38 protein-coding genes, 2 tRNA genes and 1 rRNA gene are annotated in these 43,283 nt (G+C 62.0%); 19 read left to right on the forward strand and 22 right to left on the reverse strand.

Features of this window, described 5'->3' with window-relative positions; genetic code table 11:
- Positions 1-157: 157 nt before the first annotated feature.
- Genes ACR3FF_RS14690 through hemC form a run of 3 tightly spaced genes read right to left on the reverse strand, consistent with a single transcriptional unit; the run spans position 158 to position 3,423 of the window.
- The gene (locus ACR3FF_RS14690; protein WP_458188838.1) at positions 158-1,570 is read right to left on the reverse strand and encodes a DHH family phosphoesterase; all 1,413 of its coding nucleotides are present in this window, start codon (positions 1,568-1,570) and stop codon (positions 158-160) included.
- Between the two features lie 27 nt (positions 1,571-1,597).
- Complete coding sequence (locus ACR3FF_RS14695) at positions 1,598-2,329, reverse strand: uroporphyrinogen-III synthase (protein WP_458188839.1); 732 nt, start codon at positions 2,327-2,329, stop codon at positions 1,598-1,600.
- Positions 2,326-3,423 carry a hydroxymethylbilane synthase gene (hemC, locus tag ACR3FF_RS14700; protein ID WP_458188840.1) on the reverse strand — a complete coding sequence of 366 codons (1,098 nt, stop codon included), beginning with the start codon at positions 3,421-3,423 and terminating at the stop codon, positions 2,326-2,328. The genes ACR3FF_RS14695 and hemC overlap by 4 nt, the downstream gene beginning before the upstream one ends.
- A 573-nt stretch (positions 3,424-3,996) precedes the next feature.
- Between hemC and ACR3FF_RS14705 the strand changes: the two genes are divergently transcribed.
- Entirely contained in the window at positions 3,997-4,218 is a 222-nt protein-coding gene (locus ACR3FF_RS14705) for a hypothetical protein (protein WP_458188841.1), read from the forward strand.
- Between the two features lie 29 nt (positions 4,219-4,247).
- Here ACR3FF_RS14705 and ACR3FF_RS14710 read toward each other — a convergent pair whose 3' ends face one another.
- From ACR3FF_RS14710 to ACR3FF_RS14725, 4 genes are all read right to left on the reverse strand, one after another.
- Positions 4,248-4,718, reverse strand: a complete 471-nt coding sequence (locus tag ACR3FF_RS14710; protein ID WP_458188842.1) for a hypothetical protein — start codon at positions 4,716-4,718, stop codon at positions 4,248-4,250.
- Between the two features lie 80 nt (positions 4,719-4,798).
- A complete protein-coding gene (locus tag ACR3FF_RS14715; protein ID WP_458188843.1) occupies positions 4,799-5,206 on the reverse strand; it encodes a hypothetical protein in 408 nt (135 codons plus the stop codon).
- A 47-nt stretch (positions 5,207-5,253) separates the two neighbouring features.
- Entirely contained in the window at positions 5,254-6,594 is a 1,341-nt protein-coding gene (hemL, locus tag ACR3FF_RS14720; RefSeq protein WP_458188844.1) for a glutamate-1-semialdehyde 2,1-aminomutase, read from the reverse strand.
- A 119-nt stretch (positions 6,595-6,713) separates the two neighbouring features.
- Positions 6,714-8,195: a molybdopterin-dependent oxidoreductase gene (locus tag ACR3FF_RS14725; RefSeq protein ID WP_458188845.1), complete on the reverse strand. Its 1,482-nt coding sequence runs from the start codon at positions 8,193-8,195 to the stop codon at positions 6,714-6,716.
- A gap of 79 nt (positions 8,196-8,274) precedes the next feature.
- Here ACR3FF_RS14725 and ACR3FF_RS14730 point away from each other — a divergent pair, with 79 nt between their 5' ends.
- The gene (locus tag ACR3FF_RS14730; RefSeq protein WP_458188846.1) at positions 8,275-8,496 is read left to right on the forward strand and encodes a DUF7535 family protein; all 222 of its coding nucleotides are present in this window, start codon (positions 8,275-8,277) and stop codon (positions 8,494-8,496) included.
- Here the strand turns inward: ACR3FF_RS14730 and ACR3FF_RS14735 are convergent, their stop codons facing one another.
- Complete coding sequence (locus ACR3FF_RS14735; RefSeq protein ID WP_458188847.1) at positions 8,497-9,483, reverse strand: ornithine cyclodeaminase family protein; 987 nt, start codon at positions 9,481-9,483, stop codon at positions 8,497-8,499. It abuts the gene before it with no gap.
- A gap of 313 nt (positions 9,484-9,796) precedes the next feature.
- A complete protein-coding gene (gene thsB / locus ACR3FF_RS14740; protein ID WP_458188848.1) occupies positions 9,797-11,446 on the reverse strand; it encodes a thermosome subunit beta in 1,650 nt (549 codons plus the stop codon).
- 234 nt (positions 11,447-11,680) lie between these two features.
- On the opposite strand from thsB, the gene rtcA reads away from it, so the two are divergent.
- Positions 11,681-12,688 carry an RNA 3'-terminal phosphate cyclase gene (rtcA, locus tag ACR3FF_RS14745; RefSeq protein WP_458188849.1) on the forward strand — a complete coding sequence of 336 codons (1,008 nt, stop codon included), beginning with the start codon at positions 11,681-11,683 and terminating at the stop codon, positions 12,686-12,688.
- Positions 12,689-12,766: 78 nt separating this feature from the next.
- Here the strand turns inward: rtcA and ACR3FF_RS14750 are convergent, their stop codons facing one another.
- Together ACR3FF_RS14750 and ACR3FF_RS14755 are read right to left on the reverse strand one after the other, a co-directional pair.
- The gene (locus ACR3FF_RS14750) at positions 12,767-13,333 is read right to left on the reverse strand and encodes a DUF7344 domain-containing protein (RefSeq protein WP_458188850.1); all 567 of its coding nucleotides are present in this window, start codon (positions 13,331-13,333) and stop codon (positions 12,767-12,769) included.
- Positions 13,334-13,435: 102 nt separating this feature from the next.
- On the reverse strand, positions 13,436-14,053 hold the full coding sequence (locus tag ACR3FF_RS14755) for a CAP domain-containing protein (RefSeq protein WP_458188851.1): 618 nt from the start codon (positions 14,051-14,053) through the stop codon (positions 13,436-13,438).
- Positions 14,054-14,169: 116 nt separating this feature from the next.
- Between ACR3FF_RS14755 and ACR3FF_RS14760 the strand changes: the two genes are divergently transcribed.
- The gene (locus ACR3FF_RS14760; protein WP_458188852.1) at positions 14,170-14,355 is read left to right on the forward strand and encodes an HVO_2922 family protein; all 186 of its coding nucleotides are present in this window, start codon (positions 14,170-14,172) and stop codon (positions 14,353-14,355) included.
- A gap of 67 nt (positions 14,356-14,422) precedes the next feature.
- On the opposite strand, the gene ACR3FF_RS14765 is transcribed toward ACR3FF_RS14760, so the two are convergent.
- The gene (locus ACR3FF_RS14765) at positions 14,423-15,379 is read right to left on the reverse strand and encodes an ABC transporter permease (RefSeq protein WP_458188853.1); all 957 of its coding nucleotides are present in this window, start codon (positions 15,377-15,379) and stop codon (positions 14,423-14,425) included.
- Positions 15,380-15,689: 310 nt separating this feature from the next.
- Here ACR3FF_RS14765 and ACR3FF_RS14770 point away from each other — a divergent pair, with 310 nt between their 5' ends.
- The 4 genes from ACR3FF_RS14770 (at position 15,690) to ACR3FF_RS14785 (ending at position 19,576) form a co-directional block, all read left to right on the forward strand.
- Positions 15,690-16,895, forward strand: coding sequence for an ABC transporter permease (locus ACR3FF_RS14770; protein ID WP_458188854.1), 1,206 nt, complete (start codon positions 15,690-15,692; stop codon positions 16,893-16,895).
- Positions 16,892-17,935: an ABC transporter ATP-binding protein gene (locus ACR3FF_RS14775; RefSeq protein ID WP_458188855.1), complete on the forward strand. Its 1,044-nt coding sequence runs from the start codon at positions 16,892-16,894 to the stop codon at positions 17,933-17,935. Before ACR3FF_RS14770 ends, ACR3FF_RS14775 begins: the two co-directional genes overlap by 4 nt.
- The gene (locus tag ACR3FF_RS14780; protein WP_458188856.1) at positions 17,928-19,241 is read left to right on the forward strand and encodes an ABC transporter ATP-binding protein; all 1,314 of its coding nucleotides are present in this window, start codon (positions 17,928-17,930) and stop codon (positions 19,239-19,241) included. Before ACR3FF_RS14775 ends, ACR3FF_RS14780 begins: the two co-directional genes overlap by 8 nt.
- Before the next feature lie 104 nt (positions 19,242-19,345).
- Positions 19,346-19,576, forward strand: coding sequence for an Lrp/AsnC family transcriptional regulator (locus ACR3FF_RS14785; protein ID WP_458188857.1), 231 nt, complete (start codon positions 19,346-19,348; stop codon positions 19,574-19,576).
- A gap of 119 nt (positions 19,577-19,695) precedes the next feature.
- Here ACR3FF_RS14785 and ACR3FF_RS14790 read toward each other — a convergent pair.
- From ACR3FF_RS14790 to ilvA, 4 genes are all read right to left on the reverse strand, one after another.
- Positions 19,696-19,777: transfer RNA gene (locus ACR3FF_RS14790), tRNA-Ser, on the reverse strand.
- Positions 19,778-19,819: 42 nt separating this feature from the next.
- Entirely contained in the window at positions 19,820-20,008 is a 189-nt protein-coding gene (locus tag ACR3FF_RS14795) for a DUF7981 family protein (protein ID WP_458188858.1), read from the reverse strand.
- A 2-nt stretch (positions 20,009-20,010) separates the two neighbouring features.
- On the reverse strand, positions 20,011-20,391 hold the full coding sequence (locus tag ACR3FF_RS14800) for a Rid family detoxifying hydrolase (RefSeq protein ID WP_458188859.1): 381 nt from the start codon (positions 20,389-20,391) through the stop codon (positions 20,011-20,013).
- Between the two features lie 63 nt (positions 20,392-20,454).
- Positions 20,455-21,666, reverse strand: coding sequence for a threonine ammonia-lyase (gene ilvA / locus ACR3FF_RS14805; RefSeq protein ID WP_458188860.1), 1,212 nt, complete (start codon positions 21,664-21,666; stop codon positions 20,455-20,457).
- Between the two features lie 306 nt (positions 21,667-21,972).
- Between ilvA and ACR3FF_RS14810 the strand changes: the two genes are divergently transcribed.
- Positions 21,973-24,315 carry a DEAD/DEAH box helicase gene (locus tag ACR3FF_RS14810; RefSeq protein ID WP_458188861.1) on the forward strand — a complete coding sequence of 781 codons (2,343 nt, stop codon included), beginning with the start codon at positions 21,973-21,975 and terminating at the stop codon, positions 24,313-24,315.
- Here the strand turns inward: ACR3FF_RS14810 and ACR3FF_RS14815 are convergent.
- On the reverse strand, positions 24,284-24,937 hold the full coding sequence (locus tag ACR3FF_RS14815; RefSeq protein WP_458188862.1) for an HAD family hydrolase: 654 nt from the start codon (positions 24,935-24,937) through the stop codon (positions 24,284-24,286). The genes ACR3FF_RS14810 and ACR3FF_RS14815 overlap by 32 nt on opposite strands.
- A gap of 156 nt (positions 24,938-25,093) precedes the next feature.
- Between ACR3FF_RS14815 and ACR3FF_RS14820 the strand changes: the two genes are divergently transcribed.
- Entirely contained in the window at positions 25,094-25,762 is a 669-nt protein-coding gene (locus tag ACR3FF_RS14820; RefSeq protein WP_458188863.1) for a DUF91 domain-containing protein, read from the forward strand.
- Here ACR3FF_RS14820 and ACR3FF_RS14825 read toward each other — a convergent pair whose 3' ends face one another.
- On the reverse strand, positions 25,763-25,990 hold the full coding sequence (locus tag ACR3FF_RS14825) for a hypothetical protein (protein ID WP_458188864.1): 228 nt from the start codon (positions 25,988-25,990) through the stop codon (positions 25,763-25,765). It lies immediately after the preceding gene.
- A gap of 323 nt (positions 25,991-26,313) precedes the next feature.
- Between ACR3FF_RS14825 and endA the strand changes: the two genes are divergently transcribed.
- The gene (endA, locus tag ACR3FF_RS14830; RefSeq protein WP_458188865.1) at positions 26,314-27,345 is read left to right on the forward strand and encodes a tRNA-intron lyase; all 1,032 of its coding nucleotides are present in this window, start codon (positions 26,314-26,316) and stop codon (positions 27,343-27,345) included.
- The gene (locus ACR3FF_RS14835) at positions 27,342-28,907 is read left to right on the forward strand and encodes a tryptophan--tRNA ligase (protein ID WP_458188866.1); all 1,566 of its coding nucleotides are present in this window, start codon (positions 27,342-27,344) and stop codon (positions 28,905-28,907) included. Before endA ends, ACR3FF_RS14835 begins: the two co-directional genes overlap by 4 nt.
- Before the next feature lie 506 nt (positions 28,908-29,413).
- Here ACR3FF_RS14835 and ACR3FF_RS14840 read toward each other — a convergent pair.
- Positions 29,414-30,049 carry a class I SAM-dependent methyltransferase gene (locus ACR3FF_RS14840; RefSeq protein ID WP_458188867.1) on the reverse strand — a complete coding sequence of 212 codons (636 nt, stop codon included), beginning with the start codon at positions 30,047-30,049 and terminating at the stop codon, positions 29,414-29,416.
- A 286-nt stretch (positions 30,050-30,335) separates the two neighbouring features.
- On the opposite strand from ACR3FF_RS14840, the gene pheS reads away from it, so the two are divergent.
- The 3 genes from pheS to ACR3FF_RS14855 all read left to right on the forward strand — a co-directional run bounded on the left by pheS (position 30,336) and on the right by ACR3FF_RS14855 (position 35,878).
- Complete coding sequence (gene pheS, locus ACR3FF_RS14845; RefSeq protein ID WP_458188868.1) at positions 30,336-31,844, forward strand: phenylalanine--tRNA ligase subunit alpha; 1,509 nt, start codon at positions 30,336-30,338, stop codon at positions 31,842-31,844.
- Positions 31,844-33,556, forward strand: a complete 1,713-nt coding sequence (gene pheT, locus ACR3FF_RS14850; RefSeq protein ID WP_458188869.1) for a phenylalanine--tRNA ligase subunit beta — start codon at positions 31,844-31,846, stop codon at positions 33,554-33,556. Before pheS ends, pheT begins: the two co-directional genes overlap by 1 nt.
- 747 nt (positions 33,557-34,303) lie before the next feature.
- Positions 34,304-35,878, forward strand: coding sequence for an MFS transporter (locus tag ACR3FF_RS14855; RefSeq protein ID WP_458188870.1), 1,575 nt, complete (start codon positions 34,304-34,306; stop codon positions 35,876-35,878).
- A 39-nt stretch (positions 35,879-35,917) separates the two neighbouring features.
- Here ACR3FF_RS14855 and ACR3FF_RS14860 read toward each other — a convergent pair whose 3' ends face one another.
- On the reverse strand, positions 35,918-37,690 hold the full coding sequence (locus ACR3FF_RS14860; protein ID WP_458188871.1) for a SulP family inorganic anion transporter: 1,773 nt from the start codon (positions 37,688-37,690) through the stop codon (positions 35,918-35,920).
- A gap of 454 nt (positions 37,691-38,144) precedes the next feature.
- Between ACR3FF_RS14860 and ACR3FF_RS14865 the strand changes: the two genes are divergently transcribed.
- Entirely contained in the window at positions 38,145-38,636 is a 492-nt protein-coding gene (locus ACR3FF_RS14865; RefSeq protein WP_458188872.1) for a GNAT family N-acetyltransferase, read from the forward strand.
- Here the strand turns inward: ACR3FF_RS14865 and ACR3FF_RS14870 are convergent.
- Together ACR3FF_RS14870 and ACR3FF_RS14875 are read right to left on the reverse strand one after the other, a co-directional pair.
- Complete coding sequence (locus tag ACR3FF_RS14870; protein ID WP_458188873.1) at positions 38,614-39,672, reverse strand: quinone-dependent dihydroorotate dehydrogenase; 1,059 nt, start codon at positions 39,670-39,672, stop codon at positions 38,614-38,616. The genes ACR3FF_RS14865 and ACR3FF_RS14870 overlap by 23 nt on opposite strands.
- A gap of 46 nt (positions 39,673-39,718) precedes the next feature.
- Positions 39,719-39,916, reverse strand: a complete 198-nt coding sequence (locus ACR3FF_RS14875) for a hypothetical protein (RefSeq protein ID WP_007982308.1) — start codon at positions 39,914-39,916, stop codon at positions 39,719-39,721.
- Positions 39,917-40,179: 263 nt separating this feature from the next.
- Here ACR3FF_RS14875 and ACR3FF_RS14880 point away from each other — a divergent pair, with 263 nt between their 5' ends.
- The 3 genes from ACR3FF_RS14880 (at position 40,180) to ACR3FF_RS14890 (ending at position 43,101) form a co-directional block, all read left to right on the forward strand.
- Positions 40,180-40,488, forward strand: coding sequence for a non-histone chromosomal MC1 family protein (locus ACR3FF_RS14880; RefSeq protein ID WP_458188875.1), 309 nt, complete (start codon positions 40,180-40,182; stop codon positions 40,486-40,488).
- A 946-nt stretch (positions 40,489-41,434) separates the two neighbouring features.
- Positions 41,435-42,906, forward strand: a 16S ribosomal RNA gene (locus tag ACR3FF_RS14885).
- A gap of 123 nt (positions 42,907-43,029) precedes the next feature.
- Positions 43,030-43,101: transfer RNA gene (locus ACR3FF_RS14890), tRNA-Ala, on the forward strand.
- Positions 43,102-43,283 lie beyond the last annotated feature (182 nt).

The following is a 43,283-nucleotide window of genomic DNA, read 5'->3' on the forward strand; positions in this document are numbered from 1 at the left end:
TCGAGCTGTCTTTTCCCACCACCGACCGATCGGTCGAGAGAACGGCCCCGACTACTCCTCAAATCACGTTTGATTCCGTCGATATTCATTTGTAGAACCTCTATATCCCGAAAACGTGGAGGGAATCCTGTCCGCAAAACCAGCACGAGAAAAGCGTCTATCCGAGCTGTTCGCCGACCAGCTCGTCGGCGTGTGCGACGAACGCCGTTTCCGTGCCTTTCGGCACCGTCGCCCCCGCAGCGACGTTGTGGCCGCCGCCGTCACCGCCGACCGCCTGGGACGCCTCTTTCATCACGACCGAGAGGTCGAGACCCTTGTGCGTGAGGTGGGGAGTCCCGCGTGCGGAGACTTTCACTTCCTCGTCGTTCTTCTCGGCGAAGGCGAGGATGGGTATCCCGCGGTCGATACCGTCCGCACCGACCGCCATCCCCGCGACGATGCCGACGATGGTCTCGCGGACGCGGTCTCCGGCGTGAAACCACTGGACGTGCTCTTCTCGGGTGACACCCTCCGATTGCACCCAGTCGATGGCTTCCGAGAGGTTCCGACGGTGGTTCGTCAGGAGGGTTCGCGCCCGTTCGAGCGCGTCGTCTCGGTCACCGAGACAGACGGCGAGGCCGACGTCCGCCCGTTCGTAGCGCGCCGTGGCGTTGAGGAGGGTCGAGAACTCGCTTACGTCCCGGAGTTCGGTTCCCGCTTCTTCGGCGACGAGCGTGTAGGCGGTTCCGACGAGGCCGTCTATCTTCTCGGCGGGAACGCCCTTGCGCATCGCGCGCTGGACGAGCGCGCTGGCGACGGTCTGTTTCTCGTCGCCGGTCAGGTCGACCCAGCGCCGCCAGTCGCCGTTCGATTGTAAGTCGATTCCGAGGCCGTCGAGGAAACGGAGGACGCCGCTCTGGTCGTTCGAGATGCCAGGGATGTACACGTCGGTCGCGTACTCCAGCAGTTTCGGGAGGGGGCGCGTCTGTTTGCCGTACAGCGCGAGGTCGGTTCCGGTTTCGAGAACGCCGACGTCGATACCTTCCTGGACGATGCCCGTGTTCGCTCCGACGAGTTCGCCGTCGGAAGTCTGCATGTCGCCGACGGCCCCGACGACGGCGAGCGCCGCGAGGTCGCGGTTGTCGACGTCGTCCGGTTCGAGTGCTCGCGCGAGGACGTAACTCGCTCCCGCGCCGGAGAGTTCGGACGAACCGTCGAGACCAAACAGCAGCGGATTGAGGTGAAACTCGGTGTCCGCGTCGGCAGGCTGGTGGTGGTCGGCGATGACGGGCGTGAAATCGCCCGCCGATTCGTGTTTCGCGACGATGTCGAGTTGCCCGCTTCCGAAGTCGGTAAAGAGGACGGTGTCGTAGTCGGTCGCCGCTATCGAGGCGATTTCGTCCGCGTCGAGTTGCTTGCTGAACACCGTCTCGAACGGGATTTCGGCGCGTTCGAGCGCCGACGAAGCGATTGCGGCGCTCGTCAGGCCGTCGGCGTCGATGTGGGAGGCGAGCAAGACGCCGTCCGCGTCGCGTAGTCGGTCGGCACAGGCCGTCGCCCGTCTGCTCAGTTCTGGCACCGGGACACTCATGGGTACACCATTGGCTCGTCCTCTCGTTTAAACCTCGGCCTTCCTTCGGATGTGGGCGACCGCCTCCCGCGCCAGTCGGTCGAAGGAGGCGGTTTCGGGAACTACGTCGACCCGAATCCCGTGCTCGCGGGCCGTCTCGTCCGTCGGCGTCCCGATCGCGCCGACGGTGATGGTTTCGAGGTTTCTCGTCACGTCGTCTCGAATGCCACGTTCCGCGGCGGCGTCGAGGAAGTATTCGACCGTGAGCGAGGACGTGAACAGGACGCCGTCCAACTCGCCGTCGGCGGCGAGTTCGGTCGAGTGACCCGCATCCGCCGGGCGAACGAGTTCGTAGAGAATCGTCTCGTGAACCTCGGCTCCGGCGTCTGCGAGTCCGTCGGTCAGCACCGCGCTTCCGTGGTCGCTCCGGGCGACTTCGACGCGCTCGCCTTCGACGCGGTCCGCGAGTGCCGCGACGAGACCGCGCGAGGAGAACTCGTCGGGAACAACGTCGACCTCGTACCCGTATTCTTCGAGTGCCTCGGCGGTCGCGTCGCCGATAGCGCAGACGGTCGCGTCGCCGGGAGTCCACCCCGCCTCGTGTGCGAGTTCGACGCCCGTCTTGCTCGTCAGCACGACGAAACTCGCGTCCCGAGGGGTGTTCCCCGTCGACTCGACCGCGAGCATCGGGTCGGCGACGGGGTCGGCACCGAGCGATTCCAGCAGGGCGGTGGCTTCGTCGAGTCGCTCGTCGTCGGGGCGGAAGACAGCGACGTTCATTCGTCCTCCCGGGCCGCTTCGATGAGGTCGCGGGCACCGCGGTCCGCGAGTTCGCCGGCGACCTGCTTCGCGCCGGTGACGTGGGTTTTCACCGGCACGTCGCGTTTCATCGAGACGGACTCGGAGCCGTCGACGCTGAACACCTGTGCTTCGACGTGGACGTTCTCACCCTGGATGATGGCGTGAACGCCGATGGGGGCGATACAGCCACCGTTCAACTCGCGGAGGATGGTCCGTTCGACGGTCGTCTCGACCCGCGTCCTGGGGTGGTCGAGGACGGTGTGGATGTTCTCTGCGAGTTCGGTGTCGAGCGTGACGATAGCGAGCGCACCCTGGCCCGGCGCGGGGACGAACTCCGTTCGAGGAAGGGGTTCGTACTCGGCGTGGTGGGCGAGGCCACTGCGCTGGAGGCCCGCCTCGGCGAGCACGATGGCGTCGTACTCCGTCTCCACCTCGCGTTCGAGTGCGCGCCGCTCGATTTCGGCGAGGTCGTCGAACCACTCTTCGACCGTCTGGTCGTAGGGGAACTCGTAGCTGTCGTCTTTGCCGACGTGACCCTTGCGCTCTTTTTCCTCTTCGGTTCGCCGTTCGTGTTCGGCCTGCAACACCGGCGCGAGCAACTTCTCGATTCGCGTATCGACGTTGCCCCGCAGCGGTTCCACGGTGAGGTCCGGACGAACGTTCAGCAGTTGTGCCTTCCGCCGGAGACTCGACGTGCCGACTACGGCACCTTCCTGCAGTGCGTCGATGGGCTTTCCGTCCGGGGTCACGAGCACGTCGTCGGCGCTCGCACGCTCGGGGACGCCGGCGACGATGAGGTCGTCAGGGTGCTCGGTCGGCATGTCCTTCATCGAGTGGATGGCGCCGTCTACCTCTTCGTCCAGTACACGCTGGTCTAAATCTCGAACGAACGCGCCGGTTTTCCCGAGTTCGGTGATGAGCGCGTCGTCCAATCTGTCGCCCGTCGTCTCCACCTCGACCAGTTCGACCGAGAACCGACGGTCTTCGAGCGCCGCTTTCACCTCCCCTGCCTGTCGAATCGCCAGATCTGACCCTCGTGTCGCAAGACGAAGTTCCGTTCCGCGATAACTCATATCCGACACTGGGAACCGCTCCTTCAAGCCACCTTCGCAACCGAGATTTTGACTACGACCTTTTACAACGGTCGAGAGGGAGCGGGCACGCGCGACGGCACGCGCCCGCTCCCTGTCTCCCTGTAGAAGCTGGACCAAAAGCACCGGAAGACGTTCCTGCTCGCTGACGCTCCGCGGGCGTGCGACTTCCGAGCCATTCGCTCGCGGTGGGTGGGCTAGCTCTCTGGCGGTTGATTGGCCTGCTGATTTCTGGTGGGTGTGTCACCGTCCACAGCGTGGCGGTAAGCCGACCAGCCGCTTTTCGGTCGCGCGGCGAGGGCGATTCACGCCGACCGCGCGAATCGCCCGTGTGTTCGGAGGCACGGGGACGCCGCGGACGGGCGGCCCCGGCGGTCCGGGCCGCCCGTTCGCATGCGGTATTTTGCCCTAGCGATTTCCGCGGTTGCGGTCTTGTGTCCGAGCGAACTCCTGCGGTGCAGAATCGACCTGAGCGACTCCGACGGTTTCGTGTCGACCTAGACTGGCACGCGGAGCTGTTGTATTATCATATGGAGATGATTGGGACGATACCGTATGACGTGGCGAGAGGTTCTGTTCATCAGCATGTGGCCGGTGTTGTTAGGAATCGGCTACCTACTGTGGCCTCAGAAGATGTTTCGTCTCGACGTGTGGCCGTTCGTCTCGGCTTCGACTGATGGACTCACCGAAGATGGTGAGCAAGCCTATCGACGAATCGGTATCCCGTGGATTCTTTTCGGCGTCGGGTTCGCGGTCTTCGGACTGCTCTTCTTCTGAAGCAGCCACCCCGTTCGAACCTCCACCGCTCACGGCACGCCGAGGCGGTCGTGACGCAGCCAGAGATAGTACAGCGAGAACGGAACACTCAGGACGAAGCCGACGATGACGGCGAGCGAGAGGTCAGACAGGGCGAGTCCGGCCAGCGCGACCACCCCGAGCAAGGCCACGAGCGCGTAGTTCCCGCTTGGCTCCCACCCGGCCTCCGCGCGGCTGATCGCCTGCGTGTCTTGGAACACCGCGAACGGAAAGAGTGCGGTGAGCACGACGAACGGGACGCCGACCGCGACCAGCGAGACGGTCGCGGCGCGCGGGAGGGCGACGAACAGCCGGACGGCGCGCGAGTCGTCGCCGATGCCGAAGAGTCCGGGTTCCATCGAGATGGCGAACGCGACCCACGCGACGGTCACCAGCCAGAAGACGAACACCGTCGGTACTGCTGCGATCCAGTACCACCAGCGCGAGTTCACCCGGTCGCCGGAGAGCCTCGGACGTTGCATCTGACCTCGTGTTAGGGCGGGGGGATAAAACGAATGTCGCCTTCGGAGTTCCCTCGCCGTGGCGGCCAGAGGCCGCCGACCTACGGAACCCCGACGTGCTGGTGGCGCTGATAGAGGTAGTAGACGGCCACGGGAACGCTCAACGTGAAGCCGGTCGTCACCGCGCTGACCGCGGCGACGAGCGCATAGAGCACGCCGTCGGGTTGCCAGTCTATGTTCGCGCGGTTGACCGCCTCCGCGTCGAGGTAGATACCCAGTGGAAACAAGACGAACATCAGCGTCACGAACAGGCCGAAGACCAGCGCACCGAAGAGCGTGACGAGGAAAAACGGTCCGAGAGCACGCGGACTGGCGAATCCGACGCCCCACCCGACGAGAAACCAGCCGACGAAGAGGATGCCGACGACCCACGAGACCACGAACGCGATGGGGGTCGCCGCGACGAGATACCACCACTTGGAGTCGACGACGGATGACTGGGTCTGCATACGTCGTCGTTCTCTCCGCAAAGCGATAAACGTTCCAGTCTGATGACCTATAACGCGTGCTTGTACGCCTCCAGCGTCTCTTCGATGTCCTCCTCGGTGTGTGCGTAGCTGACGAACTGCGATTCGAACTGGTTCGCCGTGAGGAAGATGCCCCGTTCTTGCATCGCGGGCCAGAACAGACGCTCCCACCGCTCGGTCTCGGCACGGTCGACGTCGGCTCCGGATTTCGGGCAGTAGTCGAATCGCGGGCAGTCGATGTTCTGCCGACAGCCAGCCTCGCAGTGTCCCTCGTGGTCGCTCGGCCCCTCGCGGGTGAAGATGACCTTGAAGATGCTGTCAGTCCCCGCCACGGTGTACTCGGGCGCGCGGTCTGCCACGATGTCGGTCAGGCCACGGCGGAGTTGCTCGCCGAGGTCGTTGACGTGGTCGTACACGTCGTTCTCGGCGGCGAATCGAAGCGTTTCGAGACCCGCGGTCATCGTCACCGGATGGCCCGAGAACGTCCCGGCCTGGAAGACGGGACCGGTCGGTGTGAACTGCTCGACGATTTCGGCGCGGCCACCGACCGCACCGATGGGGAAGCCACCGCCGACGATCTTCCCGAAGGTCGTCAGGTCGGGCATGACGCCGAACTTGCCCTGTGCGCACTGGAGACCACCGACCCGGAAGCCGGTGATGACCTCGTCGAAGACGAGCAGCGACCCGTGCTCGTCGGTCACCTCGCGGAGCGTTTCGAGGTAGCCGTCGACGGGGTGGACGACGCCGTGGTTGCCGAGGATGGGTTCCGCGAGGACGCAGGCGATGTCGTCGCCGTGCTCCGTGAACACGTCGTGGATGGCCTGCTCGTCGTTGAACGGGACCGGAATCGTCTCGCGCGCGAAGGCGGCGGGGATACCGCTGGAACTCGGTTCGGCGGGCCGTCCCGACGCGCCCTCCACCAGGGTCGAGTCCTGTGCCCCGTGGTAGCCGCCCTGCATGACGACGATTTTGTCACGACCCGTGTAGCCGCGAGCGAGCCGAACCGCCGAGACGGTCGCCTCGGTGCCGCTGTTGACGAACCGGACCATCTCGACGCTCGGGACGTGCCGGGTGACGAACTCGGCGAGTTCGACCTCCACCTCGGTCGGCGCACCGTACATCGGGCCGTCGGAGAGCCGCGACTGGATGGTCGACTCGACGGGTTGGGGCAGGTCGTGACCCAACAGCAGGGGCCCGTAGCCCATTACGTAGTCGAGATATCGATTGCCGTCGGCGTCGATGACGTGCGCGCCGTCGCCCCGCTTCACGAAGAAGGGGTAGGGGCGGACGGCCCGGACGGGGGAGTTGACGCCACCCGGAGTCACTGACAGCGCGCGGTCGTACAGGTTTCGAGAGCGCTCGCGGTTCATACTCGGCGGGTTCGAACTCCCGCGTAAAGTTTGTATCGAGAGGGTCCGACGAGCGAGGGCGTTCGATGCGGCCGTGGAACGACTCGCCCCCGTCGCAGAAATCCCGTCTCCCGACGTCGTCACACCTCGACCGTCCGAGACACCCATCCCGATGGCCCACTCGGGAACGCACCCGAATACTCCCGTGGCTGCACCGTCCCCTCGCCGTCGGTCGCACGGACGACGACCTCGTGTTCTCCGGTCGCCGGTTTCCACTCGAACCGCCACTGTCGCCACACGTCCTCGCCGGGCAGTTTCGGCCCGAGGGTGGCGTCCTGCCACGACCGCCCGCCGTCGACCGACACCTCGACGCGACCGATGCCACGGGTTCCGGCGTAGGCGTGTCCGGCGAGTTGGACACTTCCGTCGTCGGTCCGGTTCTCGACGTGGAGTTTCGCCACCGTCTCGACCGGGCCGGTGCCGTGCCAGCCTTTCTTCTCCCAGAATCCTTCGGCGGGCTTTTCCAGCACTTCGATTTCGGTGAGCCACTTGACGTTGATCTCGCCCCAGTGGCCGGGCACCAGCGCCCGGACGGGATAGCCGTGTTTGCGGGGTAAGAGCCGACCGTTCATCCCGAAAGCGAGAAAGCCGTCGTCGAGGGCCTCCAGCGGGAACTCCTCGTAGTAGCCGTCGTCCGCGCGGAGCATGACACAGCACTCGTCCGGCGTGCCCGCTCGTTCGAGCACTCGACCCACCGGAATCCCCGTCCAGAGCGCGGTGTCCATCTTCTGACCGTTGAGCGGTTCGCCGACACAGCGCAGGGTCTCGAACCGGTGTTCGATCGCCATCGACGTGAGGTCGTCGTAGGAGAGTTCGAGTTTCCGGTCGACAGCGCCCGTGACCCGGAGGGTCCAGCGGTTCGCACTCACGTTAGGGTTCACCGAACTGATGTCGACCTCGTAGAACGCGTCGTTCGGGGTGACGAGGCCGCCGAGCCTCGGCACGTCGAACGATTGCTCGTCTGCCCCCGCCACCCGCCGGTCGACCGTTGCCTGCACCTCGTCGTCGGTCACGAGCGATATCGGCCCTTCCCTGACGCCGGTGATCTCTCGCCCGCGAAGGTACGCGAATCCCGAGAAGCCAGCGACGGCGACCAGGGTCGCAAGCACGCTCCGCCGGGACGTCGAGATGGGCCGGTCGCTGCCGACGTTCCATTCGTGTTCTACGAACGCGAGAAAGACGCCTAACGAACCGCCGACGACGAGGGCTCTCCCGAACGCACCCGTCAGCACCGTCGTCACCAGCCACCCACCTACCGCCGCCACGAAGACGCCCGTGTACGGAACGTCCGAGCGTTTGCCCGCGACTACCGCGACGAGGGTCACGCCCGAAAAGAGCGCGACGGCGACGACCAGCGCGAGGACGAGCGTGAGTATCTGGGCGATTCCGCCGAGATACTCGATGGCGGGCCCCATCACGACGCCCGGAACGAGTGTCGTGATGGCACGTTCGGTCCCCGCTCCGACGAACGCCGACGTCTGCCCGCCGATGGCGAAGGAGGTGACGACTCCGAGTACCCCACCGACGACGCCGACCAGTCGTTCGACCGTCCGCTCTTCCATCGTGTCGAATCAGGAACCGGACGCGCAAAGCGTTTGTGCCGTGGGAACACTTAACATTTGGGCTGTCGTCTCTTCTCCTATGAGTCAGGGGGACTCCGGGGGACTCACGGGCACACTGCGAACCGTCACGCCACCCTATCGAGGACGACCGGACAGCGAGATGAACGCCATCGGAATCGCGGTGTTTCTCGGGATGATAGTCGTACTGTTGCCGCTCTTGCCGTTTTTGATCATCGTGTGGCTCATCTCGAAACTGACGGAAGCGGTCGCACAGAGAGCACCGACCGGCGAAGAAGAGTAGTTAGAAGCCGATGAGGTCGAACGGGTAGCCGTTGTCGTTCTCGTTTGCGTGTTCGTAGACGACGTGGGCCGCCGCGACGTCTTGAATCGCCAGTCCGGTGCTGTCGAAGACGGTGACGCCGTCCTCGTCCGTGCGGCCTTCCAGGTCGCCGACGACGATGTCGCCGATGTCGCCGTGGATGTCGTCGTCCGAGAGGATGCCCGCGTTGTACGGGACGTTGATCTCGCCGGAGTGGGTGGTCTGGGCGTGGTCGTCGATGACGAGTTTCGCGTCCAACAGGAGTTCGTCGGCGAGTTCGTGCTTGCCTTCCGCGTCCGCACCCATCGCGTTGACGTGGGTGTGCTCGCCCACGTCCTCGCGGGAGACGATGGGGTCTTCGACGGGCGTGACGGTAGAGAGAACGTCGCAGGACGCCGCGTCCGCGATGGAGCCAGCGCGAACGTCAAACTCGTCGCCGAAGTAGTCGGCGAATCGCTCGACCGCCTCCTCGTCCAGGTCGCTGATGACGACGTCCTCGATGGGTCGAATCTCCGAGATGGCTTCCAACTGCGTGTACGACTGGACGCCAGCGCCGATGAGACCCATACTCGTCGCGTCCTCGACGGCGAGGTAGTTGGTCGCCACCGCCGCCGCCGCGCCCGTACGCTTCATCGTCAGTTCGGTGCCGTCCATGATGGCCAGCGGGAAGGCCGTCTCGGGGTCGCTGTAAATCATCGTCCCCATGACGGTCGGCAGGTCGAACGAGTCGGGGTTGTCCGGGTGGACGTTCACCCACTTGATGCCCGCGGCGTCCCAGTCGTCGGCCTCCAGGTAGGCGGGCATAGAACGGAAGTCGCCGTTGTACTGCGGCAGGTCGATGTAGGACTTCGCAGGCATCTGTGCGTCCCCGCGTGCGTAGGCTGCGAAGGCGTCCTCGACGGCCCGGATGAGTTCGTCCATCTGGGTGTTCTCGTCTACGGCGTCCTGATTGAGCAGCAGTGTTTCCATAGTCTGAGGGATACGTGGTTCCCACTTAGTTCCATCTTTTGCCGATTTTGGCCAAGTTTCGTGGTGACTCGTGGCGTTTCGAGTATCTTTTAGGAAAGTAACTGGTGAACTGTATCGTGTAAGTCACAGTTTCGCTGGCAGATGAACCGTTCAGACGGAGAGAAAATGCGCGAGAAGCAATGCGGTGACTCTGGGAGAGATAGTCCCTGTGGACTGAAACGCCTCACTATCCACGAGGTCTCGAAAAAATCTACGTACGTTGGTCGGACAGTGGTTCGTCGAACTGGGCGTGGGAATCAGGTCGTTCCCGACTTCACATCGCGCCGCCCATGCCACCCATACCGCCCATGCCACCCATGCCGCCGGGTGCGCCGCCTTCGTCGTCACCTTTGTCGGTGGACAGGTCGCCGGCGGAGATGATGTCGTCGATTTTGAGCACGAGGTTCGCTGCCTCGGTAGCACTGGAGAGTGCTTGCTCTTTGGCGTGGGCCGGCTCGACGACGCCGCTGTCGAAGGTGTCCTCGACGTCGCCGCTGAAGACGTTCAGGCCGGCGCGTTTCTCGCCGTCCTCGTGGGCTGCACGGAGGTCGACCAGCGTGTCGATGGAGTCGAGACCGGCGTTCTCGGCGAGCACGCGCGGGACGAGTTCGAGCGAGTCGGCGAACGCCTCGACTGCGAGCTGTTCGCGGCCTTCGACGCTGTCGGAGTAGTCGCGGAGTCGGGAGGCGAGTTCGACCTCGATGGCACCGCCGCCGGAGACGACGCGGCCGTCACTGACGGTCTGGGCCACCACGTCGAGCGCGTCCATGATGCCGCGCTCCAGTTCGTCGACGACGTGGTCGGTGGAGCCACGCAGGAGGAGGGTGACGCCGTGGGCGTCGTCGCCGCCCGTGACGTAGAACAGTTCGTCGGCGTCGTCGCGGGTGACGCTACCCGTACCGAGGTCGTCCTCGGTGGCGCTGTCGAGGTCGGAGACGATGTTGACGTTGAGAACCTCGCGGAGGAACTTCACGTCGCTTTTCTTGACGCGGCGGACGGCGAGGATGCCTTCCTTGGCGAGGTAGTGCTGTGCGAGGTCGTCGATGCCTTTCTGACAGAAGACGACGTTCGCGCCCGTCTCCTTGATCTGTTCGACCTTCTCTTTCAGCTGAGCTTCCTCGCGGTCGAGGAAGTTCTTGAGCTGGTCGGGGTCGTTGATGGAGATTTCCGTGTCGACGTCGGTCTCCTCTACCTCGACGGGTTCGTTGAGGAGGAGGACCTTCGCGTCGTCGACCGACTTTGGCATGTTGTCGTGGACGGGGTCCTTGTCGATGACCGCGCCTTCGAGCAGTTCGGACTCGCCTGCCGAGCGACCGGTCTGCGTCTCGACGTTGACGTATTCGAGGTCGACCGTGCCTTCGACCGTGACCGCACGAACTGCGTCCACGATTATCTGGCTGAGCGTCTCCTTGTTGAGTTCGGCTCCCTTGCCGGTCATGCTGGTCTCGGCGACCTTGCGGAGGAGGTCTTCGTCGTCGGTGTCGATCTCCTCGGCGATGTCGTCGATTTCCTCGCGCGCCTTCTCGCTGGCGAGGTGGAAGCCCTTGATGACCGCCGTGGGGTGGATGTCCTGTTCCAGGAGGTCCTGGGCGTTCTTCAGGAGTTCGCCCGTGATGGCGACGGCCGTCGTGGTGCCGTCTCCCGCTTCGTCCTCCTGGGTTTCGGCGACCTCGATTATCATCTCGGCCGTCGGGTTGTCGATGTCCATCTCCTTGAGGATGGTGACGCCGTCGTTGGTGATGGTCACGTCGCCCATCGAGTCGACGAGCATCTTGTCCATCCCTTTCGGTCCGAGTGTCGAGCGCACCGCATCCGCGACGGCGCGCGCGGCGGTGATGTTGTGCTCCTGCGCGTCCTTGTCCTTGACGCGCTGGGAATCCTCGGACATTACTATCATTGGTTGACCTTGCATCCGCTGACTCATAGTACAGAAGCGACTATGATTGTCCTTCTATATAAACGTTTATTCCTGACCGTGGCCGTCGTCTCCGGTGGTCATCACTCATGGCCGGAAAACCACGGGGAGGCGGTTCCTATCCTGGAATACTTTGTGCATCGTTAGCACGAGTCTCTGCCGACGACAGGCGGTGCAAAACGGGTGTTTAAATACATCAGTGGTGATGGCGTCTTTTTCACGTTTCCCTCCGTATTTCAGTCGATGCACTCGCTCGACGGTTCGACCGGCGGCGGGCAACTGCTCCGCTCTGCGCTCTCGCTCGCGGCAGTGTCGGGGGAGTCGTTTCGGATGACGGAGATACGAGCCACGCGCCCGAATCCGGGACTCCGCCCACAGCACCTCACCGCCGTCCGCGCCGTCGCCCGTGCGTGTGACGCGAAGATACACGGGGACGCGATAGGCTCCGAGGCACTGACCTTTCACCCCGGCCCGACCGACGGTGGACGATTCGCGCTCGACGTCGGAACTGCCGGGAGCGTCACGCTGGTCTTCGACGCGCTCTTGCCGCTTTCGACGGTGCTCGACCGCCCACTCGTCGTCACGGTCACTGGCGGCACCGACGCGAAGTGGTCGCCGCCGGCCGACTACTACCGCGAGGTGAAACTGCCCCTCTGTCGCCGGTTCGGCGTGCAGGCAGCGGTCGATGTCGCCCGAACCGGCTACTATCCGGCGGGCGGCGGCGAGGCGACGTTGTGGCTCGCTCCCTCCTCGCTCTCCCGAATCGAACTCGCGAACCGTGGGTCGCTCGAGAGGGTTCGAGTGTACTCGAAGGCGTCCACGTCACTCGCGGCACAGAACGTCGCCGAGCGACAGGTCGAAACTGCACGGAACCGACTTACAGAGGCAGGTCACTCCGTCGCCGAGTATCGGACGACGTACGCGAAAGCGAACTCGCCTGGAACGTCGGTGCTCGTTCGCGGCGACTACGACGACTCGCTCGTCGGATTCGACGCGCTCGGCGAAAAGGGCGTGCCGGCGGAGTCGGTGGCACGGGACGTCGTCGACTCGTTTCTCGCGTTCGACGACGCTCACGGGGCGGTAGACGAGCACATGGCCGACCAGTTGCTCGTCTTCCTCGCGCTGGCGGGTGGGCGTGTCTCGATTCCTCGCGAGACCGCCCACGTCGAGACGAGTCTCGAACTTGTCTTGGCGTTCGGATACGACGTGTCACTCGTCCGTGAGCCCCATCCAATTCTCGTCGCCGATTGATGCCTACGTTCCAGCAATCGCGGTAACCTCGGTCGCTTCAGCCGGGTTTCCTTCCGGTCGGCGACGTTCGTTCTCCCTTCAGTTTCGCTCCGGAATCTCCGAGAAACCACGGTAGACGTTCCGATTGTAGTATCCGTGAACTGCCCCGGAAAGCATGACCAACACGGCGAGTCCGACGGCCCACCAGAGGTCCGGAACCAGGTCGAGTGGTCCGGTGTCCAACCACGCACCCGTGACGAGTGCGAGGCTGATGGTGCCCAGGACGAAGTAGTACTCCGACCACGGCAGGTCGCTATCGGGTGAGAGTTTCAGGTACACGTCAAGAATTTCGGCACGCTCGGTCAGCGTGATGTTCCCGTGAGACGGTTCGTACTCGATGAAGTCAGTCTCGTCCAACTTCGGGAGGTGTGCCTGCTGGAGGGTGTTGTAGACGCGCTTTCGTTGTTTCGACGTCACTTCCTCGGCCGTCACGCCGTTCTCCCACGCGGCGATTTGGGTCGCCAACTCACCGATTTCGATGGGACTCTCATGTCGCCGAAGGTAGTAGAGTGTGTACCGCCGTCGTTGATTGCTCAGAACCTGAAAGACGACGTCTCTCGACAGCGGTGTCACGCTCTCACCCGTCTCGTCTGTTTGCTTTGTCATCTCTCGTTTCGCTCACACTACTGTATATTTCGAACAGGTATCTTCCGAGACACTTAACGTTTTGTACTAATTTAACAAAAATTCTCGTCGATGGTATATCACTTAACAAAAGTTCTCGGTGGCGAAAACGCGCCCACTGTCGGTGGTGTACACCCCAATTCCCTCTCTCTCCCAGTTTTCCGATAGGATGTTCTCTCGATGGCCGGTGGAGTTCATCCACTGGGAGACGATTCCTCGAGCGAGTTCGTCTGCGGTTCGATACCGAACGACGGTACCGTTTTCGGTTCTCACCCGTCGGTCGAAGTAGGTGTACGCGATGTTCTCGCCCGCACCTCGAAGACAGTAGTAGTCCGCGTCTCGATATCGGTCGCCGGGGTCCTCGCCGGACGGTGAGACGTGCGCGAAGTAATTCTGACGGGCCATCTCGGCGCTGTGGTTGCGCGCGATGTCGCGCAGCCCCGCGTCGAATTCGATGGGATCGAGTCCGTGCTCGATTCGCTCTTCGTTCACGTAGATGTGGACGTAGAACTCGACCCAGCGACGAAAGCGAGGCTCGTTCGGGTCCGTCAGCGATTCGGGGCGGTCGTCGGGAACGTCTACCACCTCCGCTCCCTGCAGGGAGCCGAGCGTGTCCGCTCCAGGGACCGGATATCCGGCGAGGTACGCACCGAAAAAGAGCATCGTAGCGAGAATCAGGACAGTCGGGGCGAGCGAGCGCATTCGTCTCCCTTTCGACCTGCCGAAAGATGAACCCTCGCCTCCGTTTCACCTAGTGCTCCGAACGGTGGGCGTTTTCTTCACCTTCACGTTGGTTGCACCCCTATCGTTACGTGCAGATGAGCAAAGCAACCTTCGAACTGTTTCGGGACGCACGGAACGAGTGGCGCTGGCGACTCGTCCACGACAACGGCAACATCATCGTGGACAGCGCCGAGAGCTACGACCGAAAAGCCGGAGCGATGAACGGTATCGAGAGCGTCAAAGAGAACGCGGCCGACGCCGCAGTCGAGGAGATGGTGTAGCGGTTCGATTCGTCTCGAATCGAGCGATTCGATTTCGTGGTTCGCTGGCGGACGCCACCGCCGTACCTCACTCGTAGTTCACGCGCGGGTCGATGACGGCGTACGCGACGTCTTGAACGAGATTCCCGACCAGTCCGATGAAGATGGGAATCATCGTCGTCGCCAGGATGAGGGCGCCGTCTCGGGCTTTGAGAGCCTGAAACGCGAGTGCACCGAAGCCGGGGAGACCGAACACCGTCTCGACGACGAGGATGGTCACAAACAGGATGGTGATGGTCTCCGCGAAGAAAAGCGACACGAGCGGGAGTGCGGCGTTGCGCAGGACGTGACGGCTCACGTCTCGCGCGGTGGCACCGTTAGCTCGAAGCGTCTTCACGAACTCCGCTGGCACGTACTCGAGTGACGTCGACCGGGCGTATCGGATCTGTACGGCGAGCAGATTGACGGTCAAGACGAGCATCGGCAGCACCATGAACGGGAGATTCTCGGGCGACCAGAGTCCGTATCGGTGGTCGAAGTACGACGCTTGAATGCTCACCCGTTCGAGGACGAGGACCGAAGCCCACGACGCGAGCCAGAAAGACGGAACGCCCAGTCCGGGGTAGGTGACCGCCGTGACGATTCGGTCGACGTAGCCGTGCTGGTGGACTGCCGAATACAGCCCGATGACGGTGCCGAGAAGGGTGGACAGGACGATTGCCGGAATCAGATAGACCAGCGTGAGCGGGATAGCCGTCTCGAGTCTGTCCGTCACCGGCTGTCCTTCGATGTCGGTGCCCCAGTCGAGCGTCGTGTAGCCGACTATCCACTTGACGTACCGGTCGAGCACCGGTTCGTCGTAGTTTCTGGCTTGCGCGTAGGCCTGTTCTCCTTGCTCGACCGTGCCGCCGGACATCGCCGTCAGGATGCCCGCTCTCTCCTTACCCGGGTCGGGCGCGTACGCGTAGACGAGGAAGATGACCGAGAGGAGGAGATACGCGGCAAACACAGTCCAGAGGACTCGTCGAGCGAGGTATCGACGCATGACTATCGGCCCTCTACTGGCGGTGACGCGACGCCACTGGCCGACCCCGTCGAGACGGCTTCGTCGGGCCTGGGTGGTACGATTCTCTCCATGCTAGTATCGCACACCATTCGTTCGCTTCTGATAAATGTTCCCAATATTACAATCGTGGCTCTCGACCGGAGACCCCCCGAATCGCCGAGAACGGCTTTGGTAAGATCCTGATATTTTTATACCATTGTTCCATTGACTCTGTCAGACTAACACAACGTCCTCTCGGTCGGACGACTGCTCGGCCGACGAGAGACGTGACGGGAGTGCTCGACGCAACATGGCTACACGAAACGATACGTTCGATGCGATCGAGTGGGACGAGTACGCGACCGAGTCTCGGTCGATTTCGGTTTGGACGAAAGCGTTCTTCCTGGTCGCTATCGCACTGACGCTCGGAGCCCTGTACGACTTCGTCGTCGTCCCCGACGACAAACCCATCGTCGTGGAGTGGAACCCACCGATACTGGACTGGCTGTTCATGCTCTCGCTGGCGGTGTTTGCGTTCTACGTACTCGTGCCGCTGTACCAGAACCGAGACCTGACGCGCCGACGCTGGCAACACCTTCGGACGAATCGATTGGCGGTCGCCAGCCTCGCGTATCTCGTGTTCTTTTTCGTCGCCGGACTCGTCGTCCCGATGTTTCACGCGCCACTCGAAGACGCCGTCACGGCTGCAGATGGGTTCAGGTACGGTATCTCTCCGTATCAGCCACCGTTCGGCTTCTCGGTTCCGTTCTACGGCATCGGCATCACACACTGTGTCGGCGTTCTCGAAAACAAAGTGTGTCACGGAAGTTTGATTCATCCCCTCGGTACGACCGGTAGTGGCGAGGACGTCCTCCTCGAAATCCTCCAGGGGATGCGAATCTCGCTTCAGGTTACGCTCATCACCGCGACGCTCATCGTCCCCCTCGCAACTACCGTCGGAACCGTCGCGGCCTACTTCGGCGGGCGAGTGGACGAGCTACTGATGCGCTACGTCGACATCCAGCAGGCGATTCCGCCGCTTTTCGTCTTTCTCCTCCTCGAAGCACTGTACGGCGGCAGCATCCTGTTGATGATCGGCGTCTTCGGTCTGCTGAGCTGGGGGAGTACGGCGCGACTCGTCCGGAGCGAAGCCCTCCAGAAACGCGAACTGGGCTTCATTCGTGCCGCACGGAACGCCGGCAGTAGTCGGTCGGAGATAATCCGGCGACACCTCCTGCCGAACGTCTCGAGTACCGTCCTCGTCGCCGTGACGCTCCAGATTCCGACGCTCATCCTCATCGAAGCGATGCTCGGCTACTTTCAACTCCACGGGGCGGGACAGAACTCGTGGGGCTACCTCATATACGCCGCGTTCACGAACGACTTCCACCCGACGCTCCTCTGGTGGGCAGAAGTGCTCCCGGTGGTGTTCTTGATGCTCACCGTCGCGTCGTTCAACTTCCTCGGTGACGCACTGCGAGAGATACTCGACCCCAGAACGCGGGAGAAACTATGACCGACACACTCCTTTCCGTCTCGGGACTTCGAACGACCTTCGACACCCCCCAAGGTGTCGTCACGGCGGTCGACGGTATCGATTTCGACGTTCATTGGGGTGAGACGGTCTGTCTCGTCGGCGAGAGCGGGTCCGGAAAGACCGTCGCCTGCGAGTCGATTACAAGACTCGTCCCCGACCCGCCCGGAACCATCGAAGACGGCCAGATAGTCTTCGACGGGCGCGACCTCCTGGAGTGTTCTCCCGCCGAACTCCGCGAGATTCGTGGCAATCGAATCGCCTACGTCTTCCAGAATCCGCAGGGCGCACTCGACCCGGTGTACACCGTCGGAAGACAGGTCGCAGAATCCATCCAGTTCCATCAGGACGTGAGCGACGGCGTGGCTCGACAGCAGGCGGTCGACCTGCTGGACCGCGTCGGTATCCCGAAAGCAGAAGTTCGGGCAGACGACTACCCCCACGAGTTTTCTGGCGGGATGCGCCAGCGCGTCGTCATCGCGATGGCACTCGCGGGTGAACCAGACCTGCTCATCGCCGACGAACCGACGACCGCACTCGACGTGACCATCGAAGCCCAGATTCTCGACCTGCTGGCCGACCTGCAAGCGGAACGCGATATGGCGATTCTGTTCGTCACACACGACCTCGGCGTCGTCGCAGAAATCGCCGACCGCGTCGTCGTCCTGTACGCCGGAAAAGTGATGGAGCGGAGCGGCGTCGACGAACTGTTCGACCAGCCGGCTCACCCCTACACCCAGGCCCTGCTCGACTGCCTTCCGGGTCGAGGTGGCGGGTTACGACCGATTGGTGGGTCGATGGCCGACCCGGTCTCGCCACCGACCGGGTGCCGATTTCACCCACGTTGCCCCCACGCTGTCGACGACTGTGCGCGAGACGGACAACCACCACTCCAGGGTGTCGGCGGAAACCAGCAGGCGTCGTGTCTCTTTCATCGCCCGGACTACGACTCGGCGGTCGTCCTCGACGGAAAGGAGACCGGCGACGACCTCGCCGTTGAGGGGGAGATAGCCGATGAGTGACCAACCGCTCCTCTCCGTCCGCGGGTTGAAACAGAACTACCCCGTCACCGAGGGGGCACTCCGACGGCAGGTCGGCACTATCCGGGCCGTGGACGGTATCGACTTCGACGTCTTCCCCGGCGAGACGCTGGGTCTCATCGGGGAGTCCGGCAGTGGAAAGTCCACCGCCGCCATGTCGTTGCTGTACCTCGAAAAACCGACCGAGGGGACTGTCGGAATCGACGGCGAAGACATCGGTGCGTACGACCAAAGCGAACGAAAGGCGTTCCGGCGGCGGGCACAGATGGTGTTCCAGGATCCGACGACGAGTTTCGACCCTCGGATGACCATCGGCGAGTCGGTCGCCGAACCGTTGACGATTCACGGCATGACAGACGACGGTCGACGACGACGGATAACCGAAGACCTCCTCTCGCGCGTCGGTCTCTCCGAAGATTTCTTCGACCGGTACCCGCACGAACTCTCCGGCGGCCAGAAACAGCGGGCGGCGCTGGCACGCGCGCTGATACTGAACCCTGACCTGCTCGTGCTGGACGAACCGGTGTCGGCGCTGGACGTGAGCGTCCAGGCCGAAATCCTCGCGCTCCTCTCGGACCTCCAGTCGGAGTTCGACCTCTCGCTGTTGCTCATCAGCCACGACATGGGCGTCGTCCGGGAAATCTGTGACCGCGTGGCGGTGATGTATCTCGGCGAAATCGTCGAGCGCGGGCCGACCGAAGCTCTGTTCCGCGACCCACAGCACCCCTACACGCAGGCGCTCGTCTCCGCGATTCCGACGGCGGACCCGGACGCCAGCGGCCAACGGGTGTCACTCCGCGGTGATGTCCCCGACGCCGCCTCGCCGCCCGCCGGGTGTTCGTTCCATCCGCGTTGTCCGGCGGTCATCCCCCCGGTGGGCTACGACTTCGAGCAAGACCACTGGCGCTCGGTGATGGACCTCCGGGTCGCGGTCGCGGACGACGACGTGAATCTCGGTTCGCTCCGCCAACTCGCGGTCGCACGTGGTGCGGCGGAATCCGAGGACGTGGTGAGCGACGAGCAACTTCGGTCGGCGATTCGTGCCGAGTACGACATCCCCGACGAACTGCCCGACGAAGATGCCGAGGCGGTGCTGTCGGCCGCGCTCTCGGACGTCGTTTCGGGCCACGTGGCGGGTGCGGACGACCGACTGCGCAGCGAGTTCGCCACCGTCTGCGAGCAAGAGTCCCCGACAGAGCAAGAGACCGATGCGGGACATCCCGCGGCGTGTCACCTGCACGATGCGGAGGCCATCGTCGAAGAGTGGAAGTGGGCGTCTGTGGACTGACCCGGATTCGTGACGGCGAACCGTTCTGCTGGTTTCGTTCCGCTGGGACCGAAGTTCTTTGCCACTCGCTCACGTTTAACTACGTCCGAAACGGGTGAACTACGATGGTAATTGCGTACGTCTTGATAAAAGCGAACGTCCCGTCAGTGGAAGTGATACGCGATACGATTACCGAACTCGACGGCGTCACCGCCGCCAATATCGTCGCAGGGGACGTCGATATTATCGCGAAGGTCGCTGTCGACACGCCCGCCGATGTCAGACAAATCGTCGCGTCCGGCATCTTGACCATCAACGGCGTCGAGAACACTCACACATACATGGCGATGGAGTGAGGTCGCTCGGGGAGAGACGGTTCGCTGCAAGGTCGACCGCTCGAATCCCGGTGTCGATTTTCTGTTCACGGGAGCGGACGCACGCCACGCGATGCTCACGAACTTGTTTGCGGAAAAGACGCCGGGACTGGGATTTGAACCCAGAATCCCATACGGGAACACGCTTTCCAGGCGTGCGCTTTGCCATTCGGCCATCCCGGCCCATTGATTCGTAACCGGGTACGGCGTTTAAAGGCTTCTGTTCTAATCGAGATAGCCGTCCGCGACGTAGGTGAGGACGGGCGCACCGATTCCCACGAGGAGCGCCGCGCCGACCTTCACTTCGAGCGAGTACCGATAGTCGGTGTAGAGTTCATATCCCTGCAGGAAGACGAGGAAGGCGAGAACGCCGACGACCCCCCACAGCAGACTCGCCTTGACGCGCGGATTCACGCTCACTCGCCGCTGGCGATGGCTTCGATTTCGACGCTGACCCCTTTCGGGAGGTTCGCGACCTCGACGGCGCTCCGGGCGGGCGGGTTGTCCTGGAAATACTCCTTGTAGGAGTCGTTCATCTCGTCGAAGTCCTCGATGTCGTCCATGAAGACGGTCACCTTCAGCACGTCCTGCATGGTTAAGCCCTCCTCTTCGAGGATTCCTTTGACGTTCTCCAGGCTCTGGCGGGTCTGGACGGCGATTTCCTCGTCGTGCAGCAGGTCGCCGTCGGGTGTCATCGGAATCTGTCCGGCAGTGAACACGAGGTCCCCGTTCGTCGTCGCCTGACTGTACGCCCCGACCGCCTCGGGGGCGTCCTGCGTCCTGATGATACGCTTCATATCGGTGTGTTCACCCGACAGAACTTAAACCTACGTCAAAAGGAGACGAAACGCAGACTGGAATCAGACGAGAACTTCGACGTCGAAGCCGCTCTCTCGGAGCGATTCGAGCAGGTTTTCGACGTGTTCCTGTCCACGCGTTTCGAGGTCGAGTTCGACTTCCGTCGCGTTCATCGCGATGTCTCGGGAGGTACGGTCGTGCTGGATGGCGTAGATGTTCGCCTGTGCGTCGGCGATGACGTCGAGCAGTTCGCGGAGCGACCCGGGGCGGTCTTTGAGTACGGTTCGTATCTTCAGGTAGCGTCCCGTCTCGACCAACCCGCGCATGATGACCGTCGTGAGGACGTTCATGTCGATGTTGCCTCCGCTGAGCACCGGCACCACCACTTCGTCGTCTGCGTAGTCGAACTTCCCTTCGAGGATGGCCGCGAGCGAGACGGCGCCTGCACCTTCCACCAGGGTCTTGCCGCGTTCGAGGAGGTACGCGAGCGCGACCGCCGTCTCCGAATCCGAGACGGTGACGACCTCGTCCACGCGGTCGTCGATGACCTCGAACGTCTGTCGTCCTACGCTCCGGGTGGCGATACCGTCGGCGATGGTGTCCACGCTCTCGAGTTCCTGTACCGACCCCTTCCGGAGCGAGTCGGCGACGCTCGATGCGCCCTCTGCCTGCACGCCCACGATTCGAACGTCGGGGTCGTGGCCCTTGATCGCGGTAGCGACACCGCTGATGAGGCCGCCGCCGCCGATGGGCACGACGACGGTTTCCACGTCGGGCAGGTCGTCTACGATCTCCAGTCCGATGGTCCCCTGTCCGGCCATCACCGCATCGTCGTCGAAGGCGTGGACGTAGGTGCGCCCTTCCTCGCGTTCGATCTGGTGGGCGCGCTCGGCGGCCATGTCGTAGTCCTCGCCGTAGAGGACGGTCTCGGCACCGTAGTTCTCGGTCGCCCGTACTTTCGAGATGGGTGCGTGTTCCGGCATGACGATTTTCGAGTCCACGCCCACGCGCGTCGCCGCGAGCGCGACCCCCTGTGCGTGGTTGCCCGCGCTCGCAGTGACGACGCCCGCTTTCTTTTCCTCCTCGGAGAGCGTCTTGATGCGGTTTGTCGCCCCGCGAATCTTGAACGACCCCGTACGCTGGAACGTCTCCAGTTTCAGGTGTACCTCCGCGCCGGTCATCCGTGTGAAGGTGTGCGAGTAGTCGAGCGGCGTGTGCCGAGCGGTCTCGGCGACTCGCTCTCGCGCCGCCAGCACGTCCTCCAGTTCTAGCATGCTCGTCGGTAGTTCTCGGGGTCGCTTTATCGTTTGGGAAGGCGACTGGTGGGCCATCGGTGAGAGTACGGAGAAACGAGTCGAACGTCCCGAACTGTGCCGGGTTGTACCGTTCTGTACGGGACTCTGGCATCTCACAGCCGTCTCTTCGTTGGTTTCTCACTCATCGAGTCGTCGTGCTCGAACACCGATGATCGTCTCTCAATCGCGTCTCCTGTCTTCTCACAAACGATATACCTTCCATCTCTCGAACCCATCAGTCCGGTAAGGAAACGCCTTTCTGCTCCCCCCTCTCCCTACGAAACGATGCAGGTCTCCGAGGCGGTTCCCGAGTTCGCGGAGGCGTTCGCCTTCGACGAGTTCAACCGGATGCAAAGAGAGATGCTTCCCGCACTGCTCGACAGCGACGCCAACGTCGTCGCGAGCGCGCCGACGGCGAGCGGCAAGACTGCACTCGCAGAACTCGCCATCTGTAAGGCACTCCGCGATGGCGGCACCGCGCTCTTCATCGCCCCGATGCGCGCACTGACGAACGAGAAAGAGAGCGAGTGGGAACGGTTCGAGGACCTCGGCTACTCGGTCTACGTCGTCACGGGTGAGCGCGACCTGAACCCGCGCCGGGCGGAACGTGCGGACATCCTCGTGATGACGCCAGAGAAGACCGACTCGGCGACCCGGAAACACGATTCGGCACGATACTCCTTTATCACCGACGTCGATTGCTGTGTCATCGACGAGGTTCACCTCCTCGACTCAGACAAGCGCGGGAGCGTCCTCGAAGTGACCATCTCCCGGCTACGGCGGCTCTGTGAGCCCCGTATCGTCGCGCTCTCGGCGACAATGCCGAACGTGGACGACGTGGCCGAGTGGCTCGACGCCCCGCCGGAGACCACCTTCGAGTTCGGCGACGACTACCGTCCCGTCGAACTCCACGCCGACGTGAAGACCTACACCCACGGCGACAACTCCTTCGCGGACAAGTATCGCCGGCTCTACCGGGCGCTCGACCTCGCGGAACCGCACGTCCGCGAGGACGGACAGGCGCTCGTCTTCGTCGCCTCTCGACAGGACACCGTGCAGGCCGCGAAGAAGACCCGCGACGAGATCGCCGAGCGTGACCTGCCTATCGGCGCACGCGGCGACTACGATTTCCACACCGAGACACAAAAGTTGCGCAACGAGACGCTGCGCAACTCTGTCCTCGATGGCGTCGCGTTCCACCACGCCGGACTGGCGAAAAACGACCGCGACCTCGTGGAGGAGTGGTTCCGCGACGGGAAGATTCAGTTTCTCTTTTCGACCTCGACGCTCGCGTGGGGCGTCAACCTCCCCGCCCGGTGTGTCGTCTTGCGCGATACGAAGCTCCACGACCCCCTCGAAGGCGAGGTGGACATGAGCCCCCTCGACGTGCTCCAGATGCTCGGACGCGCGGGCAGACCGGGGTACGACGACGTAGGCTACGGGTGGGTCGTCTGCGACCACGCGGACGCCGACAAGTACCGCCGACTGCTCCGGGACGGCAAGGAAATCGAGTCGAGACTCGCGGAAGACCTGGATTCGCACCTGAACGCCGAGATAGCGATGGGAACCATCTCGGACCTAGACGACGTGATGTCGTGGCTCGAGACGACGTTCTACTACGTCCGGGCGAAGAGCAAGCCCGACCAGTACGACTTCGAGAACCACCGCGAGCGCGTCAGGGCGACGCTCGAACGTCTCGTCGACAGAGGATTCGTAGAGACCGGCGACGACCTCAGTATCGAGGGGACGCCGCTGGCCATGCTCGCCTCGAAGTTCTACCTCGACCTCGACACGGCGGAGCGATTCCACGCCGTCTCCCAGCGGGACCACATCGACGCTCCCGCCATCCTCGAAGCGGTCGCCGGAGCGGCCGAGTTCGACAGCGTGAGCGCCCGCCAGTCCGAGCGCGACGCCATCAACTCCGTGCTCGTCGGGCAGGATTCTGGCGACCTCGAAGCGGGTGGGCGCAAGGTGCTCGCCATCCTGCGCTCTGGCATGACTGGCTCGACGCCCGCCGACCTGCGAAGCGACGCGTGGGTCATCCAGCAGAACGCGGTTCGCCTGTTCGCCGCGCTCCGCGCGTTTCTAAAGCGTCTCGACCGCCCTGCCACCGCGAATCTCGTCACGCGCGTCGAGGCTCGCGTCGAGAACGGTGTCGCGGCCGATACGGTCGGTCTCACCGCCATCGACGGCGTCGGCGCTGGGCGGGCGAGCAAACTGGCACGGGAAGGACTGGAAACGCCCGCCGACGTCCGGCGGGCAGGGGTCGATGGAATCGTCGACGCCGGACTCTCGGAGGGCGTCGCAGAGCAGGTCGAAGCGAGCGCCCGCGACCTTCCCGACGTCGAACTCGAGTGGGGTGATTTCCCCACGCGAATCGCTCGCGGCGAGAACGACATGCGCGAGGTGGTCCTGCGAAATCACGGAGGAGGTGAGCAGGCGGCGGTCGAAGTCACCGTCAACGGCGTGGAGATGACCACGAAGAGCACCTATCTCGACGGGGAGACGACGGTTCCGGTCGGCGTCTTCGGCGGCACCGACGACGAGATGGAGTTCGTGGTTCGTGTCTCGTTCCCCGACGTGCCACTGCTGCCGGTCATCGACTCTCGGACGGTGCGGGTAGACTGAGCAGTTCGTCGCGCAGTTCGGCGGGCGACGAGACTACCACGTTCGCCGCCGAGAGGTCGAGTTCTTTCGCCCCGTTCGGGAAGCCGACGCAGTAGACTCCTGCCCGGACTGCTGACTCCACACCATGTTCCGAATCCTCGACCGCCGCACACTCGTCCGCTCGCATGCCGATCTGTGCCGCTGCGTGTTCGTAGATGGCCGGTTCCGGCTTGCCCGGGGCGTCGATGTCCTCGGCACTCACGACGGCGTCGAACTCGAGGTCGAAGCGGTCGAGGACGATATCTATCCAATGGTGGGGTGACGAGGAGACGAGGGCGATGTCGGTGTCTCGGTCGCGCAGTTCGGCAAGTAAGTCGTGGAACCCGTCCATCAGCGAGACGTGGTCGCCGTAGAGCTTTTTCGCGGCTTCGTCGTAGATGGCGACGAACTCCGCTTTCGTCGCGGTCGTCTCGTACGTCGAATCGAGATAGTCGTATATCTCGCGATAGTTCATCCCCGTGATTTCGTCGGCGGCGACGTCGCCGGCCACCACTTCGGGGAAGATGGTCTCCTCTTCGAGTTCGACCCAGAAGTCCTCCGAGTTCACGATGACGCCGTCCATGTCGAACAAAACTGCCTTCATACCCGTCACGTTCTCCCGTCCACTCCAAAGCCCTTCGCCCGAACCTTTAAATCCAAAACCGCGACCACTGACCGACACGATTCGTGTCGTCGCGGTGACTGTACGATAACGACGGACGGCGACGCCGAACAGCGCCGGCGCGGCGAGGTGGTCGCGGTGTTGAAACCCGACGACACACTGCTCGTCCACGACGTCGACGGCTACCAACCGGTCGAATGGCTCACGCGCGCCGAGACGGCCCACGCCTCCCTCGACGGTGACACCTTCACGCTCGTCGCGGCGACGAGCGACCGCCGCCTTCGAGTGGACTGTCACACTTGTCATGGCATCTCCAGGCACCCCGGTTCGAAGGCGGGCATCCCGGTCGGGACCTGCCCGGACTGTGATGGTTCGCTCACGCGGGCGAAAGGAACCGTCTCTTGCCTCGGTTGCCACAGGGAATACGATATCCCGCGTCAGGCCAGCGTCGGTAGCGATTCCTGTGATTGTGGCTTACCCACGTTGCACGTAGAGCAGGGCGAGGAGTTCGAACTGTGTCTCGACCGTGACTGTGGTACGGTTCTCGACGCCTTTCGGGAGCGTTTCGACCGTGAGTGGGACTGTCCGGAGTGTGGTGCCGACCTCCGTATCTTGCGCCGCGGTGGAATCATCGCTGGCTGTGACCGCTATCCCGACTGTGAAACCGGGTTCGGGGTTCCGACCGGGCGAATCGTGAACTCGTGCGACTGCGGTCTCCCCGTCTTTCGAACCCGGACTGGTCGGCGCTGTTTGAACACGGATTGCGATACTGCGGAGTCGGCGGGTCGAGGTCGAACGAGCGGATGACTACGCAGACAGCCTCACGTATCTCGAAATCTGGACCAGGACCACAGTGATTGCGGCCAGTCCCGCAACCGAGACCGACATGGCGTAGAACAACCCGCCGAAATCGTTTCCGAGAAGCACGAGACTGAGGAACGCGATTGCCAGAACCAATACCTCGAATCCGGCGAATCGGGCGAACCACGGGTGGGTCGAAAGCCACCCGGAGAGTCGATTGCTTTCGATACTCATCGTTGCGTGATACAGTAACGGTTCGAGACACTTGGTCACCCTGTCATAATCATCAAGGCTTTTTTGAGTGGACTCGAACGGCGTGTCAGCGTCGGTGGCGTCGCTTTCCGGACTCGGGATCGAGGGCGTTCTCGAACGACTCGAGTCCTCATATCCGACCTGTGCTTCAACAGTCCGATACTCTCCGGAAGACCGATTCGAGACGACCGGTGGGACGTCGAAATCGGTGGTCGAACGGCCACGCAGATACCGTCGAGACACACACAGCTAAACGACCACGCGAGAGTCGCAGTGCCTTTGACGACGCGCACGACACAGAGTGTATGAACGGACGCCTGAGCGACGACGAAGTGGTCGTCGGCGGTGACGCCCGCCAGCGGTACTACGACTCGCGGGGATACGGGCGGCCTCTCGAAGGAAACGAGGTGGCGCTCTCACGCGTCGAGGCCGCCCACCTCCTGCTTCGGGGCGACCTCGATTCGGTCGAGGGAAAGGGGTTCCGCGAGTTCTTGCAGAACTCGACGGGCGATGGCTTCGCTGCGCGGTTTCTCGTCTACGCCGACCTGCGCGAACGCGGATTCTACCTCTCGCCCGACCGCACCGGGTGGGTGTACGACCCGCTCCCCAGTTCAGATTTCGTCGTCTACCCCCGTGGTAGCGGGCCGTGGGACGACGAGGTGCTGTACCGCCTTCGCGTCGTCAGCGAACGCGAGACGATACCGGCCACGCAGTTGGGCGACGTGGTGCTGGCGGTCGTAGACGAAGAGAGCGAGATTACCTACCTCGAAACCGAGCGCCTCGACGTTCGGGGAACGACGGACCGCGACGTGCCGACCGACCTCTCCGGGTCGCTCGTCGCCGACCGGGTGTTGTTGTGGGACGCCCCGGACGAACTCCACCAGCGGTCGTTCTACGGCCAGCCGATGGGTGGGCGCGAGACGGCGGGCGTCCTGCAACTGTCGCTCGTGGAGGCGGCGCACCTCGTCGCGGCTGGAAACCTGGCCGTCGGCGGAGGCTACGAAGAAATCGCTGCCCGTGGCCGGGACGTGGAAGGTGAGCGATTCGACCGACGGCTGCTAGTCTACCGCACCCTTCGGGAGCGAGGTGTCGTCCCGAAGACGGGGTTCAAGTTCGGTGCCGATTTTAGAACTTACGCAGACGTAGAGTCGGTCGAGAATCTCGGTCACTCCGAGTTTCTGGTCCGGGTGCTCCGCGACGATCACGAGTACGTCCCGCGTGACCTCGCACTGGACGTCCGACTGGCTCATGGGGTACGGAAGCGAATGATTTTTGCGCTCGTCACGGATAACGAACGAGTAGCGACCTGGCTTTCGGTCACGCGACTCACACCATGACACGAGACGATAGATTCGATGCGGGGGGTACAGAACTCGCGACCGATGGCGGTACTGCGGCGGGAGAGGACGACGTCGCACTCGACCCGTGGGGGTCGGCGACTATCTCCGATTACCGGAAACTGTTCGAGGAGTTCGGCATCGAGGAGTTCGACGACGTGCTCCCGGCGGTTCCAAATCCTCACTACCTGATGCGCCGTGGCGTCATCTTCGGCCACCGCGACTACCGCAAGGTCGCCGAAGCGATGCAGGAGGGAGACCCATTCGCCGCGCTCTCGGGGTTCATGCCGACCGGCGACCCGCACATCGGCCACAAACTGGTGTTCGACGAACTCATCTGGCACCAACAGCAGGGCGGGGACACCTACGGTCTCATCGCCGACCTCGAAGCCCACAGCGCTCGCGGCCTGTCGTGGGAGGAGATCGACGAACACTCGCGCGACTACCTGCTCTCGCTCCTCGCGCTCGGCTTCGACCCCGAGGACGGGACGCTCTACCGTCAGTCGGAGAACCGTGAGCTCCAGAATCTCTCGTTCGAACTCGGGTCGAAAGCCCGCTTCGCCGAGTTCGAGGGCATCTACGGCTTCGACGGCGAGACCAACGTCTCGCACGTCCAGAGCGTCGTCACACAGATGGCGGACATCCTCTACCCGCAACTGGACGAGCCGAAACCGACCGTCATCCCCGTCGGTCCCGACCAGGACCCGCACGTCAGATTGGCCCGCGACCTCGCCGTTAGAATGCGGTTTTTCGGCGTGACGAGAGCCTACGCCAGTTTCGAGGCGACCGACGAGGAACTCTCGCACGTCGCGGCGGCCTACGAAGCGCGCCACGAGTACGCCGACGACTCCGAGATGCCTCGATGTGAGGAAGCGGCGTCGTGGCTGGCCGAATCCGGCGACCCCTCCGTCCCCGCAGTCGAGACGGCCGTCGCCAAACTCGAAAACGCGGGGATGGAACCCCTCCGTCCCCGCGTTCGGTTCCTCGACCGAAACGCCACCGAAGCGGCCTTCGAAGCGCTCATCGATGCCATCGACGGCGAGAAGCGCGTCTTTGACGAGCACATCGATTCGTTCGACCTCTCGCGGGAGGACGCGGAAGCACTCGCCCGCCAGGTCGAGATAGACAACGGCGGCTACGGGTTCGTGATGCCTTCCTCGATCTACCACCGGTTCATGACGGGACTGACCGGCGGAAAGATGTCGTCGTCGGTCCCCGCCAGTCACATCAGCCTGCTCGACGACCCCGAGGAGGGGTACGACAAAGTGAAATCCGCGACGACGGGCGGGCGCGAGACGGCGGAACTCCAGCGAGAACTGGGCGGCAAGGCAGACGAGTGTCCGGTGTACGAACTGTACGCCTACCTGCTCTCGGGTGACGACGACGAGTTCGCCAAAGAGGTGTACGAGGAGTGTGTCGGCGGAGAGCGACTCTGTGGCGATTGCAAGGAGCAGGCGGCAACGCTGATGCGCGAGTTCCTGGAGGACCACCAGGAAAAGCGCGAGGAGGCCGAAGCGGTGCTGGAGGGGCTGGACATCGAACTCGAGTCCTCGCGGCGGTAAGTCGCGGATTCAGATTACCGTCGTTTCCATATTTCGCTAGTCGGTTCGTTCGGTGTCTATTTTCTCGGAGCGGGTCATTTTCTCGTCAACTTTCTCAGCGTTTGTTTCGAGATTGCTAGCGACTGCCGACTCCTAATACCGCAACCGCACCTCGTCCTCCCCAGCCTCCTCCTGCTCCGGCCGAGCGAACCTCGTTCTGGTTCTCGTGAGCAACGCGAACGAGAACACCACTCGGTCGTCCACCGTCAGAGACGAGCTCTGACGAGCCATTCGCTCGCTCTCTTCGGTCACTCACGAAGACCTCGCGCGGGCGATCCTCCGGCGGAGAGTCGCCATCGCGCGCCACCGCGACAGCCAGTTGACCAATCGCAGAGCGCACACACCAGTCGGACACGAAAAGCGCGCAACGAGGCGCGCGAGCATAGCCCACGAGGGCTTTCGAGGACACCATAACTGCGATAGCACCGCAACCAGCAAAAACGAATTCACAGAAATTCCATTCACCTCTATTTCCCGACTACGACACACGGTGTCGCCGAATCGACGAACGCCTCGTCCTCGGCCTCGACCAGTTCCCAGTAATTCCGCGTTTCCGCCCCCGTAACCTCCCGAACCACGTCCTCACTGATCAGATTCGCGCCACTCAACACTAACTCGAACGACTCGCGCTTTCTGCCTTCGAACTCCGCATCGAACTGCTCCCGACTCGCTTCGTTCGGGTAGTTCAATACGAGGTGCTCGCCCGTTCGCACCCGCGAATACAGGCTCTCGATGGCGCGTCGTGGCTCCGCCACGAAGTAGAGCGTGGCGACGCAGTACACCACGTCGAACCGGCGGTCGGTGTCGAGGTCGGGGAGCGAATCCACCGCGAAATGGAGGTTCTCCAGACCGCGCTCTGTCGCCCGCTCTCCGTTGTCTCGTACGACCGTCTCCGAGACGTCGAAGCCGTAGAAATCGGTGTCGGGGTAGCGTTCGGCGAGGCGAAAGGGAACGACCGCCGGGCCACAGCCGACCGAGGCGAAATCCTCGGGCACGCCCACGCGCTCGAAAAGTCGCTCCGCGAGGTCGGCCATCCGCTCGCCGCCGATGTAGGCACAGCGGTCGTAGTCCGCCCGTCGGTAGAACCGCTCCCAGTCCATCATGACTCGCCTATCGTAGGACGGGAGGTAAATTCCTCCGGAACGGTTCGGTCGGTTCTCCGCAACGTTTTTGTCGGCTCTGGGCCATCTTTCGCGTATGCCATCCGAATCCCGACGTGGCAGTATCGCCGTCGAACGACGACCAGCGACGGGATTCGGCTTTTTTTGCGCGGTCTGAGCGCACGGTGGAGTCCGCTCGCGGTGGGAGGACGAAACCCGCGCCACGCCCGGTCTTCAGAAGGGCTAAACCGCCGGACAGGGACATACGACCAACGACTACCAAGTGGAGATGAAACTACCAGAATCACAGGTCGCGGTGCTCGAAGCCGCGAGCGCGAACGAGGCACAGACCATCGAGGAACTCGCCGCGAAGGTGGGTTTGAAACCCGAGACGGCGACGGGCGCGGTCTTCGAACTCGAAGACGAAGGATTGCTCGCCGTCGAAGAACGAACCGAAGAATCCGTCTCGCTGACCGAGGAAGGCGAGGAGTACGCCGAGGGACGACTCCCCGAGATTCGCCTCTACGAGGCGGCGCTCGACGCCGGTGCCGACGGGAACCCGGTGCAGATGGGCCAGGCCATCGGTCAGTCCGGTCTGGGCGGGCCGCAGGTGAACATCGCCCTGTCGAACTACGCCCGGAAGGGCTACGGCGTCATCGACAGCGGTGAAATCTCGGCGAATCCGGACGCGGACCCCGAATCGGATACCGAAGCGAACGCCCTCTCCGCACTCGCCACCGGGGAGTCGATCGACGACGCCGACACGATAGACCAACTGGAGAGTCGCGGCCTCGTCGAGCGCGCCGAATCGACGGTTCGGTCGGTGACGCTCACGAGTGAGGGCGTCACGGCGATGATGGAAGGCGTCGAAGCCGCCGAGACGGTCGGCCAGTTGACCCCCGAGATGCTCACGACCGGCCAGTGGCGCGACGTGGAGTTCGCCGAGTACAATGTCGCCGCGGACGCCGAGCGAATCGACGGCGGGAAGGTTCACATCCTCCGGCAGACGGCGAACCGCGTCAAAGACGTGCTCGTCGGGATGGGCTTCGAGGAGATGGACGGGCCGCACGCGGACGCGGACTTCTGGATCAACGACTGTCTGTTCATGCCCCAGGACCACCCGGCACGCACCCACTGGGACCGGTTCGCGCTGTCGAACCCGACCGAAATCGACGAGTTGCCGGACGACCTCGTCGAGCGCGTTCGCCGGGCACACCTCGAAGGTATCGGCGAGGACAGCGACGGCTACCACTCGCCGTGGGACGAGGAGTTCGCGCGGGCAATCGCGCTTCGCGGGCACACCACGTCGCTGTCGATGCGCTATCTCTCCGGCAACGCCGTCGGAGACCTCGACCCACCACAACGCTTTTTCAGCGTCGAGAAGGTGTACCGCAACGACACCCTCGACCCGACACACCTTCTGGAGTTTTTCCAGATAGAGGGCTGGGTGATGGCCGACGACCTCTCGGTGCGCGATTTGATGGGTACCTTCAAGGAGTTCTACGAGCAGTTCGGCATCACCGACATCCAGTTCAAACCCCACTACAACCCGTACACGGAGCCGAGTTTCGAGCTGTTCGGCCACCACCCCGAGACGGGCGAACTCATCGAAATCGGTAACAGCGGGATGTTCCGACCCGAGGTGCTCGAACCCCTCGGCGTCGACTGCGACGTGATGGCGTGGGGGCTGGCGCTCGAACGCCTGCTCATGCTGATGTACGGCTTCGAGGACATCCGTGACGTGCACGGAACGTTGTGTGATCTCGAACTGCTCCGCGACGTGGAGGTGATTCACTGATGCCAACCGTAGACGTTTCTCCGGACGAACTGCGCCGCCTGACCGGCCACGAGGAGAAAGACGACGAGGAACTGAAAGACGACCTGTTCGCGCTCGGCCTGGAGTACGAGGGCGAGACGGAAGACGGCGACATGCAACTGGAGTTCGCGCCCGACCGTCTCGACCGCCTCTCCATCGAGGGCGTGGCGCGGTCGCTTCGCTACCAGTACGGCGACGATAGAGGTGTCTACACGCCGAAACCGAACGACCCGGACTGGTCCATCGTCGTCGACGAGAGCGTCCCCGACGAGCGACCCTACGTCACGGGTGCCATCGCCCGCGGCGTGAACCTCGACGAACAGGCGCTCGATTCGCTCATCCAACTGCAGGAGAAACTGCACGCGACGATGGGTCGAAAGCGCGCGAAAGGTGCAATCGGCATCCACGACCTGACGATGCTGAAGGGGTCGTCCGCCACCGACGAGGGCGGGAACGCCATCCAGTACGTCGGCGTGGAACCGGACGAAGACCGATTCGTTCCCCTCGACGCCGACGCCGAGATGACGCCCGGGGAAGTCCTGCGCACCCACCAGACCGGCGAGAAGTACGCCGACCTCGTCGCCGACTACGAGCGCTATCCGGCCATCTACGACGACATCGGCCTGTTCTCGTTCCCGCCGGTCATCAACGGCCGCCGAACCGAGGTGTCGACGGACTCGCGGGACCTGTTCATCGAACTCACCGGCACCGACCAGTGGACCATCGACAAGATGTGTACCATCATCTGCTACGCGCTGGACGCTCGCGCCGCGACCATCGAGGAGGTCGAAGTCGAGTATCGAGACCACACGCTGGTTCGGCCAGACCTCGACGTGACGACGAAGGCAGTCACTCACGAACAGGTAGAGACGTTGCTCGGTATCGACTTCGTTCCCGACGAAGTGCTCGACCTGCTGGAGCGCTCAGGGCTGGCCGGCGAGGCGACCGAGGAAGACAACGCGGTCGTCTACGAGGTCGAGATTCCGCCCTATCGCGTGGACGTACTCCACCCGGTCGACATCGTCGACGACATCGGTCGAGCCTACGGCTTCAACGACCTCTCGCCGCGATATCCCGACGTGGGAACGGTCGGCGGGCGACACGAGCGCTCGCGACTCGAAGACGCGGTCCGCGAGGTGCTCGTCGGACTGGGATTCGAAGACCTGCTCGACTTCCACATGATAAGCGAGGCGGAGAACTTCGAGCGAATGCGCGTGGAACCTGGGTCGGACGTGGTCGGTGGCGGCACTCCAGCGACCATCAAGAACCCCTACAGCGAGGACTACACGATGCTCCGGACGTGGGCGCTCCCCTCGCTCATGATGGTGCTGGAGAACAACACCCACCGCTCCTACCCGCAAGACCTCGCAGATATCGGGCTGGCAGCACAGGTGGACGACTCAGAGAACACGGGCGTCGCGGAGCATCGCACCGTGGCTGGCGTCCTCGCGCGCCACGACGCCTCCTACGAGGACGCCAAAGCGCGCCTGCAAGCCATCGTGCGGAACTTCGACGCCGAACTGGAGACGCCGCCCACGGAACACCCGACGTTCATTTCCGGGCGGGCGGCAGACGTCGTCATCGATGGCGAGACGGTCGGCGTCGTCGGCGAGGTTCATCCGGAAGTGCTCGTCGAACACGACCTCGAACTGCCCGTGGCCGGGTTCGAGTTCGGACTCGACGCGCTGGAGTAGGGTTTCTGTCTCGTCGTTTTCGTCGTCGTTCTTCTTCCAGTTCCTTTTCGCCGTCTTGCTATGGTGTGTTTCGGTCACATGTGTGCCATTATTCATTGGAATGACATTCTGTTCGTCGATGGGAATGAGATTTCGGTGGTGATAGAACTCTTCAACCCCGCCTAGGTCGACGTAGCGCCAGAAGTAGGCGTCAGATTTTGTACGAGTGTGATTTTCCCACGTGATTGGGTTGCCTCATCATCTTCTGCCGTCCGTTGCCCCGTCTGGTGAGTGGTCGTCCCAGAGGTTTCTTGCTGGGCGCTGGCACTGCCGACGCCCATCGCGAGTAAGCCGGCAAGACCTGTTCCGCGAAGCGTAATTCGACGGGTTATCCGCAGCGGTTCGAATTCCGTTTCATCCGTTTTGTCGTGTGTCTTTGTCCACGGCTCATACCCTCTTTCGCTCGTGCGGTGCCCAACAGCACTGTCCCACCCAACTCCCACTCTCGTACGACTCCATCCTTACAGTAGTGGTGACAATATTTAGTAATACTATGGGATAATACCGGTGAGAATTGTTGAACGACCGATTCAGTCGTACTCCGGTATCGGTTCGATCGACACTGAACGATCTAACCACGTCCATGATATTTGAGGGTCGAAAGCGTTAGACAACTGTATGCCCCCAGATGGGTCTACTTCCAACGGGAGTACTCATCTCTCTACGGACTTACAGACGAAAGTACAATACTGGGCTCCAGCAATCGCCGTGAGTCTGACGACGTTCATTGTGGTCATTAATGCATCCCTGATGAACGTGGCGATCCCCACGATGGTGGCTGATTTTGATACCACGGTCACCGTGATTCAAGGTGCGGTTTCACTCTACTCGCTGGTGATAGCTGCGCTAATTCTCCCAGCCAGTACGCTGCCGTCACGGCATAGTATTAGGCGTGTAATGGCAGTCGCACTGATCGTCTATGCCGCTGGGACGCTGGTGGCGGCGTTTAGCTGGAATACGACGATCCTCTATATCGGCTGGTCATTTGTCGAGGGTTCCGCAGCCGCTGTGATATTTCCCCTGACATACACTGTATTGAGAGTCAGTTACGAAGACGACGATCGGGCGAAGGCATTCGGACTGTTGGCTGGCGTGAGCGGGGTTGGATCGACTCTTGGACCGATTATCGGTGGAGCACTAACCACATACGCAAGTTGGCGGTGGGGATTTGCGCTCCAACTCATCGGTGTGGGGGTTATTCTCTTCTTCGTTCGGTATGTGAGTCCGACCCCACTGTCAGAAACACATAGTTCACTGGATAAAGGTGGGACAGCCCTGTCCATCGTCGGTTCGACGTCGCTCGTCACTGGCTTCCTTCTCAGTGGGAAGTACGGATGGTTAATCGAACGGCGGCCGTTCTTCGTCGGCGAGATGCAGTTCAATCCGTTTGGAACATCGCCGGCGATCTGGTTTCTCGGGGGTGGCCTCCTCACGTTCGCGATGTTCGTTCAGTACGAACGCCGAATGGAACGTGTTGGGAAGTCGCCGCTCGTTCCGCTGCATGTACTGACGAACCGCTCTTTTTTATCCGGTGTTATCACATACAATATTCGCTCGACAATCTCGGCTGGCTTCTTTTTTATCTTCCCGGTCTATCTCCAGGCCGTACTCGGATACACCGCCTTTGAAACTGGGGTAGCGTTGTTACCGTATTCTCTCGCGTCGATTCTTTTTGCGTCGTTTACGACCAGCTGGCGTAAGTACATCTCGCCAAAGACGCTTATCCAGGTCGGCATCGTGTGTCTGGGCGTTGGACTGGTGCTGTTGTACGAGCAGACAGGCCCCGGTCAGACGATCCGCAGGATGGCTATCCCGATGGCGCTTTATGGAGCCGGTGTCGGACTCATATTGGCACAAATCACCAATATGACAATGTCGGCTGTCCCTACCGCGGACTCCGCCGAGGCATCCGGAGTCCTAAACGTAAGCAGTTCGATAGGATATGCCCTGGGGACAGCAGTCGTTGGCTCGTATTTTCTCGGACAGTTCTATGGTAGTGTCGTCGATAGAGTCTTACGAGCAGAACAAGTGACCGTTTCAGTGGAGCAACGAAATGATCTGGTGATAGCGCTCGAAGATGCGGCAGAGACAGCGACCGAAGCCACGCAGCAGCAGTTCCTGAACCAACTTACTCCTGCACAACGACAATTGCTCGAGGGTATCTTCGAGGCCGCGATGTTCGACGCTCAGCAGGCGACACTCCTCCTCCTCGTACTGTTTGTGCTGTTCCTGCTCATCGCATCAACGTTCTTGCCACGGCAGGTATCGGAAGCCGAAGAGTGAGTTACTACGCCCTCAAGGGCGTGGCATCTGGGAGCCCGGTCAGGCCGTTGGCTCCGCTCTCCACCGGTCGATGACGTCGGCGACCGATTCCTCGGCTTTCACACCGCCGACGTTCGCCGCGAGTCCCGCCGTTTCGAACATTTGTACGACGTCGGCCTCCGCCCCCGCAAAACGGAGGTCGATGCCACGCGATTCGAGGTTCTGTTGAAGTTTCTCCAGCATCTGTGCGGCCTCGAAGTCGACCGTCGGGGACGAGGTGAGGTCGAAGACGACCAGTTCGACATTGGAGTCGCGTTTCGCGAGCCGGTCGAGGAGGTCGGTTCGAACCGTATCCGCGTTCGCGTAGAACAGTTCGGCTTCGACGCGATAGACGAACACGTCCGTGCTGGTCGTCGCCGCCGGGTACACGTCGAGAGCGATGAATTGATCCGTCCCGTCTATCTGACCGAGCTCGTGTGTTGCTGGATGGCTGACCCGAGAGATTGCGACTAACAACGAAAGGACGACACCGATGTAGATACCCCAGAGCATCCCGACTGTGAGAACCCCGAGCAAGGACGCCATAGCGATGGCGAACTCGCTCTTACTCACCCGGTACAGTTGCTGGATCGCCGGTATGTCGATGAGACCCTTGACGGCAACGATGACGATCGATGCGAGGATCGCTTCCGGGAGATTCGTAAACACGTCAGTGAGAAAGAGGAGGACGACGACAAGAACTATAGCGACGACGGCGTTCGTGAGTTGCGTCTTGCCGCCGACGGAGTCGTTGAGTGCCGACCGCGACATACTTCCGCCGACGGCGAATCCGCCCCCGAGGCCAGCAGCGAGGTTAGCGCCGCCATCAGCCAGCAGTTCCTGATTCGCATCAGTATCATAGTCGTGGCGTCGGGCAAACATCTCGACTGCGCCGATGCCCTCGACGTACGAGAGGAGAAACAACGCGGCGGCGATGGGGACGAGGGTTCCCAGCGTCGAGATATCGGGTATCGTCGGAACCGTCAGTGAGGGCAGGCCGCTCGGAATCGGTCCGACGATGCCGACGCCGCTGGCCTGCAGATTCGTCACCGACATGGCCACGATCGCGAGGACGACGACGACAAGTGCGTTCGGGAAACGCGGTACGAACCGGTCACCGAGGACGAGCAACACGATGCCCGCGACGCCGATGGCTAGCGTCTCGGGGTTCGTCATACCGAGATGGGTCACGATGTACCATATCCGCCCGAAGAAGGTTTGTCCGAAGAAACCGCCCACCGTGCTGCTCTCGATGCCGAATAGTTTGTTGAGTTGGGTTGACATAATATACAACGCCGCTCCGGCGGAAAACCCCGTGAGCACCGACCCCGAGATGAAGTGGACGAGAAAACCCAATCGGAGCGCCCACGCAACAACTGCGATGACGCCCACGAGGAGCGTCGTCACGATGACGAGCGATGCGTACGAGACGGTACTCCCAGTGGCTGCATACCCGACGCTACTCGCGAGCAGGATCGCCAGTGCCGAGGTCGGTCCCACGATGACTTGCCGAGAGGTGCCGAGAAAGAGGTAGGCGATGACGGCCATCAACCCGGCATACAAACCGGTCTCCGGTGGCAAGTTCGCCAGCGACGCGTACGCTAATCCTTCGGGAATGACCGCCGCCGCAACGGTGATTCCCGCGACGACATCCAGACGGAGCCACGACGTGTCGTACTGCGGAAGCCACTCTAATACCGGGAGTATCGACGAGAATCGTTGGCTGATTCGTTTTTGGAGGCGTTTCGTTTCCGATTCCGAGTCAGCCGTCGTGTCGTGTGACTTGTTGTCCATGGTTAGCACTTGTTTTTCTCTCGCGCGGTGCCCACAGCACTGCCCCACCCAGCTCGCACTCTCGTACGGCAATTCTTTATAAATAGATGATGGTGGCAAAACATAAGGTACTGATACAATAGCGGTGAGAACTGTTGAGCGGCGTGTTCAGTCGTCCTCTAAGAGACTTTCACCTGCTCTGAGCAATCCTACTCGCTCCGTTTCGAAATCGTGGGCCTGCTTCACTCGCGCTTTGTATTCATCACGACTCCAGAAAATCATCACCGGTTGAGGGTTTCACCAAGACCTGCTTCACTGCGATATCCGTCCCTCGCACGAATTGCTCTGCTCACGGCTTCGCCGTTCGCATCGCTCCCGCGCGCCGGAGTGGTTGTCTTGGATGGCAGGAGAAAGAACAGACTGTCGTTGGGCGGCGATAGAAAGGGCTGACACCCTTCTTCCCCACTATCGGCGTATGAACTACGAGTTTCGCCCCTTCACGGCCGAGGACGCGGACGCCATCGTCTCGTGGCACTACGACTCGCCCTTCGACTTCTACGACATGGTGAGCAACCCCGACGACCTCGCGTGGTTCACGAACCCCGACGAGTGGGACGACCGCCACGCCGTGTTCGACTCGGACGAGGGGCGCGTCGGCTTCTTCTCGTTCGAGCTAGACGATGGAACGCTCGAAATCGGACTCGGGATGCATCCCGACCTCACGGGACGAGGATACGGGGTGTCGTTCGTCGAGGTCGGTCTGGCGTTCGCGCGAAAGGAGTACGACCCCGACGAGTTCGCCCTGGCTGTGGCGACATTCAACGACCGAGCCATCTCCGTCTACGAGGCGGTCGGCTTCGAGCGCGTCGGAACCTTCCTGCAGGAGACGAACGGTGGGGAGTACGAATTCCTGGCGATGGCCCGTCCAGCGAAAAGAGGTTCGTTCAGTCGAGGTCTGCGCCGATAGCGTCCTCGATGGCATCGAAGCCATCGCGCTCTAGCAGTTCCAGCAATCCTTCGTTGATGTCGCGCGCGATGGATGGCCCACGATAGACGAGGCCGGTGTAGAGCTGGGTGACGTGCGCGCCAGCGCGAATCTTCCGGTAGGCGTCCTCTGCGGTGAAGATACCACCGACGCCGACGACTGGAACGTCGACACGTTCCGCGACGAATCGAATCATCTCCGTCGCGCGTGATTGGATCGGCCGTCCCGATAGTCCACCCTCTTCGTCGCGGTAGCGACTACGGAGGGTGTCCGGGCGTTCGGTCGTCGTGTTCGTGGCGATGACGCCGTCGAGGCCGAGTTCCGTCACGAGGTCGAGTGCGTCGGCGATGGCCGGTTCGGGGAGGTCGGGGGAGAGTTTCACGAGCAGCGGGCCCGCACCTGCGTCCTGTAGCGTCGTCAGAATTCGCTCCAGGTTCTCGCGGTTCTGGAGTTCGCGTAGTCCCGGCGTGTTCGGACTGGAGACGTTGACGACGAAGTAGTCCGCGTGTGCGTCCACGCGCTCGTAGGTGTACAGGTAATCTTCCTCGGCGCTTTCGAGCGGGGTCGTCTTCGACTTCCCGATGTTCGCGCCGACCGGAACGTCCGGGAGTGACTGTCGTGTCATGCGCGCCCCGATTCTATCTGCTCCGTGGTTGTTGAACCCCATGCGGTTGATGATGCCCTCGTCCTCGCGGAGACGGAACATTCGCGGACGTGGATTGCCAGCCTGGGCCTCGGCGGTTACGCCGCCGATTTCGACGTGACCGAAGCCGAGGCTGGCGAGCGCGGAGGGGACCTGTGCGTTCTTGTCCAACCCTGCCGCGACGCCGACCGGGTTCGGGAACGTCTGGCCGAACGCCTCGACGGCAAGTCGAGGGTCTTCGACCCGATAGTGCACTTCGAGCAGTCGCTCTATCGGTGTTCCCTGGACACCTCTTAACATCGTGTGGACGGTTTCGTGAGCAGTCTCTGCGGGAAACTGAAACAACAGAGGTCTGAGAACGTCGTATGCGTTCATCGTTCTATCAGAGAGAAAGATTTGCCCGCGGTCTGCCCGCGGCGCGTTAGAACTCGTGTTCGACCTCGTCTTTGTCGGCCTTCTGGATGATTATCTTGTCTTCCCGAACTCGGACGAAGACCTCGTCGCCGATTTCCATGCCTGCGACGGCCAGTTCGTCTTCGTGCAGATTGACGTGGACGTTGTGGTATTCACCATCTTCATCTTTCGCGCCACTCGGGCTGAGCTTCTTTTTCCGTACCATCGCGGTATCTTATGCAGTCCTTCTCCGTAGCATGTACTTAAGTGTTTTCTACTATATTATGCTGGTTCGACTGTTTCCTTCGACTTCTTTCAGACGTTGCTACGGACCGGAACCACTTACCTTACTCGGCCTGTGTCCGCGTTCATTCGAACGAAATCGCCCGACGGCAGAATTCCGATATAAATATCTATCGCTGCAAAACGCTCATATCGGCGATATATTTATAATGACCCCTGTGCTGGGTTGGCATGGAGGAGAAAACCATGGTACGTGACGATGGTAAACGAAACTTCGCACTTCGCGAAGCAGATGGTGAGGAATCGAGCGTCTTCTCAGGCAACACACCCCGACAGGCTGCACTCAAGGCAGCTCGACGACTCAACCCGGGGAGTTCCGAGGACGAAGCAGAACGAACCGAACTCCGTCTTCGAGAGAAGGGAACCGACAAAGTCCACATCTACGAAGGGTGGGCGTGGCACGAGGAGGCACCTGACGACAAACCCGACTGGATGCCGTCTGAAATAACTGAGGCAAACGTCTCCAAGCAGGGCATCGAGCACCTGGACGAGTGAACTGTACGTACTCGACTAACTCCGTATTTTATCGGGGGGTGGCCAGATACTAATAAAATCTCCGCGCGTACGCGAGGACGCACCAATAGCAAATCGTGAAAGGCTTTTATTTGCTCTAATCGAGGATACGACTGCGCGGGGCACATCCGACCAGACCAAGTGCACGACGCACTGGATGACGGTTCGGCCTCCACTCGCGCTACATTTCTCGGACAGACATCGACCCCCGTATCTCGAGGCCCGGATGGATGCTAGGTACTCTGTCTCGAAGCGCTTCCCATTCGACGGGCTTAAATGTATCTCCACCATCCGTAGGAATGTGAACGCCGCCGGGCGGTTTTCCCGCTCGGTGGTCGCTCGAATACGACGTCCTTAAATATCAGGATGTGCCGGTTCGAGCGGAAGAAAACCCGATTCAATGGTCTTAAGTATATGGGGTCACTCGAATTGGATGTGGATTACGTCCCTCGGTTTGGGACGGTCGAATCGCACCTAATTCGGTGCCTTTATGTATCGAAGGCCACTCGGATTGGGTACGAAGACGCCTCCGGTGGTCATCCGCCGGGGGCGAGCGGAATCCGACGCCCTTAAGTAAACGAGGGCGTTCGGATAAGAACGCGAAGAAAGAGACGATGTGATTCGCGGGGCGTTCAAATCGTTCCGCAATCTCGGACCGCACTGGTTCGGCACGCTGGCTTCTCGCCGGTGCTTCGATGGGTTTAATACCCGTCCTCGCCTAACAGTAAGTCCGAAGGAAATGAGGATCTCACCCCTGCGGTCTTCCGTACACGATGGGATCTGATGTTAGCCCTGGCAGTTCGGTGACACCTGGCCAGTTACTTGGCTCGGGGTCGTCGAACTGACGGACCAAGCAATGCGACCAATGTACAGAGTACATGCGTTAGCATGTCTCCGCCAGACCCACCGAGCAGTATGCTCGGCAACCATTCCGGTTGATCCTGCCGGAGGCCATTGCTATCGGAGTTCGATTTAGCCATGCTAGTCGCACGAGTTCAGACTCGTGGCGGATAGCTCAGTAACACGTGGTCAAACTACCCTATAGACCAGCATAACCTCGGGAAACTGAGGCTAATACTGGATAAGGCTCCTATGCTGGAATGCAAGGAGCTGGAAACGTTCCGGCGCTATAGGATGTGGCTGCGGCCGATTAGGTAGACGGTGGGGTAACGGCCCACCGTGCCGATAATCGGTACGGGTTGTGAGAGCAAGAGCCCGGAGATGGATTCTGAGACAAGAATCCAGGCCCTACGGGGCGCAGCAGGCGCGAAAACTTTACACTGCACGACAGTGCGATAAGGGAACTCCGAGTGCGAGGGCATATAGTCCTCGCTTTTGTGTATCGTAAGGTGGTACACGAATAAGAGCTGGGCAAGACCGGTGCCAGCCGCCGCGGTAATACCGGCAGCTCAAGTGATGGCCGCTTTTATTGGGCCTAAAGCGTCCGTAGCCGGCCGAACAGGTCCGTCGGGAAATCTGCTCGCTCAACGAGCAGGCGTCCGGCGGAAACCAGTCGGCTTGGGGCCGGAAGGCTCGAGGGGTACGTCTGGGGTAGGAGTGAAATCCTGTAATCCTGGACGGACCACCGGTGGCGAAAGCGCCTCGAGAGGACGGACCCGACGGTGAGGGACGAAAGCTAGGGTCACGAACCGGATTAGATACCCGGGTAGTCCTAGCTGTAAACGATGCTCGCTAGGTGTGGCACAGGCTACGAGCCTGTGCTGTGCCGTAGGGAAGCCGAGAAGCGAGCCGCCTGGGAAGTACGTCCGCAAGGATGAAACTTAAAGGAATTGGCGGGGGAGCACTACAACCGGAGGAGCCTGCGGTTTAATTGGACTCAACGCCGGACATCTCACCAGCTCCGACAGTAGCAGTGACGGTCAGTTTGATGAGCTTACTAGAGCTACTGAGAGGAGGTGCATGGCCGCCGTCAGCTCGTACCGTGAGGCGTCCTGTTAAGTCAGGCAACGAGCGAGACCCGCACTCCTAATTGCCAGCAGCACCCTTGTGGTGGCTGGGTACATTAGGAGGACTGCCGCTGCTAAAGCGGAGGAAGGAACGGGCAACGGTAGGTCAGTATGCCCCGAATGAGCTGGGCTACACGCGGGCTACAATGGCCGAGACAGTGGGAAGCCACTCCGAAAGGAGGCGCTAATCTCCTAAACTCGGTCGTAGTTCGGATTGAGGGCTGAAACTCGCCCTCATGAAGCTGGATTCGGTAGTAATCGCGCTTCAGAAGAGCGCGGTGAATACGTCCCTGCTCCTTGCACACACCGCCCGTCAAAGCACCCGAGTGAGGTCCGGATGAGGCCACCATGCGGTGGTCGAATCTGGGCTTCGCAAGGGGGCTTAAGTCGTAACAAGGTAGCCGTAGGGGAATCTGCGGCTGGATCACCTCCTAACGATCGGGATCAGGCCGACGCGCCTGACCCACCTTTGCTGTCTTCGACACCTCGGCCACGTATCTGGCCAGGCACCTTTGAACTGCCAGGGTTAACATGACCCCTCGCCGCGAGGCGAGGTGGGCCCATAGCTCAGTGGTAGAGTGCCTCCTTTGCAAGGAGGATGCCCTGGGTTCGAATCCCAGTGGGTCCATCCCTCGGGGTAGTTCGAATCGTTCCTCTTAAGTACAAGAGGGCGAAACGAACTATTCCCGATGTAACCGATGCACCAACCCGCGAAAGCGTGGTTGGGAAGGGTTCGACGCACGCTCTTGGCGACCACCGGGACGTGCGATGACGACCGTATGTACGTGCAATCCAGGCGTCCACTGGACT

This window comes from Haladaptatus ordinarius (genome assembly GCF_054177595.1).

Bases quoted from the DNA above. Each gene is read 5' to 3' on its own strand.
- ACR3FF_RS14880 (WP_458188875.1), top strand. From the start codon at position 40,180: ATGGTACGTGACGATGGTAAACGAAACTTCGCACTTCGCGAAGCAGAT.
- ACR3FF_RS14840 (WP_458188867.1), bottom strand. From the start codon at position 30,049: ATGATGGACTGGGAGCGGTTCTACCGACGGGCGGACTACGACCGCTGT.
- ACR3FF_RS14750 (WP_458188850.1), bottom strand. From the start codon at position 13,333: ATGACAAAGCAAACAGACGAGACGGGTGAGAGCGTGACACCGCTGTCG.
- ACR3FF_RS14755 (WP_458188851.1), bottom strand. From the start codon at position 14,053: ATGCGCTCGCTCGCCCCGACTGTCCTGATTCTCGCTACGATGCTCTTT.
- ACR3FF_RS14760 (WP_458188852.1), top strand. From the start codon at position 14,170: ATGAGCAAAGCAACCTTCGAACTGTTTCGGGACGCACGGAACGAGTGG.
- ACR3FF_RS14690 (WP_458188838.1), bottom strand. From the start codon at position 1,570: ATGAGTGTCCCGGTGCCAGAACTGAGCAGACGGGCGACGGCCTGTGCC.
- ACR3FF_RS14710 (WP_458188842.1), bottom strand. From the start codon at position 4,718: ATGCAACGTCCGAGGCTCTCCGGCGACCGGGTGAACTCGCGCTGGTGG.
- ACR3FF_RS14775 (WP_458188855.1), top strand. From the start codon at position 16,892: ATGACCGACACACTCCTTTCCGTCTCGGGACTTCGAACGACCTTCGAC.
- ACR3FF_RS14715 (WP_458188843.1), bottom strand. From the start codon at position 5,206: ATGCAGACCCAGTCATCCGTCGTCGACTCCAAGTGGTGGTATCTCGTC.
- ilvA (WP_458188860.1), bottom strand. From the start codon at position 21,666: ATGCTAGAACTGGAGGACGTGCTGGCGGCGCGAGAGCGAGTCGCCGAG.
- ACR3FF_RS14825 (WP_458188864.1), bottom strand. From the start codon at position 25,990: ATGAGTATCGAAAGCAATCGACTCTCCGGGTGGCTTTCGACCCACCCG.
- ACR3FF_RS14785 (WP_458188857.1), top strand. From the start codon at position 19,346: ATGGTAATTGCGTACGTCTTGATAAAAGCGAACGTCCCGTCAGTGGAA.
- hemC (WP_458188840.1), bottom strand. From the start codon at position 3,423: ATGAGTTATCGCGGAACGGAACTTCGTCTTGCGACACGAGGGTCAGAT.
- ACR3FF_RS14815 (WP_458188862.1), bottom strand. From the start codon at position 24,937: ATGAAGGCAGTTTTGTTCGACATGGACGGCGTCATCGTGAACTCGGAG.
- ACR3FF_RS14860 (WP_458188871.1), bottom strand. From the start codon at position 37,690: ATGGACAACAAGTCACACGACACGACGGCTGACTCGGAATCGGAAACG.
- ACR3FF_RS14780 (WP_458188856.1), top strand. From the start codon at position 17,928: ATGAGTGACCAACCGCTCCTCTCCGTCCGCGGGTTGAAACAGAACTAC.
- ACR3FF_RS14875 (WP_007982308.1), bottom strand. From the start codon at position 39,916: ATGGTACGGAAAAAGAAGCTCAGCCCGAGTGGCGCGAAAGATGAAGAT.
- ACR3FF_RS14765 (WP_458188853.1), bottom strand. From the start codon at position 15,379: ATGCGTCGATACCTCGCTCGACGAGTCCTCTGGACTGTGTTTGCCGCG.
- ACR3FF_RS14695 (WP_458188839.1), bottom strand. From the start codon at position 2,329: ATGAACGTCGCTGTCTTCCGCCCCGACGACGAGCGACTCGACGAAGCC.
- ACR3FF_RS14810 (WP_458188861.1), top strand. From the start codon at position 21,973: ATGCAGGTCTCCGAGGCGGTTCCCGAGTTCGCGGAGGCGTTCGCCTTC.
- rtcA (WP_458188849.1), top strand. From the start codon at position 11,681: ATGCACTCGCTCGACGGTTCGACCGGCGGCGGGCAACTGCTCCGCTCT.
- ACR3FF_RS14865 (WP_458188872.1), top strand. From the start codon at position 38,145: ATGAACTACGAGTTTCGCCCCTTCACGGCCGAGGACGCGGACGCCATC.
- ACR3FF_RS14835 (WP_458188866.1), top strand. From the start codon at position 27,342: ATGACACGAGACGATAGATTCGATGCGGGGGGTACAGAACTCGCGACC.
- ACR3FF_RS14800 (WP_458188859.1), bottom strand. From the start codon at position 20,391: ATGAAGCGTATCATCAGGACGCAGGACGCCCCCGAGGCGGTCGGGGCG.
- endA (WP_458188865.1), top strand. From the start codon at position 26,314: ATGAACGGACGCCTGAGCGACGACGAAGTGGTCGTCGGCGGTGACGCC.
- ACR3FF_RS14735 (WP_458188847.1), bottom strand. From the start codon at position 9,483: ATGGAAACACTGCTGCTCAATCAGGACGCCGTAGACGAGAACACCCAG.
- ACR3FF_RS14870 (WP_458188873.1), bottom strand. From the start codon at position 39,672: ATGAACGCATACGACGTTCTCAGACCTCTGTTGTTTCAGTTTCCCGCA.
- pheS (WP_458188868.1), top strand. From the start codon at position 30,336: ATGAAACTACCAGAATCACAGGTCGCGGTGCTCGAAGCCGCGAGCGCG.
- ACR3FF_RS14725 (WP_458188845.1), bottom strand. From the start codon at position 8,195: ATGGAAGAGCGGACGGTCGAACGACTGGTCGGCGTCGTCGGTGGGGTA.
- hemL (WP_458188844.1), bottom strand. From the start codon at position 6,594: ATGAACCGCGAGCGCTCTCGAAACCTGTACGACCGCGCGCTGTCAGTG.
- ACR3FF_RS14730 (WP_458188846.1), top strand. From the start codon at position 8,275: ATGAGTCAGGGGGACTCCGGGGGACTCACGGGCACACTGCGAACCGTC.
- pheT (WP_458188869.1), top strand. From the start codon at position 31,844: ATGCCAACCGTAGACGTTTCTCCGGACGAACTGCGCCGCCTGACCGGC.
- ACR3FF_RS14770 (WP_458188854.1), top strand. From the start codon at position 15,690: ATGGCTACACGAAACGATACGTTCGATGCGATCGAGTGGGACGAGTAC.
- ACR3FF_RS14705 (WP_458188841.1), top strand. From the start codon at position 3,997: ATGACGTGGCGAGAGGTTCTGTTCATCAGCATGTGGCCGGTGTTGTTA.
- thsB (WP_458188848.1), bottom strand. From the start codon at position 11,446: ATGAGTCAGCGGATGCAAGGTCAACCAATGATAGTAATGTCCGAGGAT.